49 protein-coding genes (2 of these 49 only partly in view) are annotated in these 57671 nt (G+C 59.6%); 17 read left to right on the top strand and 32 right to left on the bottom strand.

Features of this window, described 5'->3' with window-relative positions:
* Positions 1-590, bottom strand: partial view of an S-(hydroxymethyl)glutathione dehydrogenase/class III alcohol dehydrogenase gene (locus tag HU727_RS15680; protein ID WP_186533145.1) — the 5' portion only. 523 nt of this gene lie to the left of the window's left edge; only the first 590 of its 1113 coding nucleotides appear in the window; its start codon is at positions 588-590; its stop codon lies beyond the left edge, outside the window.
* A 115-nt stretch (positions 591-705) separates the two neighbouring features.
* On the opposite strand from HU727_RS15680, the gene HU727_RS15685 reads away from it, so the two are divergent.
* Positions 706-1602: a LysR family transcriptional regulator gene (locus tag HU727_RS15685; RefSeq protein ID WP_186533146.1), complete on the top strand. Its 897-nt coding sequence runs from the start codon at positions 706-708 to the stop codon at positions 1600-1602.
* Between the two features lie 79 nt (positions 1603-1681).
* Here the strand turns inward: HU727_RS15685 and ispD are convergent, their stop codons facing one another.
* The 23 genes from ispD to rpsB all read right to left on the bottom strand — a co-directional run bounded on the left by ispD (position 1682) and on the right by rpsB (position 27812).
* A complete protein-coding gene (gene ispD, locus HU727_RS15690; protein ID WP_186533147.1) occupies positions 1682-2389 on the bottom strand; it encodes a 2-C-methyl-D-erythritol 4-phosphate cytidylyltransferase in 708 nt (235 codons plus the stop codon).
* Positions 2386-2664 (bottom strand): cell division protein FtsB, encoded by a 279-nt coding sequence (ftsB, locus tag HU727_RS15695; RefSeq protein ID WP_007964293.1) that lies wholly within the window; start codon positions 2662-2664, stop codon positions 2386-2388. The genes ispD and ftsB overlap by 4 nt, the downstream gene beginning before the upstream one ends.
* 169 nt (positions 2665-2833) lie before the next feature.
* Complete coding sequence (gene eno / locus HU727_RS15700; RefSeq protein WP_016771461.1) at positions 2834-4123, bottom strand: phosphopyruvate hydratase; 1290 nt, start codon at positions 4121-4123, stop codon at positions 2834-2836.
* Positions 4124-4278: 155 nt separating this feature from the next.
* Positions 4279-5124, bottom strand: a complete 846-nt coding sequence (kdsA, locus tag HU727_RS15705; RefSeq protein WP_007954807.1) for a 3-deoxy-8-phosphooctulonate synthase — start codon at positions 5122-5124, stop codon at positions 4279-4281.
* A 4-nt stretch (positions 5125-5128) separates the two neighbouring features.
* Positions 5129-6760: a CTP synthase gene (pyrG, locus tag HU727_RS15710; RefSeq protein ID WP_186533148.1), complete on the bottom strand. Its 1632-nt coding sequence runs from the start codon at positions 6758-6760 to the stop codon at positions 5129-5131.
* A 274-nt stretch (positions 6761-7034) separates the two neighbouring features.
* Entirely contained in the window at positions 7035-8363 is a 1329-nt protein-coding gene (tilS, locus tag HU727_RS15715) for a tRNA lysidine(34) synthetase TilS (protein ID WP_186533149.1), read from the bottom strand.
* 131 nt (positions 8364-8494) lie between these two features.
* Entirely contained in the window at positions 8495-9442 is a 948-nt protein-coding gene (locus HU727_RS15720) for an acetyl-CoA carboxylase carboxyltransferase subunit alpha (RefSeq protein ID WP_108225216.1), read from the bottom strand.
* Between the two features lie 139 nt (positions 9443-9581).
* On the bottom strand, positions 9582-13103 hold the full coding sequence (gene dnaE, locus HU727_RS15725; protein WP_186533150.1) for a DNA polymerase III subunit alpha: 3522 nt from the start codon (positions 13101-13103) through the stop codon (positions 9582-9584).
* A gap of 76 nt (positions 13104-13179) precedes the next feature.
* Entirely contained in the window at positions 13180-13806 is a 627-nt protein-coding gene (gene rnhB / locus HU727_RS15730; protein WP_186533227.1) for a ribonuclease HII, read from the bottom strand.
* A gap of 11 nt (positions 13807-13817) precedes the next feature.
* Positions 13818-14948, bottom strand: coding sequence for a lipid-A-disaccharide synthase (gene lpxB, locus HU727_RS15735; protein WP_189673851.1), 1131 nt, complete (start codon positions 14946-14948; stop codon positions 13818-13820).
* A 2-nt stretch (positions 14949-14950) separates the two neighbouring features.
* The gene (lpxA, locus tag HU727_RS15740; RefSeq protein WP_186533151.1) at positions 14951-15727 is read right to left on the bottom strand and encodes an acyl-ACP--UDP-N-acetylglucosamine O-acyltransferase; all 777 of its coding nucleotides are present in this window, start codon (positions 15725-15727) and stop codon (positions 14951-14953) included.
* Complete coding sequence (fabZ, locus tag HU727_RS15745; protein WP_016771469.1) at positions 15724-16164, bottom strand: 3-hydroxyacyl-ACP dehydratase FabZ; 441 nt, start codon at positions 16162-16164, stop codon at positions 15724-15726. The genes lpxA and fabZ overlap by 4 nt, the downstream gene beginning before the upstream one ends.
* Positions 16165-16270: 106 nt before the next feature.
* On the bottom strand, positions 16271-17326 hold the full coding sequence (lpxD, locus tag HU727_RS15750) for a UDP-3-O-(3-hydroxymyristoyl)glucosamine N-acyltransferase (RefSeq protein WP_186533152.1): 1056 nt from the start codon (positions 17324-17326) through the stop codon (positions 16271-16273).
* A gap of 3 nt (positions 17327-17329) precedes the next feature.
* Entirely contained in the window at positions 17330-17833 is a 504-nt protein-coding gene (locus HU727_RS15755; protein WP_186533153.1) for an OmpH family outer membrane protein, read from the bottom strand.
* 45 nt (positions 17834-17878) lie between these two features.
* Positions 17879-20269: an outer membrane protein assembly factor BamA gene (bamA, locus tag HU727_RS15760; protein ID WP_186533154.1), complete on the bottom strand. Its 2391-nt coding sequence runs from the start codon at positions 20267-20269 to the stop codon at positions 17879-17881.
* Between the two features lie 74 nt (positions 20270-20343).
* Complete coding sequence (rseP, locus tag HU727_RS15765) at positions 20344-21696, bottom strand: sigma E protease regulator RseP (RefSeq protein ID WP_186533155.1); 1353 nt, start codon at positions 21694-21696, stop codon at positions 20344-20346.
* Between the two features lie 54 nt (positions 21697-21750).
* Positions 21751-22941, bottom strand: a complete 1191-nt coding sequence (gene ispC, locus HU727_RS15770) for a 1-deoxy-D-xylulose-5-phosphate reductoisomerase (protein WP_186533156.1) — start codon at positions 22939-22941, stop codon at positions 21751-21753.
* Positions 22938-23744, bottom strand: coding sequence for a phosphatidate cytidylyltransferase (locus tag HU727_RS15775; protein WP_186533157.1), 807 nt, complete (start codon positions 23742-23744; stop codon positions 22938-22940). Before HU727_RS15775 ends, ispC begins: the two co-directional genes overlap by 4 nt.
* The gene (uppS, locus tag HU727_RS15780) at positions 23744-24499 is read right to left on the bottom strand and encodes a polyprenyl diphosphate synthase (protein WP_186533158.1); all 756 of its coding nucleotides are present in this window, start codon (positions 24497-24499) and stop codon (positions 23744-23746) included. The genes HU727_RS15775 and uppS overlap by 1 nt, the downstream gene beginning before the upstream one ends.
* A gap of 14 nt (positions 24500-24513) precedes the next feature.
* Positions 24514-25071: a ribosome recycling factor gene (gene frr, locus HU727_RS15785; protein ID WP_186533159.1), complete on the bottom strand. Its 558-nt coding sequence runs from the start codon at positions 25069-25071 to the stop codon at positions 24514-24516.
* Positions 25068-25811 carry a UMP kinase gene (pyrH, locus tag HU727_RS15790; RefSeq protein ID WP_003222124.1) on the bottom strand — a complete coding sequence of 248 codons (744 nt, stop codon included), beginning with the start codon at positions 25809-25811 and terminating at the stop codon, positions 25068-25070. Before pyrH ends, frr begins: the two co-directional genes overlap by 4 nt.
* A gap of 209 nt (positions 25812-26020) precedes the next feature.
* Positions 26021-26884 carry a translation elongation factor Ts gene (tsf, locus tag HU727_RS15795; protein WP_186533160.1) on the bottom strand — a complete coding sequence of 288 codons (864 nt, stop codon included), beginning with the start codon at positions 26882-26884 and terminating at the stop codon, positions 26021-26023.
* Between the two features lie 190 nt (positions 26885-27074).
* On the bottom strand, positions 27075-27812 hold the full coding sequence (gene rpsB, locus HU727_RS15800) for a 30S ribosomal protein S2 (protein ID WP_186533161.1): 738 nt from the start codon (positions 27810-27812) through the stop codon (positions 27075-27077).
* Between the two features lie 373 nt (positions 27813-28185).
* Between rpsB and map the strand changes: the two genes are divergently transcribed.
* The 3 genes from map to dapC are packed head-to-tail and all read left to right on the top strand — an operon-like array spanning position 28186 to position 32961.
* Entirely contained in the window at positions 28186-28968 is a 783-nt protein-coding gene (gene map / locus HU727_RS15805; RefSeq protein ID WP_186533162.1) for a type I methionyl aminopeptidase, read from the top strand.
* A 47-nt stretch (positions 28969-29015) separates the two neighbouring features.
* Positions 29016-31718 (top strand): [protein-PII] uridylyltransferase, encoded by a 2703-nt coding sequence (locus tag HU727_RS15810; protein ID WP_186533163.1) that lies wholly within the window; start codon positions 29016-29018, stop codon positions 31716-31718.
* 43 nt (positions 31719-31761) lie between these two features.
* Positions 31762-32961: a succinyldiaminopimelate transaminase gene (dapC, locus tag HU727_RS15815; protein ID WP_186533164.1), complete on the top strand. Its 1200-nt coding sequence runs from the start codon at positions 31762-31764 to the stop codon at positions 32959-32961.
* 60 nt (positions 32962-33021) lie between these two features.
* Here dapC and HU727_RS15820 read toward each other — a convergent pair whose 3' ends face one another.
* Positions 33022-34653: a Na+/H+ antiporter gene (locus HU727_RS15820; protein ID WP_186533165.1), complete on the bottom strand. Its 1632-nt coding sequence runs from the start codon at positions 34651-34653 to the stop codon at positions 33022-33024.
* 279 nt (positions 34654-34932) lie between these two features.
* On the opposite strand from HU727_RS15820, the gene HU727_RS15825 reads away from it, so the two are divergent.
* The 4 genes from HU727_RS15825 (at position 34933) to HU727_RS15840 (ending at position 38101) form a co-directional block, all read left to right on the top strand.
* On the top strand, positions 34933-35295 hold the full coding sequence (locus HU727_RS15825) for an ArsC family reductase (protein WP_225919850.1): 363 nt from the start codon (positions 34933-34935) through the stop codon (positions 35293-35295).
* A gap of 31 nt (positions 35296-35326) precedes the next feature.
* Positions 35327-36361, top strand: coding sequence for a 2,3,4,5-tetrahydropyridine-2,6-dicarboxylate N-succinyltransferase (gene dapD, locus HU727_RS15830; RefSeq protein ID WP_003222105.1), 1035 nt, complete (start codon positions 35327-35329; stop codon positions 36359-36361).
* A 133-nt stretch (positions 36362-36494) separates the two neighbouring features.
* A complete protein-coding gene (locus tag HU727_RS15835) occupies positions 36495-37700 on the top strand; it encodes an aminotransferase class V-fold PLP-dependent enzyme (protein ID WP_186533167.1) in 1206 nt (401 codons plus the stop codon).
* Positions 37697-38101 carry a SufE family protein gene (locus HU727_RS15840; protein WP_186533169.1) on the top strand — a complete coding sequence of 135 codons (405 nt, stop codon included), beginning with the start codon at positions 37697-37699 and terminating at the stop codon, positions 38099-38101. The genes HU727_RS15835 and HU727_RS15840 overlap by 4 nt, the downstream gene beginning before the upstream one ends.
* Positions 38102-38191: 90 nt before the next feature.
* Here the strand turns inward: HU727_RS15840 and tcdA are convergent, their stop codons facing one another.
* Positions 38192-39010, bottom strand: a complete 819-nt coding sequence (gene tcdA, locus HU727_RS15845; protein WP_186533170.1) for a tRNA cyclic N6-threonylcarbamoyladenosine(37) synthase TcdA — start codon at positions 39008-39010, stop codon at positions 38192-38194.
* A gap of 223 nt (positions 39011-39233) precedes the next feature.
* Between tcdA and HU727_RS15850 the strand changes: the two genes are divergently transcribed.
* The 4 genes from HU727_RS15850 (at position 39234) to HU727_RS15865 (ending at position 44477) form a co-directional block, all read left to right on the top strand.
* On the top strand, positions 39234-41825 hold the full coding sequence (locus HU727_RS15850; protein WP_186533172.1) for a glycosyltransferase: 2592 nt from the start codon (positions 39234-39236) through the stop codon (positions 41823-41825).
* A gap of 238 nt (positions 41826-42063) precedes the next feature.
* Complete coding sequence (dapE, locus tag HU727_RS15855) at positions 42064-43215, top strand: succinyl-diaminopimelate desuccinylase (RefSeq protein ID WP_186533179.1); 1152 nt, start codon at positions 42064-42066, stop codon at positions 43213-43215.
* The gene (locus HU727_RS15860) at positions 43215-44024 is read left to right on the top strand and encodes a putative RNA methyltransferase (protein ID WP_186533181.1); all 810 of its coding nucleotides are present in this window, start codon (positions 43215-43217) and stop codon (positions 44022-44024) included. The genes dapE and HU727_RS15860 overlap by 1 nt, the downstream gene beginning before the upstream one ends.
* Before the next feature lie 75 nt (positions 44025-44099).
* Positions 44100-44477, top strand: coding sequence for a hypothetical protein (locus tag HU727_RS15865; protein ID WP_186533183.1), 378 nt, complete (start codon positions 44100-44102; stop codon positions 44475-44477).
* Positions 44478-44616: 139 nt separating this feature from the next.
* Here HU727_RS15865 and HU727_RS15870 read toward each other — a convergent pair whose 3' ends face one another.
* Positions 44617-44826 carry a cold-shock protein gene (locus HU727_RS15870; RefSeq protein ID WP_007908870.1) on the bottom strand — a complete coding sequence of 70 codons (210 nt, stop codon included), beginning with the start codon at positions 44824-44826 and terminating at the stop codon, positions 44617-44619.
* Positions 44827-45065: 239 nt separating this feature from the next.
* Between HU727_RS15870 and plsB the strand changes: the two genes are divergently transcribed.
* The 3 genes from plsB (at position 45066) to HU727_RS15885 (ending at position 48799) form a co-directional block, all read left to right on the top strand.
* Positions 45066-47567: a glycerol-3-phosphate 1-O-acyltransferase PlsB gene (gene plsB, locus HU727_RS15875; RefSeq protein WP_186533184.1), complete on the top strand. Its 2502-nt coding sequence runs from the start codon at positions 45066-45068 to the stop codon at positions 47565-47567.
* A 116-nt stretch (positions 47568-47683) separates the two neighbouring features.
* The gene (locus HU727_RS15880) at positions 47684-48082 is read left to right on the top strand and encodes a YbaY family lipoprotein (RefSeq protein WP_186533185.1); all 399 of its coding nucleotides are present in this window, start codon (positions 47684-47686) and stop codon (positions 48080-48082) included.
* 27 nt (positions 48083-48109) lie between these two features.
* Positions 48110-48799, top strand: coding sequence for a DUF4197 domain-containing protein (locus HU727_RS15885; RefSeq protein WP_186533186.1), 690 nt, complete (start codon positions 48110-48112; stop codon positions 48797-48799).
* Here HU727_RS15885 and HU727_RS15890 read toward each other — a convergent pair.
* From HU727_RS15890 to HU727_RS15900, 3 genes are all read right to left on the bottom strand, one after another.
* Positions 48796-50187 carry a Fic family protein gene (locus HU727_RS15890; RefSeq protein WP_186533187.1) on the bottom strand — a complete coding sequence of 464 codons (1392 nt, stop codon included), beginning with the start codon at positions 50185-50187 and terminating at the stop codon, positions 48796-48798. The two genes, HU727_RS15885 and HU727_RS15890, sit on opposite strands and share 4 nt — an antisense overlap.
* A gap of 588 nt (positions 50188-50775) precedes the next feature.
* Positions 50776-53844 (bottom strand): efflux RND transporter permease subunit, encoded by a 3069-nt coding sequence (locus HU727_RS15895; RefSeq protein WP_186533188.1) that lies wholly within the window; start codon positions 53842-53844, stop codon positions 50776-50778.
* Between the two features lie 6 nt (positions 53845-53850).
* Positions 53851-54951, bottom strand: coding sequence for an efflux RND transporter periplasmic adaptor subunit (locus HU727_RS15900; protein WP_186533190.1), 1101 nt, complete (start codon positions 54949-54951; stop codon positions 53851-53853).
* A 94-nt stretch (positions 54952-55045) separates the two neighbouring features.
* On the opposite strand from HU727_RS15900, the gene HU727_RS15905 reads away from it, so the two are divergent.
* The gene (locus HU727_RS15905) at positions 55046-55681 is read left to right on the top strand and encodes a TetR/AcrR family transcriptional regulator (protein ID WP_186533192.1); all 636 of its coding nucleotides are present in this window, start codon (positions 55046-55048) and stop codon (positions 55679-55681) included.
* 105 nt (positions 55682-55786) lie between these two features.
* Here the strand turns inward: HU727_RS15905 and HU727_RS15910 are convergent, their stop codons facing one another.
* Positions 55787-56569, bottom strand: a complete 783-nt coding sequence (locus HU727_RS15910) for a class I SAM-dependent methyltransferase (RefSeq protein WP_186533194.1) — start codon at positions 56567-56569, stop codon at positions 55787-55789.
* Between the two features lie 92 nt (positions 56570-56661).
* Here HU727_RS15910 and HU727_RS15915 point away from each other — a divergent pair, with 92 nt between their 5' ends.
* On the top strand, positions 56662-57282 hold the full coding sequence (locus HU727_RS15915) for an energy transducer TonB (protein ID WP_186533196.1): 621 nt from the start codon (positions 56662-56664) through the stop codon (positions 57280-57282).
* A gap of 3 nt (positions 57283-57285) precedes the next feature.
* Here HU727_RS15915 and HU727_RS15920 read toward each other — a convergent pair whose 3' ends face one another.
* A protein-coding gene (locus tag HU727_RS15920) for an extensin-like domain-containing protein (RefSeq protein WP_186533198.1) crosses the window boundary here: on the bottom strand, positions 57286-57671 show its 3' portion. It continues 307 nt past the right edge of the window; 386 of the gene's 693 nt are visible here — the last part of the coding sequence; its start codon lies beyond the right edge, outside the window — the gene reads right to left on this strand; it ends in the stop codon at positions 57286-57288.

Raw genomic sequence — 57671 nt, forward strand, 5'->3', positions numbered from 1 at the left:
CCCAGACCGAAGATGGCCACGGTGTCACCCGGTTGCACCTTGGCCGTGTTGAGCACCGCACCGATGCCGGTGGTGACGCCACAACCCAGAAGGCAGACCTTTTCCAGCGGCGCATCCTTGGAGATTTTGGCCACGGAAATTTCCGGAAGCACGGTGTACTCCGAAAACGTCGAGGTGCCCATGTAGTGGAAAATCGTTTCGCCCTTGTAGGAAAAGCGCGAAGTGCCATCCGGCATCAAGCCTTTGCCCTGGGTCGCGCGAATCGCCTGACACAGGTTGGTCTTGCCCGACTTGCAGAATTTGCACTGGCCGCATTCCGGGGTGTACAGCGGAATGACCTGATCGCCAACGGCAACCGAGGTCACGCCTTCGCCGATGGCTTCAACGATGGCGCCGCCTTCGTGACCAAGGATCGAAGGAAAGATGCCTTCCGGATCAGCGCCGGACAGGGTGTAGGCGTCCGTGTGGCAAACCCCGGAAGCCACCACGCGCAGCAACACTTCGCCGGCCTTGGGCATGGCGACATCGACTTCTACGATTTCCAGCGGCTTCTTGGCCTCGAAGGCAACGGCGGCGCGCGACTTGATCATGCTGACTCTCCAGTGAATCCAATGAATATAAAACAGACAAACAGTGTAGTTCAGGCCGCCCTGAGGAATAATCCGGTCGAAAGCAAAACATTATTGCCGTATAGGGATAATCAAGATGTCGGAAAACCGCTGGGAAGGCATCGACGAGTTCGTCGCCGTTGCTGAGTGCAGCCAGTTCACCGCCGCCGCTGAGCGCCTTGGGGTTTCTTCTTCGCACATCAGTCGACAAATCGTACGACTGGAAGAACGTTTGCAAACGCGTCTGCTCTATCGCAGCACCCGCCGGGTCACGCTGACCGAAGCCGGGCAGACTTTTCTGCAACATTGCCAACGTCTGCAGGATGGCCGTGAAGAAGCCTTGCGTGCGGTAGGCGATCTGACCAGCGAACCGAAAGGCATGCTGCGCATGACCTGCGCCGTGGCGTATGGCGAGCGGTTTATCGTGCCGTTGGTGACGCGTTTCATGGGGCTTTATCCGCAACTGCGCGTTGATATCGAGCTGAGCAATCGTCAGCTGGATCTGGTGCATGAGGGTCTGGATCTTGCGATCCGGCTGGGACGTTTACAGGATTCGAGATTGGTCGCGACGCGCCTCGCCCCACGGCGAATGTACCTGTGCGCGTCGCCGTCCTACCTGGAACGGTACGGGCGCCCACACAGCTTGTCGGAATTGAGTCGGCACAATTGCCTGATTGGCAGCTCGGATATCTGGCAGCTGGAGCAAAACGGGCGGGAGTTTTCCCAGCGGGTGCAGGGCAACTGGCGCTGTAATAGCGGGCAAGCGGTATTGGATGCGGCGTTGCAGGGTGTCGGTTTGTGTCAGTTACCAGACTATTACGTGCTGGGGCATTTGCACAGCGGCGCGCTGATTTCTTTGCTGGAGACGCATCAGCCGCCGAATACGGCGGTGTGGGCGTTATATCCGCAGCAGCGGCATTTGTCGCCGAAGGTGCGCAAGTTGGTGGATTTCTTGAAGGAGGGGTTGGCCGAGCGGCCGGAGTATCGAGTTTAAGATCAAAAGATCGCAGCCTTCGGCAGCTCCTACATTGGAATACGAACTCCCGGTAAGAGCTGCCGAAGGCTGCGATCTTTTAGCGACGATTTGCCCAGCGCTGGCGCAACCATTCCAGATCTTCCGGTCGGGTCACCTTGAGGTTGTCCGCACGCCCCTCGATCAAACGCGGCGCCAGACCCGCCCACTCCATGGCGGAAGCTTCGTCAGTGATCACGGCATCGGCAACGAGGCTGTCCGCCAGAGCCCGATGCAATGCACCGAGACGGAACATCTGCGGCGTGTACGCTTGCCAGATCACGCTGCGGTCTACGGTTTCAACCACACGACCTTTTTTGTCGACGCGTTTCAGCGTGTCGCGCGCCGGCACCGCGAGCAGCCCGCCGACCGGGTCATCCGCCAACTCGGCAAGTAGTTTGTCGAGATCATCACGGCTCAAATTCGGCCGTGCCGCATCATGCACCAGCACCCAATCCTCGTCGCCCGCACCTTGCGCATGCAAGTGCAGCAACGCATTGAGCACCGAGCCGGAGCGCTCGGCGCCACCTTCAACCCGCTGAATGCGCGGATCGCTGACGCAAGCCAGGTTCGGCCAATAAGGATCGTCAACAGCAAGACTGACCACCAGCCCCTTGAGGCTCGGGTGATCGAGGAAACAGCCGAGGCTGTGTTCAAGAATTGCGCGCCCACCCAGTTGCAGGTATTGCTTGGGACGGTCCGCGGCCATTCGGGCACCGACGCCCGCGGCAGGAATCACGGCCCAGAAGGCCGGCAGGGAATCGATCATTGGGCCAACTGGTAAAGGGTTTCGCCGTCCTTGACCATGCCCAGCTCGTGGCGAGCCCGCTCTTCAACGGTTTCCATGCCTTTTTTCAACTCGCTGACTTCAGCGTCCATCACCCGGTTGCGCTCCAGCAGGCCTTCGTTCTCGGCGTGCTGATCGGCGATCTGCTGTTTCAGCTCGGCGACCTGCGCCAGACTGCCATTGCCCACCCACAGGCGGTACTGCAGACCGGCCAGCAGCAAGAGCAAAACAAGAAACAACCAGTAAGGACTGCGCATCGAATATCAGGTATCCAGTGAAAAAAGACAGCCACGCCTAATGTTGCAGCATCTGATAGCACGAAGCCTGGAAAGGTCCAGGCTTGTGCTTAAGGCATCAGATTAGTGGCAAATCCATCGCTGTCACGACTTTTCCGACACAATCCGGTGTCCTTTGATCAGGTTTCGCTTAACCGCGAAACTCGGCGCGACCGTTGTATTTGGCCTTGCCGTTCAACTGCTCTTCGATACGCAGCAGTTGGTTGTACTTGGAAACGCGATCGGAACGGCACAGCGAACCGGTCTTGATCTGGCCAGCCGAAGTGCCCACGGCCAGGTCGGCAATGGTCGAATCTTCGGTTTCGCCGGAGCGGTGCGAGATCACGGCGGTGTAACCGGCTGCCTTGGCCATCTGGATGGCTTCCAGGGTTTCGGTCAGGGTGCCGATCTGGTTGAACTTGATCAGGATCGAGTTGGCGATCTTCTTGTCGATGCCTTCTTTCAGGATCTTGGTGTTGGTCACGAACAGGTCGTCGCCCACCAGCTGGGTCTTCTCGCCGATTTTGTCGGTGAGGATTTTCCAGCCAGCCCAGTCGGATTCGTCCAGGCCGTCTTCGATGGAGATGATTGGGTAGCGTTCGGTCAGGCCTTTGAGGTAATCGGCGAAACCTTCAGCAGTGAACACCTGGCCTTCGCCGGACAGGTTGTACTTGCCGTCTTCGTAGAACTCGCTTGCAGCGCAATCGAGTGCCAGGGTCACGTCGGTGCCCAGCTTGTAACCGGCATTGGCCACGGCTTCGGAGATCACTTTCAAAGCGTCTTCGTTGGAAGCCAGGTTCGGGGCGAAACCGCCTTCGTCGCCAACGGCGGTGCTCAGGCCACGGGCCTTCAGCACAGCTTTGAGGTGATGAAAAATCTCGGTGCCCATGCGCAGACCTTCCGAGAAAGACTTGGCGCCAACCGGCTGCACCATGAATTCCTGGATGTCGACGTTGTTATCGGCGTGCTCGCCACCGTTGATGATGTTCATCATCGGCACCGGCATCGAGTACACGCCCGGAGTACCGTTCAGGTTGGCGATGTGTGCGTACAGCGGCAGGTCCTGGTCCTGTGCGGCAGCCTTGGCCGCAGCCAGGGACACGGCGAGGATGGCGTTGGCGCCCAGGGTTGCCTTGTTTTCGGTACCGTCGAGCTTGATCATCGCGTGATCCAGGGCTTTCTGGTCGCTTGGGTCGGTGCCCAGCAGCAGATCGCGGATCGGACCGTTGATGTTGGCTACCGCTTTGAGCACGCCCTTGCCCAGGTAACGGCTCTTGTCGCCATCACGCAGCTCAAGCGCTTCACGCGAGCCAGTGGATGCACCGGACGGCGCGCAGGCGCTGCCGATGATGCCGTTGTCGAGAAGCACGTCCGCTTCCACGGTGGGATTGCCACGGGAGTCGAGAACTTCACGACCTTTGATGTCGACGATTTTTGCCATTGTTGTAAACACTCCAAAGTTGACGAAAACGACGCAGCTAGAGGAAATCTTTATTGTCGGCAAGCGAAGTACAGCGGGCAGACTTGCAGACGACAACGCTCACGCCCGAGGGCATGAGCGACAAATCGTGCGGTACTTTACCGGAGAATTGAGGTTTACGCGGTTTCTACCGTCGGAAAACTCTTCACCAGTTCGTCCAGGGCTTTGAGCTGGGCCAGGAATGGCTCCAGTTTGTCCAGACGCAAGGCGCAAGGGCCGTCGCATTTGGCGTTGTCCGGGTCCGGATGCGCTTCGAGGAACAGACCCGCCAGCGACTGGCTCATGCCAGCCTTGGCCAGATCGGTCACCTGGGCGCGACGGCCGCCGGCGGAGTCGGAGCGACCGCCAGGCATTTGCAGCGAATGGGTGACGTCGAAGAAAACCGGGTACTCGAACTGCTTCATGATGCCGAAGCCGAGCATGTCGACCACGAGGTTGTTATAGCCGAAGCTCGAACCGCGCTCGCAGAGGATCAGTTGGTCGTTACCCGCTTCCACGCACTTGTTCAGGATGTGTTTCATTTCCTGAGGCGCGAGGAACTGGGCTTTCTTGATGTTGATCACCGCGTTGGTCTTCGCCATCGCGACGACCAGATCGGTCTGGCGCGACAGGAAGGCCGGCAGTTGAATGATGTCGCAGACTTCAGCGACGACCGCGGCCTGATCCGGCTCGTGGACGTCGGTGATGATCGGCACGCCGAAAGCCTGTTTGATGTCCTGGAAGATGCGCATGCCCTCTTCCAGGCCAGGGCCGCGATACGAGGTCACAGAAGAACGGTTGGCCTTGTCGAAACTGGCCTTGAACACGTAAGGGATACCGAGTTTCTCGGTGACCTTTACGTACTCTTCACAAACCTGCATGGCCATATCGCGGCTTTCCAGCACGTTCATGCCGCCGAACAGCACCATGGGTTTGTCGTTGGCAATCTCGATGTCGCCGACGCGGATAATCTTCTGTGCCATCGGGTTACGCCTTCTTCTGGTGTTGAGCCAACGCGGCTTTGACAAAACCGCTGAACAGCGGATGGCCGTCGCGTGGTGTCGAGGTGAACTCAGGGTGGAACTGGCAGGCGACGAACCATGGATGATCCGGCGCTTCAACCACTTCGACCAACGCCGCATCAGCGGAGCGACCGGAAATCTTCAGGCCGGCTTCGATGATTTGTGGCAGCAAGTTGTTGTTCACTTCGTAACGGTGACGGTGACGCTCGACGATCACGTCCTTGCCGTAGCAATCGTGCACCTTGGAGCCGGCTTCAAGCAGGCATTCCTGAGCGCCGAGGCGCATGGTGCCGCCCAGGTCGGACGCTTCGGTACGGATTTCAACAGCGCCGGTGGCGTCTTCCCACTCGGTGATCAGACCCACGACCGGATGGCCGCTGGCACGATCGAACTCGGTGGAGTTGGCGTCTTTCCAGCCCAGCACATTACGGGCGAACTCGATGACAGCCACTTGCATGCCCAGGCAGATGCCCAGGTAGGGAACCTTGTTTTCGCGGGCGTACTGAACGGCAGTGATCTTGCCTTCCACGCCACGCAGACCGAAGCCGCCCGGTACCAGAATCGCGTCGACACCTTCGAGCAGCGCAGTGCCCTGGTTTTCGATGTCTTCGGAATCGATATAGCGCAGGTTGACCTTGGTGCGGTTGCTGATGCCGGCGTGACTCATCGCTTCGATCAGCGACTTGTAGGCGTCCAGCAGTTCCATGTACTTGCCGACCATGGCGATGGTGACTTCGTGTTCCGGGTTCAGCTTGGCATCAACCACCGCTTCCCACTCGGACAGATCGGCGCTGCCGCATTGCAGGCCAAAACGCTCGACGACGAAATCATCCAGACCCTGCGAATGCAGGATGCCAGGGATCTTGTAGATGGTATCGGCGTCTTCCAGCGCGATCACCGCACGTTCTTCAACGTTGGTGAATTGCGCAATCTTGCGACGCGACGAGATGTCGATCGGGTGATCGGAGCGGCACACCAGCACGTCTGGTTGCAGGCCGATCGAACGCAGTTCCTTGACGGAGTGCTGGGTCGGTTTGGTCTTGGTCTCGCCGGCGGTGGCAATGTACGGCACCAGCGTCAGGTGCATCAGCATCGCGCGCTTGGCGCCGACTTCGAAACGCAACTGACGGATGGCTTCGAGGAACGGTTGCGACTCGATGTCGCCCACGGTGCCACCGATTTCGACCATCGCGACGTCGGCGTCGCCGGCACCCTTGATGATGCGGCGCTTGATTTCGTCGGTGATGTGCGGGATCACCTGGATGGTTGCACCCAGGTAATCACCACGGCGCTCTTTGCGCAGCACGTGCTCGTAGACGCGGCCCGTGGTGAAGTTGTTGTTCTGGGTCATGGTCGTGCGGATGAACCGCTCGTAGTGACCCAGGTCCAGGTCGGTCTCGGCGCCGTCGTGGGTGACGAACACTTCACCGTGCTGGAACGGGCTCATGGTGCCTGGATCGACGTTGATGTACGGATCCAGCTTCAGCATGGTGACCTTAAGCCCCCGCGCCTCCAGGATAGCCGCCAATGAAGCCGAGGCAATGCCTTTCCCCAATGAAGAAACAACACCGCCCGTGACGAATATGTAGCGCGTCATGAAAAACCCTAGAAGTCTGCGTTAAAGCGGAACGAGCCGCCGGGGAAAGCGAAGGAAGGCCGAAGCCCCCGATCACCTGCATTAATCACAGTGCACCTTTCGAAAAAACCGCCGCGTTGGGACAGACCGGCAGATGAAACACCGGTACGTTGCTCGCTACACATTTTTTGGAATCGCCCAGCAAAGACTGCTTGGTAATCGGCAACTCCTGCAATTCAGGCGAATCCACAGAAGTTGTATCAAGAAGGGAGCGTAGTCTACCGGAATGCTCCTTTCAGCTCAAACCTTGATCTTCGTCTGTTGGCTGCCATTGCAATGTCCAGCCTTCATGCACTTGACCATCAAGACCCGGCAGATTCGCCACGGCGAGCAATTCGTCGCCGCGAAACAGCAGCGGCAATCTGCCACGCACAAAACCCGGCACCGCACGTTCGTTGAGCAGACGCTTGAGGTCACGGCTGCCGCGCTCGGCCAGGTGCATGACCTCACCGCCCTGTCGATAGGCAATGCGCAACGGCCCGGAGGGATTCTGCCCGAGAAACATGACGCGTCCATTATCAGCCAAGCGCAGTGCTGACATTGGGGCCTGCCAGTCGGCACCGTTGCCTGGCGCACGCAACCAGTTGCCACTCAGCCACCACACACGACCAGCGCTGCGGTGCAACTCGCCATCGGCCAGACGCCAGACTGGTGAGGCGTCGGCGGTGGCATCGCGCAAAGTGTTCCAGCCCGACCAATGGTCCGCATCAGGCAATCGGGTCAACGGTTCGAGCCAGCAACCAAGGGCATTTCGCTGGCGTGCGGCAGACAGGACCGCCAACGGCGCCAGCTCCAGCGATGGCACGCCCAGCCAGGCGAGGTTATGAGAGGTTTGGGCCTGCGCCAGATCGATCTGCGCCAACTCATTGAGCAGTCCCTGGGCTTCACGCAGATGCGCGGCACTGCGCGCCATGCTCGCCTGCGCTTGTGGCCAGCGGTTTCCCAGCAACGGCATGACCTGATGGCGCAAATAGTTTCGGGAGAATTGGTGATCCTGATTGGACGGGTCTTCGATCCAGCGCAACTGATGAGCCTGAGCGTAACCTTCCAGTTCGGCCCGGCTGACATCCAGTAACGGACGGATCAGCGTGCCCTGCCCCAGTGGCCGTTGCGACGGCATCCCGCCAAGCCCACGAACACCCGCCCCCCGCAACAGCCGAAACAACAGCGTTTCCGCCTGATCGTCGCGATGGTGACCGGTGAGCAGCACATCGTTGGCCTGCGTCAGAGCACTGAACGCAGCGTAACGGGCATCCCGCGCCGCCCTCTCCAGGCTCGCCTCCGGTTGCACGGTCACCCGCTCTACCTGCAGCGCAATGCCCAAAGCGTGGCAGACAGACTGACAATGTTCCGGCCACGCATCAGCCGCAGCTTGAAGGCCATGGTGAATATGGATAGCGCTTAGCGGCGGAAGGGATTCGGTTTTTGCCTGCGTGACAAGAAGATGCAGAAGAACGGTGGAATCAAGACCACCCGAGAAGGCGATGCGCCAGTGCGTGGCGTGGCGCCAGGGCTCAAGGTTCAGCAATAAGCGGGAAGGCAAATCAATCGGGGACTGGCCCATTTCTGCACCTTCGCCTAAACCCCTGTGGGAGCGAGCCTGCTCGCGAAAGCGGTTTAACATTCAACAGATTCGTCGACTGTCATACCGCTTTCGCGAGCAGGCTCGCTCCAACAGGGATAATACGCGCCTGATTAGAGACCGTAGCTCATCAAACGATCGTAACGGCGCTTCAACAGCGCTTCGTTATCGAATTTTTTCAGCATCGCCAGTTGCGAGCTCAGCTCGGCACGGATCGATGCAGCGGCCGCGGCAGGATCACGGTGCGCCCCGCCCAGTGGCTCGCTGATCACCTTGTCGACAATGCCCAGGCCTTTCAGGCGCTCGGCGGTGATGCCCATCGCTTCAGCGGCATCGGGTGCTTTCTCGGCGGTTTTCCACAGGATCGAAGCGCAACCTTCCGGCGAGATCACCGCGTAGGTCGAATATTGCAGCATGTTCAGCTGATCGCAGACGCCGATGGCCAGTGCGCCGCCGGAACCACCTTCACCGATCACGGTGGCGATGATCGGGGTTTTGAGGCGCGACATCACGCGCAGGTTCCAGGCGATTGCCTCGCTCTGGTTGCGCTCTTCAGCGTCGATGCCCGGGTAGGCGCCCGGGGTGTCGATGAAGGTCAGGATCGGCATCTTGAAGCGCTCGGCCATTTCCATCAGGCGGCAGGCCTTGCGGTAGCCTTCCGGACGCGGCATGCCGAAGTTACGGCGCACCTTCTCGCGCACTTCGCGGCCCTTCTGGTGGCCGATGATCATCACCGGCTGATCTTCCAGACGGGCGATGCCGCCAACGATCGCCGCGTCGTCGGAGAAGTGACGGTCGCCGTGCAGTTCGTCGAACTCGGTGAAGATGTGCTCGATGTAATCCAGGGTGTACGGGCGTTTCGGGTGACGTGCCAGACGTGCGATCTGCCAGCTGGTCAGCTTGCCGAAGATGTCTTCGGTCAGCGTCTTGCTCTTGTCCTGCAGGCGGGAGATCTCATCGCCGATATTCAGCGAATTGTCATTACCGACCAAGCGCAACTCTTCGATCTTGGCTTGCAGGTCGGCGATCGGCTGTTCGAAATCTAGAAAATTCGGGTTCATAGGCGTCCGTCTTGGGTCGTGTCCCAAATGAGCTTGGGCCGGCCGGTTGTCTATTCGCGCCCTACCTTAAGGGAGAGGCGCGCTGAGGTCGAGATTAAAAATTCAGGTTGCGGGCAAGCGCAATGATGGCACTTGCCGGTCAACGGTATTGGAGGAAGACGTTGTCTCGCCCGAACTGGTCACGCAGGGCTTGAATCAAGGCATCCGCCGGGTCGATGCGCCAGGTCTCGCCGAACTGCAGCAAGGTCTTCGCTTCGGGACTGGTGTACTCCATGGTCACCGGGCACGCGCCGCGATGACGCTTGAGCAGTTCGCCCAACCAGCGTAGCTGATCGCCTTTCAGATCCTGGGTGTGCAACTTCAAGCGCAGGCTTTCAGCCAGATTCGTGCGTGCATCTTCCATGCTCATCACCCGCTTGACCCGCAGGCGCAGGCCGCCAGAGAAGTCGTCATTACTGACTTCGCCTTCGACCACCACCATCGCGTCGGTCTGCAACAGTGACTGCGCGGAGTGAAACGCATCGGCAAACAGCGACGCCTCGATTCGCCCTGAGCGGTCATCGAGGGTGATGAAGCCCATCTTGTCGCCCTTTTTGTTCTTCATCACCCGCAGGGCAATAATCATCCCGGCCACGGTCTGCGTGTCGCGCGCCGGTTTCAGGTCGATGATGCGCTGACGGGCGAAACGGCGAATCTCGCCCTCGTACTCGTCAATAGGGTGACCGGTCAGGTACAGGCCCAAGGTGTCTTTTTCACCCTTGAGGCGTTCCTTGAGGGTCAGCTCCTTTGCCTTGCGATGGCTGGCGTAAACGTCGGCATCTTCCTCGACGAACAAGCCGCCAAACAGGTCGGCGTGGCCGCTGTCGTGGGTGCGTGCAGTCTGTTCAGCGGCCTTGATCGCCTCCTCCATCGCCGCCAGCAGCACGGCGCGGTTTCGGTCGATGTTGGCTTGATAAGCTTTTTGTTCGTCATGGAAGTACGGACCCAGACGATCCAGCGCGCCGCTGCGGATCAGACCGTCGAGGGTGCGCTTGTTGATACGCTTGAGGTCGACGCGTGCGCAGAAATCGAACAGATCCGCGAACGGACCGGCCTGACGCGCTTCGGTGATCGCTTCCACCGGGCCTTCGCCGACCCCCTTGATCGCACCGAGACCGTAGACGATGCGGCCATCGTCGTTCACCGTGAACTTGAACTCCGAAGTGTTCACGTCCGGCGCGTCGAGACGCAGCTTCATCGTGCGCACTTCCTCGATCAAGGTCACGACCTTGTCGGTGTTGTGCATATCCGCAGAGAGCACCGCCGCCATGAACGGCGCCGGGTAGTGAGCCTTCAGCCAAGCGGTCTGATAAGACACCAGACCGTAGGCGGCGGAGTGGGATTTGTTGAAGCCATAACCGGCGAATTTTTCCACCAGGTCGAAAATGTTACCCGCAAGGTCGGCATCAATGCCGTTGGTCGCGCAACCTTCAATAAAGCCGCCGCGCTGCTTGGCCATCTCCTCGGGTTTTTTCTTACCCATCGCTCGACGCAGCATGTCCGCGCCGCCGAGTGTGTAGCCGGCCATGACCTGGGCAATCTGCATCACCTGTTCCTGATACAGGATGATGCCGTAAGTCGGAGCGAGCACAGGCTTGAGGCCTTCGTACTGGTAATCCGAATGCGGATACGCCAGCTCGGCGCGCCCGTGTTTACGGTTGATGAAGTCGTCCACCATACCGGACTGCAGCGGGCCCGGACGGAACAGTGCCACCAGTGCGATCAAGTCTTCCAGGCAGTCGGGCTTGAGCTTTTTGATGAGCTCTTTCATGCCTCGGGATTCAAGCTGGAACACCGCAGTGGTTTCGGCTTTTTGCAGCAGCGAGTAAGTCGGCTTGTCGTCGAGCGGGATAAACGCGATATCCAGCGGCGGCTCGTTGACCTTGGCGCGATCACGGTTAATCGTTTTCAGCGCCCAGTCGATGATCGTCAGGGTGCGCAGACCGAGGAAGTCGAACTTCACCAGGCCCGCCGCCTCGACGTCGTCCTTGTCGAACTGGGTCACCAGACCGTCACCGGCCTCGTCGCAATAGATCGGCGAAAAGTCGGTCAGCTTGGTCGGCGCGATAACCACGCCACCGGCGTGTTTACCGACGTTACGCACGACGCCTTCGAGCTTGCGCGCCATCTCCCAGATTTCCGCGGCCTCTTCATCGACCTTGATGAAGTCGCGCAGGATCTCTTCCTGCTCGTAGGCTTTCTCCAGGGTCATGCCGACTTCGAACGGAATCATCTTCGACAGGCGATCCGCCAGGCCATAGGACTTGCCCTGCACCCGCGCCACGTCGCGCACCACAGCCTTGGCGGCCATGGAACCGAACGTGATGATCTGGCTTACCGCGTTGCGGCCGTACTTCTCGGCCACGTAGTCGATTACCCGGTCACGGCCGTCCATGCAGAAGTCGACGTCGAAGTCGGGCATCGAAACCCGTTCCGGGTTAAGAAAACGTTCGAACAGCAGATCGTATTCCAGCGGATCGAGGTCGGTGATCTTCTGTACGTAAGCCACCAGCGAACCAGCACCCGACCCACGGCCAGGACCTACCGGCACGCCGTTATTCTTGGCCCACTGGATGAAGTCCATCACGATCAGGAAGTAACCGGGAAAGCCCATCTGGATGATGATATCCAGCTCGAAATTCAACCGGTCGACATAGACCTGACGCTTGGCCTCGTAATCTTCGGTGGTGTCCTTGGGCAGCAGCACCGCCAGGCGTTCTTCGAGCCCTTCGAAGGAGACCTTGCGGAAATATTCGTCGATGGTCATGCCATCGGGAATCGGGAAATTGGGCAAGAAGTGCGTGCCCAGTTTCACGTCGATGTTGCAGCGCTTGGCGATCTCGACAGTGTTTTCGATCGCGTCGGGAATGTCGCTGAACAGCTCGATCATTTCCTCGGCGCTTTTCAGGTACTGCTGATCGCTGTAGTTCTTCGAACGCCGCGGATCGTCGAGGGCGCGGCCCTCACCGATGCATACGCGGGTTTCGTGAGCGGCGAAGTCTTCCTGCTTGATGAATCGCACATCGTTGGTCGCGACCAGAGGCGCTCCGAGCTTGTCGGCCAGGGCTACGGCGCCGTGCAATTGCTCTTCATCGTTCGGGCGGTTGGTGCGCTGGATCTCCAGGTAGAAACGATCCGGGAACACGGCCATCCATTCGCGCGCCAGGGCTTCGGCTTCCGCCGGATTGCCGCCGATCATGGCCATGCCGATCTCGCCTTCTTTGGCGGCGGACAGCATGATCAAGCCTTCGCTGGCCTCGGCCACCCATTCGCGCTCGACGATCACCATGCCGTTGCGCTGACCTTCGATGAAGCCGCGAGAGATCAATTCGGTGAGGTTGCGATAACCCTGAGCGTTCATCACCAGTAGGCTGATGCGGCTCAGCGGCGCGTCCGGGTCCTTGTTCGCCAGCCACAGGTCAGCGCCGCAGATCGGCTTGATGCCAGCACCCATGGCATTTTTATAGAACTTGACCAGGGAACACATGTTGTTCTGATCGGTGACCGCTACCGCCGGCATGTTCAGCGCGGTCAGGGCCTTGACCAGTGGCTTGATCCGCACCAGCCCGTCGACCAGGGAGTATTCAGTGTGCAGGCGTAGATGAACGAATGAAGCCGGCATAGTGATCCTGTCCAGTTACATAGAGACAACGAGGCCCGGATTGTACCGGGCCTCGAATAAAACATCAGCCTTGCGCCTAAACCTGCGTCAGGCTTTCCAGCGCCTCGTAAGCCAGGCGTACCGGGGCGAACGAGCGGCGATGGATCGGCGTCGGACCGAGCCGCGCCAGTGCTTCCAGATGAACGGACGTCGGATAGCCTTTATGGCCGCCGATGCCGTAGCCCGGGTAGATCAATTCGAATGCAGCCATTTCCCGATCCCGACTGACCTTGGCCAGGATCGACGCCGCCGCAATCGCCGGCACCTTGCCGTCACCCTGTATCACGGCCTCGGCGCGCATCGGCAGTTGCGGGCAGCGGTTGCCATCGATCATCGCCAGTTTTGGCTGAATGTGCAGCCCGGCCACGGCGCGTTGCATGGCCAGCATGGTCGCGTGGAGGATGTTGAGTTCGTCGATTTCTTCGACTTCGGCGCGGGCGATGCACCAGCTCAGCGACTTTTCGATGATTTCTTCGTAGAGCTTTTCGCGCTTGGCCTCGGTGAGTTTCTTCGAGTCGTCGAGACCCAGAATCGGCCGGTTCGGATCAAGAATCACTGCCGCCGTCACCACCGCACCGCACAGTGGGCCGCGACCGACTTCATCGACGCCGGCGACCAATTGTTCAACGTCAGCCACCAAGGTGAAATCGAGACCCATCTGCATGCTTGTCTTGCTCATTGTTTTTTGCCGATCAGGTTAAGGACGGCGTCCGCCGCCTGATTCGAGGCATCGCGCCGCAACGTGCGGTGGATCTCGTCAAAGCCCCGGGTCTGCTCCTCGCCGCCTTCGATCAGCGGCGACAAGGTCTGCGCCAAGGCTTCGACAGTCGCATCATCCTGCAACAGTTCCGGTACGAGCAAGCGCTGGGCCAGCAAGTTGGGCAACGACACGTACGGGCTCTTGACCATGCGCTTGAGGATCCAGAACGTCAGCGGCGCCAATCGATACGCCACCACCATCGGCCGCTTGTACAGCAGCGCTTCAAGGGTAGCGGTGCCGGAAGCGATCAGCACGGCGTTGCACGCGGCGAGAGCCAGGTGGGATTTGCCGTCGAGCAAGGTCACTGGCAAATCACGCCCGGTGAGCAACGCTTCAAGTTGCACCCGGCGTTCCGGATTCGCACAGGGTATGACAAAACGCACGCCCGGGCGCATGGCCCGCAGACGTTCGGCAGTGTCGAGGAACAGCGCACCCAGGCGACTGACTTCACCGCCACGGCTGCCCGGCATCAGGGCCACCAGCGGCCCGTCGGGCAAACCCAACTCGGCACGTGCGGCGGCGCGATCGGCCTCCAGCGGAATGGTGTCGGCCAAGGTGTGGCCGACGAATCGCACCGGTACGCCCTTCTCTTCGTAGAACTTCGCTTCGAACGGCAACAAGGTGAGCATCAGGTCGCAACCTTCGCGAATCTTCAGCACACGCTTCTGCCGCCATGCCCACACCGATGGGCTGACGTAATGCACGGTTTTGATCCCGGCCTGACGCAGCTTGAGTTCGATATTGAGGGTGAAGTCCGGCGCGTCGATACCGATAAACACGTCCGGCTTCGCGGCGATCAGCGTGGCGATCAGGTCCTTGCGGCGCTTGAGCAATTCACGCAGCCGACCCAGGACTTCCACCAGACCCATGACCGACAAACGCTCCATGGGAAAGTAGGAGGTCAGCCCCTCGGCCTGCATCAGCGGACCGCCGACACCGATGAACTCGACCGCAGGATGCTGAGCCTTGAGCGCACGCATGAGGCCGGCGCCAAGAATGTCGCCGGAAGCCTCCCCCGCCACCAGCGCAATACGCAGACTGGCCATGATCAGCGGGTGATGCCGCGGGTCGACGACTGGATGGAGTCACGAAATATCGCGACTTCCGGGAACTGTGTGGCGGTATCGACCAATTCGGCCAATGCCTGCTCAACCGTCAGCCCTTGGCGATACACCGTTTTGTACGCACGGCGCAGCGCGTGAATGGCGTCTTCGCTGAATCCGCGTCGGCGCATGCCCTCGAAGTTCATGCTGCGCGCTTCGGCGGGGTTGCCGAAAACGGTAACGAACGCCGGAACGTCCTTGCCGATCGCCGTGCCCATGCCGGAAAAACTGTGGGCGCCAATGTGGCAGTACTGATGCACCAGGGTAAACCCGGAAAGGATCGCCCAATCGTCAACGTGTACATGCCCTGCCAACGCAGTGTTGTTGACCAGGATGCAGTGGTTGCCGATGACGCTGTCGTGGCCGATGTGGGCATAGGCCATGATCAGGTTGTGATCACCCAGCGTGGTTTCCGAACGGTCCTGAACAGTGCCACGATGAATCGTCACGCCTTCGCGGATGACGTTGTGATCACCGATCACCAGGCGGGTTTCCTCGCCTTTGTACTTCAAATCGGGGGTGTCCTCGCCTACCGAAGAAAACTGGTAGATGCGATTGTGTTTACCAATGAGGGTCGGGCCCTTGAGGATCACATGCGGCCCGATCACGGTACCCTCGCCGATTTCCACACCTGCGCCGATGATCGACCACGGGCCGACCTCGACGCCGTCAGCCAGTACGGCGGACGGATCGATGATTGCGCGAGGGTCAATCAAACTCATACTTTTTGTTCCGCGCAGATGATCTCGGCCGAGCAGACCGGTTTGCCATCGACCGAAGCCTGGCATTCAAACTTCCAGATCTTGCGCTTGCAGCTGATGAAGGTCGCTTCAAGGATCAACTGGTCGCCCGGCTTGACTGGCTGGCGAAAGCGCAGCTTGTCGGAACCGACGAAGTAGTAAAGGGTGCCATCAGCCGGTTTGACGTCGAGCATTTTGAAACCGAGGATCCCGGCAGCCTGAGCCATTGCTTCGATGATCAGCACGCCCGGCATGATTGGATGCGCAGGAAAATGACCATTGAAGAACGGTTCATTGATGCTGACATTCTTGTAGGCGCGAATTCGCTTGCCTTCAGTGTCCAGTTCCACCACCCGGTCCACCAGCAGGAACGGGTAACGGTGAGGCAGGTATTCGCGAATCTCGTTGATGTCCATCATTTCAGGGGAAAGCCTATGTAAAGATTGGGAGCGCGACTGACGCGCACTCCTCTAGCAAATCAAGGAGGCAGTCTAGAGGCTGTGCACACTTGATATGGAAATGGTATCAGCCATCAGATGAAGCATTGCCGCCAGGGGTCACTTCCCCTACGCGCTTTTCCAGCTGTTTCAGCCGTCGCGCGATGTCGTCGAGCTGACGGATGCGGGCCGCGCTTTTGCGCCATTCGGCCGCCGGTTGCATGGCTGTACCGGAAGAATAGGCACCCGGCTCGGTAATCGAGTGGGTCACCATGGTCATCCCGGTCAGGAAAACGTTGTCACAAATATCAATGTGGCCAACCAGACCAACGCCACCGGCGAGCATGCAGTGCTTGCCGATTTTGGTGCTGCCGGAGATGCCGACACACGCCGCCATGGCGGTGTGGTCACCGACCTGGACGTTGTGGGCAATCTGGATCTGGTTGTCGAGCTTGACGCCATTGCCGATCACGGTATCGGCCAACGCGCCACGGTCGATCGCGGTGTTCACGCCAATCTCGACATCGTCGCCGATGGTCACACCACCGATCTGTGCGATTTTCTGCCAGACGCCTTTTTCGTTGGCGAAGCCAAAACCCTCACCGCCGATCACCGCGCCGGACTGAATCACCACGCGTTTGCCGATCCGCACGTCGTGATACAGCGTGACCCGCGGAGCGAGCCAGCCGCCCTCGCCGATCTCGCTACGAGCGCCGATGAAGCAATGCGCGCCGAGCGTCACCTGTGCAGCGATGCGCGCACCGGCTTCGATCACCACGAACGGGCCGATGCTGGCGCTTGGATCAACCACTGCGTCCGCTGCGATGACCGCGCTCGGATGAATGCCGCCCGGGGCTTTCGGCTTGGGATCGAACAGATGCGAGATACGTGCGTAAGCCAGATAAGGATCCGGCACCACCAAAGCATTACCGGCAAAACCTTCGGCGTCAGCTTCCTTGAGCAGCAATGCAGCTGCCTGCGAACCGGCCAGGTATTTGCGGTATTGAGGATTTGCCAGAAAGCTCAACTGAGCTGGGCCAGCCTCTTGCAAAGTGGCTAGCCCAGTAATTTGCTTCTCGGGGTCGCCACGCAGGGTGGCGCCGAGGTGCTCGGCCAACTGGCCGAGCTTGATAGTCACGGTCATGGGTTACTTCAGCTGATTCATGCGCTCGATAACCTGGCGCGTGATGTCGTACTGAGGTTTGACATCGATGACTGCGCCACGCTCGAATACCAGGTCAAAACCACCTTTCTTGATGACTTCTTCCACAGCGCTGTCCAGTTTTGGCTTCAGCTGCTTGAGCATTTCACGGTCGGCAACGGCTTTGGCTTCGTTCAGTTCCTTGGACTGGAACTGGAAGTCACGGGCCTTTTGCTTGAATTCCAGCTCGAGACGCTCACGCTCGCCCTGCTGCATCTTGTCGCCACCGGCCATCAGGCGGTCCTGAATGCCTTTGGCGCTGCTTTCCAGGGTTTTCAGCTTGGTCAGTTGCGGACCGAACTTCTTCTCGGCATCCACGGCGTATTTCTTGGCCGCATCGGATTCCAGCAATGCCATTTGATAATTCAGCACGGCAATTTTCATGTCGGCAAACGCCGGGCCTGCCACCAGTAAGGAGGCGAGGAGAACCAATTGAGTCAACTTACGCACGATGCACTCCTACAAAATCCATTGTCGTTATCTAGGGTCAGACGCTTAGAAGGTCTGACCAAGGGAGAATTGGAACACTTGAGTTTCAGCTTCATCCGGTTTCTTGATCGGCATCGCCAAGGCAAAGCTCAGAGGGCCCAGTGCGGTGACCCAGGTCACGCCCACACCGACGGAACTGGCCATGTTGCTCAGGCTGATGTCATTGCACTGCGTGCTTGAAGTCGAACCGACAGTAGCGTTGGTTGTTTTCTCGCACTTGGAATCGAATACGTTACCCACATCCCAGAATACCGAGGTGCGCAAGGAGCGTTGATCTTTAACGAATGGCAACGGGAACAACACTTCGACGCCACCTTGAATCAACACGTTACCGCCGAATGGCAGTGGATCCTGATCCGGGTCGGCAAGCGTACCCGCATTGCCAGTTACAGCTGCGCCGCGGCTCGGCGTACTGCGTGGGCCAAGGGTGCTGTCCTTGAAGCCACGTACCGAGTTAAAGCCACCCGCGTAGTAGTTTTCGTAGAATGGCAAGCCGTCTGTCGAACCGTAACCATCGCCATAACCGAGCTCGGTGTGCAAGCGCATGGTGTAGTTTTCAGTGATTGGCTGGAACAACTGACCACGGTAATCGAGTTTGAAGAACGACAGATCGCTGCCCGGAATGGTGGTCTCCAGTGTCAGGCTCTGAGAACGACCACGGGTCGGAAGCACGCCTTTGTTCAACGTCGACTCGGACCAACCGGCGGAAGCTTTGAAGTTCAGGTATTTGTCGCCTTCTTTGTTAACGAAGTCGAAAATCTCGTCAACGGTGTAGTTACCAGTACTGATCTCATCCTGCTGAACGGACGCACCGAACGTCAGACGCGAAGTTTCGCTGATCGGGTAGCCCACGTTGACACCGGCACCCAGGCTGTCTACTGCATAGCTTGAAAGATCGGTATCGAGTTCATCGTAGTCAGTGGTGCGATAGAACGCGTTGTAACCCAGGCTCACGCCATCGGCGGTCCAGTAGGGGTCAACGTAGCCAAAGTTGTAGCGGCTCTGGTATTCGCTGCGGGTCAGGCCGACGCTGACGCGGTTACCGGTACCGAGGAAGTTGTTCTGGGTGATCGAGCCACCAAGGATCAAACCGGCGCTTTGCGCGAAACCGACGCTGGCCGTGATCGAGCCGGATGCCTGTTCTTCAACCGCGTAGTTCACGTCAACCTGGTCGTCGACACCTGGCACAGCCGGGGTTTCAACGTTTACTTCCTTGAAGAAACCCAGGCGCTCCAGACGGGTCTTGGACTGGTCGATCAGGTAGGTCGAAGCCCAGCCACCTTCCATCTGACGCATTTCACGACGCAGCACTTCGTCTTCGGACTTGGTGTTGCCACGGAAGTTGATGCGGTTGACGTAGGCACGCTTGCCCGGATCGACAGCGAAGAGGATGTCTACAGTGTTGTCGTCATCGTGCGGCTGAGGCACGCCGTTGACGTTGGCGAAGGTGTAACCCTCGTTACCCAGACGGCGGGTGATCAATTCGGAGGTCGTGGTCATCAGCTTGCGCGAGAACACCTGGCCTTTCTGCACCAGCAACAGCGATTTGATCTGGTCTTCAGGGACTTTCAGGTCACCGCTGAGTTTGACGTCACGAACGGTGTACTTCTCGCCTTCGGTCACATTGACAGTGATGTAGACGTGCTTCTTGTCCGGGGTGATGGACACCTGGGTCGAAGCGATGTCCATGTTGATATAGCCGCGGTCCAGGTAGTAGGAACGCAGACGCTCCAGGTCACCGGAGAGTTTTTCACGGGCATATTTGTCGTCGTTCTTGAAGAACGACAGCCAGTTGGTGGTTTTCAGTTCGAACAGGTCGGTCAGGTCTTCCTCAGGGAAAACCGTGTTGCCCACCACGTTGATGTGCTGAATGGCGGCAACGGTGCCCTCGTTGATCTTGACTTTAAGACCCACACGGTTACGCGGCTGCGATACCACTTCGGTATCGACGGTAGCCGAGTAACGACCCTGGGCAACGTACTGACGTTGCAGTTCGTTACGCACACCTTCGAGGGTGGCGCGCTGGAAGATCTCGCCTTCGGACAGACCGGATTGCTTGAGGCCTTTCATCAGGTCTTCAGTGGAAATCGCCTTGTTGCCTTCGATTTCGATACTGGCGACCGACGGACGCTCGACCACGGTGATGACCAGAACGTTGCCTTCGCGGCCCAGCTGGATATCTTGAAAGAAGCCGGTTTTGAACAACGCACGAGTGGATTCCACCAGGCGACGATCATCCGCCTGCTCGCCGACGTTCAACGGCAAGGCACCAAAGACGCTACCCGCGGAGACCCGCTGGAGGCCATTGACGCGAATATCAGAGATAGTGAAGGACTCGGCGTGAACTTCGGCGATCATCAATACGGTGAGAACCGCAGTTAGCAGCAGACGTTTCATGAAGTCCTTTCTTATTCCAACTGGCAATAAACAAACTGCCGCAAAATGCGGCAGATTCGCAATTCAGCGAAGCGTTACAGACGACCCAGATCGTTGACCAGAGCAAGCAACATCACCCCGACCACCAAGCTGATACCGATCTGTATCCCCCAACCTTGCACCCGATCCGACAAGGGACGACCACGCGCCCACTCGATCAGATAAAACAACAAATGCCCCCCATCCAGTACAGGAATAGGCAGCAAATTCAGAACGCCCAGGCTAATACTCAGATAAGCAAGGAAATTCAGGAAATCAGCGACGCCCGACTGGGCAGAAGCGCCCGCCACTTTAGCAATGGTTATCGGTCCACTCAAGTTTTTTACCGAGAGCTCGCCGAACAGCATTTTCTTCAGTGAATCGAGCGTCAGAATGCTCATGGTCCAAGTACGACGGGCGCCCTCGCCAATCGCGGCCAACGGCCCATAACTGACCTCGCGGATCATTTCCGGCGGCCAGTCGATTGCCTTCACGCCAGCGCCCAGATAACCGCTTGGCGACTTGCTTTCGCCGCGGGCTGCCAGAGTGACCGGGACGTCGATTTGAGCACCATCGCGCTCCACGCGCAGCATGATTTTGGTATCAGGACGCGTACGTACGGTGTCGACTACCTGCTGCCAATCGGTGAGCGACTGCCCATCCAGGGACAGCAAGCGATCACCGGTTTTCAGTCCCGCTGCCTGAGCCGGGCCTTTGGGATCCAGTTCGGCCAGTACCGGCGGCAGAGCCGGGCGCCATGGACGAATGCCCAGAGAGCGGATCGGGTCAGGCTCATCGGCACCTTTGAGCCAGTTATCCAGCGCCAGCTCGCGAGGTGACTCAGCGGTTGAGCCCTGCTCACGCACCAACAATTGAATGGCACCGCTTTCACCGAGGCGACGCACCAGCTGCAGATTGACTGCTGCCCAACCGGATGTCGGCTCGCCATCGATCGAGACGATCTCCTGACCGGCAGTCAAACCGGCCTTGGCGGCAATACTGCCGGATTCGACCGCACCAATAACAGGACGCACCTGCTCGCTGCCGAGCATGGCCAAGACCCAGAAGAACACCAACGCCAGCAGAAAGTTGGCGATGGGGCCCGCCGCTACGATAGCGATACGTTGACGAACCGACTTTCGATTGAACGACTGATCGAGCTGATCGACCGGCACTTCGCCTTCGCGCTCATCAAGCATCTTGACGTAGCCACCCAGCGGAATCGCTGCGACCACGAACTCGGTACCTTGCTTGTCGTGCCAGCGCAGCAACGGCATGCCAAAGCCCACGGAAAAACGCAGAACCTTGACGCCACAGCGCCGCGCGACCCAGAAGTGGCCGAATTCATGAAAGGTGACCAGCACACCCAGGGCGATCAGGGTGCCGGCAATCATATAGAGCGCGCTCATCTACTTTCTCCGCAATCCCGTTCAGTGTCGCGTGCAGCCAGTGTGTTACAGATTCTATCGATTGTGCCGACTCAACCATTGCTCAGCCAGCATCCGAGCCTGAGCGTCTGCCGTGAACACGGCATCGAGATCGTTCAAGGCCACTACCGGCTCCAAATTCAAGACTTCCTCGATGATACTCGCGATTTCGAGGTAGCGAACCCGTCCGTCCAGAAACGCGGCGACGGCCACTTCATTGGCCGCATTGAGCATTGCTGGCGCGCTGTCTCCGGCCTCTGCCGCTTGACGTGCCAAGCGCAGGCAAGGGAAGCGATCCTCATCAGGCGCTTCGAAATCCAGCCGCGCAATGGCGAACAGATCCAGCGGCGGTACGCCGGAGTCGATGCGTTCCGGCCATGCCAGCGCGTTGGCAATCGGTGTGCGCATGTCGGGATTGCCCAATTGCGCCAGCACGGAGCCATCCACGTAATCGACCAGAGAATGGATCACGCTCTGGGGATGAATCACAACCTCGACTTGTGCCGGCTTTGCATCAAACAACCAGCAGGCCTCGATCAGCTCAAGCCCCTTGTTCATCATGCTCGCCGAATCCACGGAAATCTTGCGCCCCATGGACCAGTTCGGATGCGCGCAGGCCTGATCAGGTGAAACATTCGCCAGTTCGGCCAGCGGCGTCTGCCGGAAAGGCCCACCGGAGGCTGTCAGCAGAATCCGCCGCACACCCACTGCACCCAGACCGCGAGCGAAATCTGCGGGCATACACTGGAAAATTGCATTGTGCTCACTGTCGATCGGCAGCAGCACGGAACCGCTTTTGCGCACAGCCTGCATGAACAGAGCGCCGGACATGACCAGCGCTTCCTTGTTGGCCAGAAGAATCTTTTTGCCCGCTTCAACAGCCGCCAGGGTCGGACGCAGACCGGCCGCGCCGACGATGGCGGCCATCACCGCATCAACTTCCGCAGCGGAGGCGACTTCGCACAATCCCGCCTCCCCGACCAACACGCGGGTCGACAGGCCGGCAGCGCGCAAATCATCCTGCAACCCACGCGCCGCAGCGACTTCCGGCACCACGGCAAATTGCGGTACATGACGAATGCACAGCGCCAGCAGCTCACTCAGGCGACTGAAACCGCTGAGTGCGAAAACCTGGTAACGCTCTGGATGACGCGCAATGACGTCAAGGGTGCTCAGACCGATCGATCCGGTCGCACCCAACACGGTAATCTGCTGGGGGCGACTCACGGCGCAGCCATCCAGAGCAATACGGCAAAGACCGGAATCGCAGCGGTCAGGCTGTCGATACGGTCCAGCACTCCGCCATGGCCGGGCAGCAGATTACTGCTGTCCTTGATGCCGGACTGGCGCTTGAACATGCTTTCGGTGAGGTCACCGACAACGGAAATGAAGACGATCACTGCTGCGCCAATCAAGCCCTTGAGCAGCTCGGCCACCGTCCAGTCACGCACCAGACCGACGATAGCGGTAATCACCAGACTCAGCGCCAGCCCACCGTACACGCCCTCCCAACTTTTACCCGGACTGACCTGAGGCGCCAACTTGCGCTTGCCGAACGCGCGGCCAGAGAAATAGGCACCGATGTCAGCACCCCAAACCAGCACCATCACCGCCATGATCAGCCAGTTACCCAGCGGGTATTGCTTGATCTGCACCAGACCTTGCCAAGCCGGCAGCAGGATCAGCAGGCCAATCACAAGCTTGGTGGCGGCACTGGACCAACGCTTGCTCGAATGTGGATAGGTCAGCACCAGATAGGTGGCGACAGCCCACCACAGCACCGAAGCGCCCAGCACCCAGGGTGCAAGACCGGGCCGCAAATGCATGACCAACAACATCAACGCGACAACGGCGGCGAAGCCAACGCGAAACGATTGAGCCGTGAAGCCCGCCAGACGCGCCCATTCCCAGGCGCCAAGACTGACGACCAGACCGATGAACAGCGCAAAACCAGACCCCTCAAGCAGGAAAAAGCCGCACAAGGCGATCGGCAGCAGGATCAGCGCAGTGATGATTCGTTGTTTGAGCATTAAACCCGGGCTCCAGCTTCGACCTGTTCGCTCGTTTTACCGAAACGACGCTGGCGCGAAGCGTAATCGGCCAGCGCATTGCGCATGGCTTCGTGTTTGAAGTCCGGCCAGAACAGGTCGGAGAAGTACAACTCGGCGTAGGCCAGTTGCCACAGCAGGAAGTTGCTGATGCGGTGCTCGCCCCCGGTGCGGATACACAGATCGGGCAAAGGCAGGTCACCGGTTGCCAGACAGGTCTGCAGCAGCCCAGGCGTGATGTCCTCCGGACGCAGGTGCCCGGCCTGGACTTCGCGAGCGAGGCGCTGCGCAGCCTGTGCAATATCCCACTGACCGCCATAATTCGCGGCGATCTGCAGGACAAAGCGGTTGCTGCCGACGGTCATGGCCTCGGCTTCGCGCATCGCCGCCTGAAGTTCAGGGTGAAAACGCGAGCGATCGCCAATGATGCGCAGGCTGATGTTGTTGTCGTTGAGGCGCTTGGCCTCACGACGCAACGCCTTGAAGAAAAGATCCATCAGGGCGCTGACTTCATCGGCCGGGCGCTGCCAGTTCTCACTGGAGAAGGCGAACAGGGTCAGCACCTCGACCTTGGCCTCAGCGCACACCTCAATCACCGCCCGCACAGCATCCACGCCCGCTTTATGACCGGCGACACCCGGCATAAAGCGTTTTTTCGCCCAGCGATTATTGCCATCCATGATGATCGCGACATGGCGCGGCACCGCGGACGGCGCAGTCTGCTTGGTCTTGTCCATTTAAAGCTCGACCCTTATACGGCCATCAGGTCTTTTTCTTTCTCTTCCGTGGCCTTGGTGATCTGGGCCTCGGCGTCTTTGGTCAGCTTGTCGATATCAGCGATGGCACGACGCTCTTCGTCTTCGCTGATTTCCTTGTCCTTGACCAGTTTTTTCAGATCACCCAAGGCATCGCGACGAATGTTGCGTACGGCAACGCGCGCGTCTTCCGCGGCACTGCGCGCCTGCTTGGTGAAGCCCTTGCGGGTTTCTTCGGTCAAGGCAGGCATGGAAATCAGCAGCAACTCACCCAGGTTGGTCGGGTTGAGGTTCAGACCGGCGCTCTGGATAGCCTTGTCGACGGCAGCAAGCATGTTGCGCTCGAACGCCACGACCTGCAGGGTACGCGAGTCTTTTACGGTGACGTTGGCCACGCTGCTCAGCGGGGTGTCAGCACCGTAGTAAGGCACCATCACGCTGCCGAGGATGCTCGGGTGAGCCTTGCCGGTACGAATCTGGCCGAATGCATGGCTCAGAGACTCCAGGGATTTCTGCATACGCGCTTGGGCGTCTTTCTTGATTTCGTTGATCATTGTTGGCCTTCCTCGATCAAAGTCCCTTCAGCGCCGCCGTGTACGATATTCAGCAGGGCGCCGGGTTTATTCATGTTGAAAACGCGCAACGGCATCTTGTGGTCGCGGCACAGGCAGATAGCGGTCAGATCCATGACACCCAGCTTGCGATCCAGCACTTCATCATAAGTCAGATGATCGAACTTCTCGGCATGCGGGTCCTTGAACGGATCTGCGGTATAAACCCCATCAACCTTGGTCGCCTTGAGCACAACATCGGCGTCAATTTCGATTGCGCGCAGGCATGCTGCCGAATCCGTGGTGAAGAACGGGTTACCGGTACCGGCGGCGAAAATCACCACATCCTTGGAGTTAAGGTGGCGCATGGCTTTGCGGCGATCATAGTGATCGGTCACACCGACCATGGAAATGGCCGACATGACGATGGCCGAGATATTGGCACGTTCCAGCGCATCGCGCATGGCCAGGGCGTTCATCACAGTGGCCAGCATGCCCATGTGGTCGCCTGTTACCCGATCCATACCGGCTTTGCTCAGGGCTTCGCCACGGAACAGGTTGCCACCGCCGATCACCAGACCGACCTGGACGCCGATGCCGACCAGTTGGCCGACTTCCAGCGCCATGCGATCCAGCACCTTCGGATCGATCCCGAACTCTTCCGAGCCCATCAGGGCCTCGCCGCTAAGCTTGAGTAGAATGCGTTTATAGCGAGCCTGATAACCACTGCCCTGCTGAGCCATTGCGAATCTCTCCTGCGGCGTATTAAAAATTCTGTGCGAGCTGTTTACAGCTGGCGTTCACTCTAGCTTGGCGCTGCTTCAGCGCCATCGGAACATGGCTTTGTAAGTCAGTTCCGGATGGAAACCAAATAAAAAATTGGTAACCCCATCTGAAAAGAGGCTGCGCGCGTGAGCGGGCAGCCTCTTTCGGGCGACAGTTGAAAACCGTCTTATTGCTTGGCGGCAGCCAGCTGGGCAGCAACTTCTTCAGCGAAGTTGTCGACCGGCTTCTCGATGCCGTCACCTACTTTGTAGTAAGTGAAGGAAACGATTTCTGCGCCGCCTTTCTTGGCCAGCTCGCCAACCTTGATTTCAGGGTTCTTGACGAACGCCTGCTCAACCAGGCTCGCTTCTGCCAGGAACTTGCTGATACGGCCCTTGACCATGTTCTCAACAATGTTTTCTGGCTTGCCTTTGATTTTCTCTTCGTTCAGCTGCAGGAACACAGCTTTTTCACGCTCGATCGCTTCAGCCGAAACTTGCGAAGGCAGCAGGAACTCAGGATTGCTTGCTGCTACGTGCATCGCGATGTCTTTGGCCAGCTCGACGTCGCCGCCTTTCAGAGCGACAACAACACCGATCTTGTTGCCGTGCAGGTACGAACCTACAACGTCACCTTCAATGCGGGTCAGACGACGGATGTTAACGTTTTCGCCAACTTTGCCAACCAGGGCTTCACGAGCAGATTCTTGAGCGGCGATCAGCGGAGCAGCGTCGGTCAGCTTGTCAGCGAAGGCTTTTTCAACGCTGTCAGCGACGAAGTTCTTGAAGTCGTCTTGCAGAGCGAGGAAGTCGGTCTGCGAGTTCACTTCCAGGATAACGGCAGCTTTACCGTCGTCCTTGATTGCGATTGCGCCTTCAGCGGCAACGTTGCCCGCTTTTTTCGCAGCCTTGATCGCGCCCGAAGCACGCATGTCATCAATGGCTTTTTCGATGTCGCCGTCAGCCTTTTCCAGGGCTTTCTTGCAATCCATCATGCCTTCGCCGGTACGCTCGCGCAGTTCTTTGACCAACGCTGCAGTAATTGCTGCCATTTTCAAATTCCTCTTGGATAGGTTTTCAACCATTCCACCCGATCGAACGGGCGTTCAATTCGTCCCGAACCACCCTTGTTAGCTGCCGCACATTACAAATAGAGACGTGGGCGCCGACAAATGGTTTTCGAGGTGGCAAAAAGGGGGCCAAGCCCCCTTTTTGCTTACTGAGTCAACGCCAGGGCGTCAATTACTCAGCTGCAGCCTGAGTTTCTTCAGCTGCGAATTCAACAGTACCGCCAGCATTGTTGTTGCGACCGCGGATAACTGCGTCAGCCATCGAACCCATGTACAGCTGGATGGCGCGGATGGCGTCATCGTTGCCTGGGATGATGTAGTCAACGCCTTCCGGGCTGCTGTTGGTATCGACAACGCCGATAACCGGGATGCCCAGCTTGTTGGCTTCGGTGATCGCGATGCGCTCGTGGTCAACGTCGATCACGAACAGCGCGTCTGGCAGACCGCCCATGTCCTTGATGCCGCCCAGCGAACGATCAAGCTTCTCAAGATCACGAGTGCGCATCAGCGCTTCTTTCTTGGTCAGCTTGGCGAAAGTACCGTCTTCGGCTTGAACTTCAAGGTCACGCAGACGCTTGATGGAAGCACGAATGGTCTTGAAGTTGGTCAGCATGCCGCCCAACCAGCGGTGATCCACGTACGGCGAACCGCAACGTGCTGCTTCTTCAGCAACGATCTTGCCAGCGGAACGCTTGGTGCCGACGAACAGAATCTTGTTTTTGCCCTGTGCCAGACGCTCTACGAAAGTCAGAGCTTCGTTGAACATTGGCAGGGTTTTTTCAAGGTTGATGATGTGAATCTTGTTACGCGCGCCGAAAATGTACTTACCCATTTTCGGATTCCAGTAACGGGTTTGGTGACCGAAGTGCACACCGGCCTTCAGCATATCGCGCATATTGACTTGGGACATGATAGTTCCTTGATAAGTCGGGTTTGGCCTCCACGTATCCCAATGACCAACCAGTGGCATAAAGCCAAAAGCACCCAGGTCATCGTGTCGACACGTGTGTGGATTTAAGCCTTTCGGGGCATCCCCGGAAAGCGGCGCATTTTATACCACAGGGTGCGCAAAAACGGAACCCGGAATCTGTATTCGCACCAGGGGCATGGGCGCCGCCCCATTGGAATCGGCTTCACGAGCACCATTGTATAGAGAGAAGCAATGTACCCGAGCGCAGATTTGCGCCGTGCGTCTGTTAGAATCGCGTTTTTCAGGGTCGCCAATCGAACACTCGCCGCCCTATTCGTATCCGTAAGCGCCGCCGAGCGCAGAGAGAGCCTGTATGACCGTCAACCTCAAAACCCCCGAGGACATCGCTGGCATGCGTGTCGCCGGCAAACTGGCCGCCGATGTGCTGGAAATGATCGCCGAACACGTCAAACCGGGCGTGACTACTGATGAACTGAATCAGATCTGCCACGACTACATCGTCAATGTGCAGCAGGCCATCCCTGCCCCGCTCAACTACAAGGGTTACCCGAAGTCGATCTGCACCTCGATCAACCATGTGGTCTGCCACGGCATCCCGAACGGCAAGCCGCTGAAAAACGGTGACACCCTGAACATCGACGTCACCGTTATCAAAGACGGTTACCACGGCGACACCAGCCGCATGTTCCATGTCGGAGAAGTACCGGTGTGGGCCGAGCGCCTGTCGCAGGTCACTCAGGAATGCATGTACAAAGCCATCGAGATCGTCAAACCCGGCTGCCGCCTCGGCGACATCGGTGAAGTGATCCAGAAGCACGCGGAAAAGAACGGCTTCTCGGTGGTGCGCGAATTCTGCGGCCATGGCATCGGCAAGGTTTTTCACGAAGAGCCACAGATCCTGCATTACGGCCGAGCCGGTACCGGCATGGAACTGAAGGCCGGCATGACCTTCACCATCGAGCCGATGATCAACCAGGGCAAGGCCGACACCAAGGTGCTGGGCGATGGCTGGACCGCGATCACCAAAGACCGCAAGCTGTCGGCGCAGTGGGAACACACTCTGCTGGTCACCGACACCGGCTACGAGATCTTCACCTTGCGCAGCGATGACACCATCGCGCGCATCTCGGCCTGATCCACAGAACGCCCCACAGCCTTTATAGATAGAAGGAAAGCCAATCGATGCCGCAGGTGGATCCCGAACTCTTCGACCGCGGCCAGTTCCAGGCGGAACTGGCTCTCAAAGCGAGTCCTGTGGCGGCGTTCAAGAAGGCGATCCGCCAGGCCCGCGAGGTGCTCGACGCGCGTTTTCGCAGCGGCCGGGATATCCGCCGCCTGATCGAAGACCGCGCCTGGTTCGTCGACAACATCCTGCAGAGGGCCTGGAAGCAGTTTGACTGGAGCGAAGACGCTGACATCGCCCTGGTCGCGGTCGGCGGCTATGGTCGCGGGGAACTGCATCCTTATTCCGACATTGATCTGCTGATCCTGCTGGACAGCGACGATCACGAAATTTTCCGCGATTCGATCGAGCGGTTTCTCACTTTGCTGTGGGACATCGGCCTGGAAGTCGGTCAGAGCGTTCGCTCGGTGGACGAATGTGCCCAAGAGGCGCGCGCCGACCTGACCGTCGTCACCAATCTGATGGAGAGCCGCACCATCTGCGGCCCCGAGCGCCTGCGCCAGCGCATGCTCGATGTCACCAGCACAGCCCGTATGTGGCCGTCCAGGGAGTTCTTCCTGGCCAAGCATGCCGAACAAAAGGCCCGGCATCACAAGTACAACGACACCGAATATAACCTTGAGCCCAACGTCAAAGGCTCACCCGGTGGCTTGCGCGATATCCAGACGATTCTGTGGGTAGCCCGTCGTCAATACGGCACCCTGAACCTGCGCGCCCTTGCCGGCGAAGGTTTCCTGGTCGAAAGCGAAAACGCCCTGCTCGCCTCCTCCCAGGAATTTCTCTGGAAAGTGCGCTACGCCCTGCACATGCTCGCCGGTCGTTCTGAAGACCGCTTGCTGTTCGATCACCAGCGCACCATCGCTGGCCTGCTCGGCTTTGAAGGTGACGACGCCAAACAGGCCGTCGAAAACTTCATGCAACAGTACTTCCGCACGGTGATGAGCATCGCGCAACTGAGCGATCTGATCATTCAGCATTTCGAGGAAGTCATCCTCGCCCCTGAAGACGAAGCGCCGCCGCAACCGATCAACTCACGATTTCAATTGCACGACGGCTACATCGAAGCGCGCAACGACAACGTGTTCCAGCGTACGCCGTTTGCCATGCTGGAGATTTTCGTGCTGATGGCCCAGCAACCGGAAATCAAGGGGGTACGCGCCGACACCATTCGTTTGCTGCGCGAGCATCGTCACCTGATCGATGACAACTTCCGCAACGATATCCGCAATACCAGCCTGTTCATCGAGCTGTTCAAGTGCAAGATCGGCATCCACCGCAACCTGCGACGGATGAACCGCTACGGCATTCTCGGACGCTACCTGCCGGAGTTCGGCTTTATCGTCGGGCAGATGCAACATGACCTGTTTCACATCTATACGGTCGATGCCCACACGCTGAATTTGATCAAGCACCTGCGCAAACTGCAGTACACCCAGGTCTCGGAAAAATTCCCGCTTGCCGCCAAGCTAATGGCCAAACTGCCCAAGCCCGAACTGATTTACATCGCGGGCCTGTACCACGACATCGGCAAGGGCCGGCACGGCGATCACTCCGAGATCGGCGCGGTCGATGCCGAAGCCTTTTGCCAACGCCACCAGTTGCCGGTATGGGACAGCCGTCTGATCGTCTGGCTGGTGCAGAACCATCTGGTGATGTCGACCACCGCGCAGCGCAAGGATTTGTCCGACCCGCAGGTGATTCATGACTTCGCGCAGGCGGTCGGCGATGAGACCCGCCTCGACTACCTTTACGTGCTGACCGTGGCCGACATCAACGCGACCAACCCGACACTGTGGAATTCCTGGCGCGCGAGCCTGTTGCGCCAGCTCTACACCGAAACCAAGCGCGCCTTGCGTCGCGGCCTGGAAAACCCGGTGGACCGCGAAGAGCAGATCCGTCAGACACAAAGCGCCGCGCTGGATATTCTGGTGCGCGGCGGGACCGACCCGGACGATGTCGAGCAACTCTGGGGGCAACTGGGCGATGACTATTTCCTGCGCCACACCGCTGGCGATGTGGCCTGGCACAGCGACGCGATCCTGCAGCAGCCGGTCGATGGCGGACCGTTAGTGCTGATCAAGGAAACCACCCAGCGCGAGTTCGAAGGCGGTACGCAGATCTTCATTTATGCGCCGGACCAGCATGATTTTTTCGCCGTGACCGTGGCGGCGATGGACCAGCTCAACCTGAACATTCATGACGCCCGGGTTATCACGTCCAGCAGCCAGTTCACCCTCGACACCTACATCGTGCTCGACAACGACGGCGAATCCATCGGCGACAACCCGGTGCGGATCAAGCAAATCCGCGAGGGCCTCACCGAAGCCCTGCGCAATCCGGACGATTACCCGACCATCATCCAGCGCCGAGTGCCGCGCCAACTGAAGCATTTTGCGTTTGCGCCGCAAGTGACGATCCATAACGACGCGCAACGCCCGGTGACCGTACTGGAACTGACAGCACCCGACCGTCCGGGGCTGCTGGCGCGGGTCGGCGGGATTTTCCTTGAGTTCGACCTATCGCTGCAAAACGCCAAGATTGCAACCCTGGGCGAGCGCGTGGAAGACGTGTTCTTCATCACCGACGCGCACAATCAGCAACTGTCCGACCCGGTGCTGTGCAGCCGTTTGCAGGACGCGATCGTGGAGCAGTTGAGCGTCAATCAGGAACCCGATATCAACCTGTCGCGCATCAGTATCTGACTGCGCGTCCGGATTTAACCGTTTTGCACGAGACCCCGCACCGATGAACAACGCTCTGAACCAGCTCCAGCCATACCCGTTCGAAAAGCTCCGCGCCCTGCTCGGCAGCGTCACACCGAACCCGGACAAGCGCCCCATCGCCCTGTCGATCGGCGAGCCGAAACACCGCTCGCCGAGCTTTGTCGCCGAAGCTCTGGCCAATAACCTGGATCAGATGGCGGTGTACCCGACAACACTCGGGATCCCGGCCCTGCGCGAAGCCATCGCCGGCTGGTGCGAGCGCCGCTTCGGCGTGCCAAACGGCTGGATCGATCCGGCGCGCAATGTGCTGCCGGTCAACGGCACCCGCGAAGCACTGTTCGCGTTCACCCAGACCGTGGTCAGTCGTGGCGACGACGCCTTGGTGGTCAGCCCCAATCCGTTCTATCAGATTTACGAAGGCGCGGCGTTCCTTGCCGGGGCCAAGCCGCACTACCTGCCGTGCCTGGATGAAAACGGCTTCAACCCGGATTTCGATGCCGTTTCTCCGGACATCTGGAAGCGCTGCCAGATTCTGTTCCTGTGCTCCCCGGGCAACCCGACCGGCGCGCTGATTCCGGTCGATGTCCTGAAGAAACTGATCGCCCTGGCTGACGAGTACGATTTCGTGATTGCCGCCGATGAGTGCTACAGCGAACTGTACTTCGACGAACAGACCCCACCGCCGGGCCTGCTCACGGCCTGCGTCGAACTGGGTCGCCAGGACTTCAAACGCTGCGTTGTGTTCCACAGTCTGTCCAAGCGCTCCAACCTGCCGGGCCTGCGTTCCGGTTTTGTGGCGGGCGATGCCGACATTCTAAAAGGCTTCCTGCTGTATCGCACTTACCACGGCTGCGCGATGCCGGTGCAAACGCAACTCGCCAGCGTTGCCGCCTGGAATGACGAAGTGCACGTACGCGCCAACCGTGCGCTGTATCGCGAGAAGTTCGATGCGGTGCTGGACATTCTCAGTCCAGTGATGGATGTGCAGCGTCCCGATGGCAGCTTCTATCTGTGGCCGAACGTGCAAGGTGATGACGCAGCGTTCTGCCGCGATCTGTTTGAGCAGGAGCATGTGACCGTCGTGCCGGGCTCCTATCTTTCACGCGACGTCGACGGTGTGAATCCGGGAGCCGGTCGGGTGCGCATGGCGCTGGTTGCGCCATTGGCGGAATGCGTGGAGGCTGCCGAGCGTATTCGCGATTTCATCCATCGCCGCTCCTGATACCTGACATGCCCGTGTTGGGAAACCCGGCGCGGGCAGGTCATACAGTGGGTGACAGGCCTATCTGACCTGCCCCAGGTTGGCCTCGCTCAAGTCAAGGTCGGCTAGTACTTCCCTTAGCACGTCGTCGCCGATTTCATGCTGGCGGCTCAGGCGATACAACTCAAGGCGTTGCGCCCGCAGCGCTTTCAATCGCAAACGACGCTCAAGCAGATCCATCTGAAACGCCAACGCCTGAGCCTCGGCAGAATCGTTGAACACATCCAGCTGATGTCGATATTCGGACATGATCCGCGCCTTGCGCTCTGCCGCCAGCGCCGCTTGAGCAGCGTCCTGCGGGACAACCTCTTCGGATTCAAGCGAATGGATCGCGGCCTCGGCGGTTTTGCGCCAAGCCTCGCGCACTTCCTGGCGACGCTTGTCGTCGGGACTTTTTTCGATGCCGCGCAGCAACAAGGGCAGCGCAATACAAGCCGAAACCAGCGACAGCAGGATCACTCCGGCAGCGATGAAGATCAGCAGATCGCGCTCGGGGAAAGCCTGCGCGCCCATCAGCATCGGCACCGACATCACGCCCGCCAACGTCACCGCCCCGCGCACACCACCCACCGTCAGCAACCAGCATGAGCGCGCCGTCGGCACTTGCGTCAGTTCGCCCTTGCCGCGCAATCGGCGCAGCAACACCGACAAGCGCCAGATGCTTTGCACCCAGATGAAACGCAGTAACACCAGCGCGACGAAAATCGCCAGCACATCAAGGCAGCGATAGAACAGCGTCGGCCACAACGTCGGCTCGTGGCTGACCACCGCTTTGATGATGTCCGGCAATTGCAGACCCAGCAGCAAGAAGATCAAGCCATTGAAGGCAAATTCCAGCAGCGACCAGACGCTGCGATTGAGCAACCGGGTGCTGGTCTGCCGTGGCAGCAGATCAAGCCAGCTCTGCATCATGCCCGCCGCCACTGCCGAAAGAATGCCCGAAGCGCCTAGACGTTCGGCCAAGACATAAGCGGCGAACGGCAGCAGCAACATGAACACCACATGCGTGGCCGGATCATCCCAACCGCGCGCGATCATCCACGCCCGCAGGCGCCCGACCAGCCAGCTCAGCGCCACGCCGATCGCCAGGCCACCAAGCGCCACCGCAACGAAGGTCAGACTGGCGCTGGTCAGCGAGAACACGCCAGTCACCGCTGCAGCCAGGGCGAACTTGAAGGTCACCAGACCCGAGGCATCATTCATCAGCGCCTCGCCTTGCAACATGTGCATCAGCGGCGTGGGCAAGCGGTTCTGCGAAATCGCCGACACCGCCACGGCGTCGGTGGGCGACAGGACGGCCGCGAGGGCGAAGGCCACCGGCAGCGGAATCGTCGGCAGCAGCCAATGAATGAAATAACCGGCGCCCACCACCGTGAACAGGACAAGGCCGACTGCCAGCGTCAGGATCGGACCTCGCAACTGCCAAAGCGCGCGCTTGGGCATGCGCCAGCCATCGGAAAACAGCAGTGGCGGCAGGAACAGAAAAAGAAATAATTCAGGATCAAGGGCCACGTGCAGACCAAGGGTCGGCCAGGCGAGCAAGGCACCGGCGGCGATCTGGACCAGCGGCAAGGGCAACGGGATAACCCGGCCAACCAGACGCGAGACGCTCACCAGCATCAACAGAATAAGGACGGTGTAAGCGGTTTGCATAAAACGAAAATCCCGGACAAATCGACAGCGTTGAACTGCCATATTAGAGGGTTAGGCTGCGCGTGACCGTTGCACTTATGTCGCAGCTCTGCCGCGCGACCTTCGTGCAGGAGCTGCGGAACGTTGCGATCTTTTGATCCTGAATATCGCAGCCTCGTTTCACTCGACAGCTCCTACAGGGTTTTGTTGCTGCGAATCGACCGTGGGCGCCGCGAAACCGTCCGGTCATGGCATAATCCTTCACCTTTTTTTTCCAGCACCTGTAAAGGGGGCAATTCCTTGACCGTTTCAAGTAAAACGTTGCACCTTTTCGGCATCAAGGCCTGCGACACCATGAAAAAGGCGCGCACCTGGCTTGATGAGCGCGCTGTCACCTATCAATTTCACGATTACAAAACCGCCGGTATCGACCGTGAGCACCTGACCCAATGGTGTGACGAGCACGGCTGGCAAACGGTGTTGAACCGCGCAGGCACGACCTTTCGCAAACTCGACGACGAACGCAAAGCCGATCTCGACCAGTCGAAAGCCATCGAACTGATGCTCGCCCAACCCTCGATGATCAAGCGCCCGGTGCTCGATCTCGGTGACCGAACCCTGATTGGCTTCAAGCCAGACATCTACGCGGCCGCTCTGAAGTAAGCAGCCCGTCATTTTTTGCAGAGGTATTCACATGTCCAACTCCCTGTTCAGCATCGCCTTTGGTGTCGGCACCCAGAATCGCCAAGGCGCATGGCTGGAAGTGTTCTACGCCCAGCCCCTGCTCAATCCATCGGCCGAACTGGTCGCTGCGGTTGCCCCGATTCTCGGCTACACCGAAGGCAACCAGGCCATCACCTTCACCACTGCGCAGGCTGCGCAACTGGCTGAAGCCGTCAAGGGCATCGACGCGGTTCAAGGCAAGCTGCTGACCCGTCTGGCCGAAAGCCACAAACCGCTGGTCGCGACCCTGCTGGCCGAAGACGCACAGCTGACCTCGACACCTGAGGCGTACCTCAAGCTGCACCTGCTGTCGCACCGCCTGGTCAAGCCGCACGGCGTCAGCCTTGCCGGGATTTTCCCGCTGCTGCCAAACGTTGCCTGGACCAGCCAGGGCGCGATCGACCTGAGCGAACTGGCGGAAATGCAACTGGAAGCCCGTCTGCGCGGCGAGTTGCTGGAAGTGTTCTCGGTGGACAAATTCCCAAAAATGACCGACTACGTGGTTCCGGCTGGCGTGCGCATCGCTGACGCTGCACGTCTGCGTCTGGGCGCTTACGTGGGCGAAGGCACCACCGTCATGCACGAAGGTTTCATCAACTTCAACGCCGGCACCGAAGGCCCGGGCATGATCGAAGGTCGCGTATCCGCTGGCGTATTCGTCGGCAAGGGTTCGGACCTGGGCGGCGGTTGCTCGACCATGGGCACGCTGTCGGGCGGCGGCAACATCGTGATCAAGGTCGGCGAAGGCTGCCTGATCGGCGCCAACGCCGGTATCGGTATCCCGTTGGGCGACCGCAACACCGTGGAGTCCGGCCTTTACGTGACTGCCGGTACCAAGGTGGCGCTGCTCGACGAGCACAACAACCTGGTCAAAGTGGTCAAGGCGCGCGAACTGGCTGGCCAGACTGACTTGCTGTTCCGCCGCAATTCGGAAACCGGTGCCGTGGAGTGCAAGACCCACAAATCGGCGATCGAACTGAACGAAGCGCTGCACGCTCACAACTGACAATGCTGCAATGACCTCCTGTGGGAGCGAGCCTGCTCGCGAAAGCGTCCTTGAGGACGCCAAGAGCTTCGCGAGCAGGCTCGCTCCCACAAGGTTTGGCGTACACCCCGCCCAATTTCACAGGGCTGAACAGATGATGATTCCCTCCCCGTGGCGCGCTGACTTTCCGGCCATCGCCGCCCTGCAACGGCAAGACCAGACCTATCTGGACAACGCTGCCACCACGCAAAAACCCCAGGCCCTGCTCGACGCGCTGACGCATTACTACGCCAACGGCGCGGCCAATGTGCACCGCGCGCAACACCTGCCTGGCGCCCACGCCACGCAGGCTTTCGAGGACAGTCGGCGCAAGGTCGCTCAATGGCTGAACGCGGGCGACAGCGGGCAGATCATCTTCACCCACGGCGCCACCAGCGCGCTGAACCTCCTGGCCTATGGCCTGGAACATCTTTTTCACCCGGGCGATGAAATCGTCATCAGCGCCCTGGAGCATCACGCCAACCTGCTGCCGTGGCAGCAACTGGCGCAACGCCGCGATCTGAAACTGGTGATCCTGCCGCTGGATGCCGACGGTTTGATCGACCTGGCCGCCGCCGTAAATTTGATCGGTCCGCGTACACGTTTGTTGGCGGTGAGCCAGCTTTCCAACGTGCTCGGCGCCTGGCAGCCATTGACGACTTTGCTGGGCATGGCCAAGGCGCAGAACGCGCTGACGGTGGTCGATGGCGCCCAAGGCGTTGTTCATGGCAGACACGACGTGCAAGCGCTCGGTTGCGACTTTTACGTGTTTTCCAGCCACAAGCTCTACGGCCCCGAGGGTCTGGGCGTGTTGTTCGGGCGCAACGCCGCGCTTGAGCAGTTGAAGCCATGGCAGTTCGGCGGCGAGATGGTGCTGGAAGCCAATTACCACGAGTCACGCTTTCGCCCGGCGCCGCTGGGTTTCGAGGCGGGCACGCCGCCGATCGCCAGCGTTATCGGCCTTGGCGCGACCCTCGATTATCTGGCCGGGCTGGATCAGGACGCGGTGTCGGCACATGAAGCCGCGCTGCATGATTATCTGCTGCGCGGTCTCGCCGCACGCACCGGTATTCGCCTGCTGGGCAAGCCGCAATTGGCGCTGGCCAGTTTTGTCGTCGAAGGCGTACACAACGCTGACCTGGCGCATCTGCTGACCGAGCAAGGCATCGCCGTGCGCGCTGGGCATCATTGCGCGATGCCGTTGCTGAAGGGTTTTGAACTGGCCGGGGCGATTCGTGTGTCCCTGGCGCTGTACAACGACTCGGAGGATCTGGAGCGGTTTTTCGAAGCGCTGGATCAGGCGCTGGAGTTGCTGCGATGAGTTTGCCGATGGCTGCCGCCGAGGCGCTGCAGATATTCCACAACGCGGCGGGCTGGGAACAGCGGGCGCGCCTGTTGATGCAGTTTGGTGACCGTCTGCCCCCATTGGACGAAGCGGATAAATGCGATGCCAACCGGGTGCATGGCTGTGAAAGTCAGGTGTGGCTGGTCGGGGCACTACAGGACGGGCACTGGCAATTTTCGGCAAGCAGCGATGCGCGGATGATTCGCGGATTGGTGGCGTTGCTGCTGTTGCGGGTCAACGGGCTGTCGGCGGCTGAGTTGCGGCAGGTGGATTTGCCCGACTGGTTCAATCAGCTCGGGCTGTCGCGGCAGTTGTCGCCTTCGCGCAGCAATGGCTTGAATGCGGTGCTCACACGGATGAATGAGTTGGCAGGCTAATCGCCTTCGCGAGCAGGCTCGCTCCCACAATTGGAATGCGTTTTCCCTGTGGGAGCGAGCCTGCCCGCGAAGAGGCCGGCAGCCTCAGCATCAGGCCTGCGGCTTGATCCGGTCCGACGGCCGCCGCACACCCGCCACGATTTTGTCCACAGCCTTGGTCGCCGCAACCATGCCAAACGTTGCCGTGACCATCATCACCGCGCCAAACCCTCCGGCGCAGTCCAGCTTCACGCCATCGCCTACGAAACTCTTCTGCAAACAGATGCTGCCATCCGGTTTCGGATAGCGCAGTTGCTCGGTGGAAAACACGCAGGGCACGCTGTAATGGCGGGTCACGGTGCGCGAAAAACCGTAGTCGCGACGCAACGTCGAACGCACTTTTGAGGCCAGCGGGTCGTTGAAGGTGCGGTTGAGGTCGCACACCTGGATCAGCGTCGGATCAATCTGCCCGCCCGCGCCGCCAGTGGTGATGATCTGGATCTTGCGCCGTTTGCACCAGGCAATCAGCGCGGCCTTGGCGTTGACCGCATCGATGCAGTCGATCACGCAGTCGATGTCGGGCGTTATGTACTCGGCCATGGTGTCGCGTGTAACGAAGTCCGCCACGGCGTGCACGGTGCAATCGGGATTGACCCCGCGCAGACGCTCGGCCATCACCTCGACCTTGGGCTTGCCGACGGTGCTGTCCAGTGCATGCAATTGACGATTGGCGTTACTGACGCAGACGTCGTCCAGGTCAAACAGCGAAATTTCACCCACGCCACAACGGGCCATGGCTTCCGCCGCCCAGGAACCGACGCCACCGACACCGACGATCGCCACATGGGCGGCGCGCAAGCGTTCCAGGCCCTCGATGCCGTACAAACGGGCGATGCCTGCAAACCGCGGATCTTCTGTACTCATGACCATTACCCCAAAAACCGGCGCGCATTATAGGGCTTCGCAGCGGCAAGTTTTAAGCTTCGCGATCAAGTGTAAGAACTTAAGTGCTGGCCGGTTGCCCAAGGTCGAGCATTTCTACGTCTGTTGTACGACTCGTAGACTGCCGGTGTAGGATGCGCGCCCTTTTGCTACAGAAAGGCGCTACGCCAACCGTTCCTTCGTTCCACAGCCTCTGGAACCCGAAATAGCTATGTCATCGCGTAAATTTGGACTCAACCTGGTGGTCGTGCTGGCCATCGCTGCCCTGTTCACCGGTTTCTGGGCGTTGGTCAATCGTCCGGTCACCGCGCCGAACTGGCCGCAGCAAATCTCCGGCTTTTCCTATTCGCCATTCCAGCTAGGGCAATTCCCACAGAAGGATCAGTATCCGACTGACGACGAGATGCGCCGCGATCTGGAGATCATGAGCAAGCTGACGGACAACATCCGTATCTACTCGGTCGACGGCTCGCTGGGAGACATTCCGAAACTGGCAGAAGAGTTCGGTCTGCGCGTCACCCTCGGCATCTGGATCAGCCCGGATCAGGAACGCAACGAACGGGAAATCATCAAAGCCATCGAACTGGCCAACACCTCGCGCAGCGTTGTACGCGTGGTGGTCGGCAACGAAGCGTTGTTCCGCGAAGAAATCACCCCCGAAGCCCTGATCGTGTTGCTCGATCGGGTGCGCGCGGCGGTGAAGGTGCCGGTAACCACGTCCGAGCAATGGCACATCTGGGAAAAATACCCGCAACTGGCCAAACACGTGGACCTGATCGCCGCGCACGTTTTGCCTTACTGGGAATTCATCCCCGTCGACAAGGCCGGCCAGTTCGTTTTCGACCGCGCCCGCGACCTGAAAAAGCTGTTCCCGAAAAAACCGCTGTTGCTGTCCGAGGTGGGCTGGCCGAGCAACGGTCGCATGCGCGGCGGCGCCGATGCGACGCCAGCGGACCAGGCGATTTACCTGCGCACGCTGGTCAACAAGCTTAATCGCCAAGGCTTCAACTACTTCGTGATCGAAGCCTTCGATCAGCCCTGGAAGGCCAGTGACGAAGGTTCGGTGGGCGCCTACTGGGGCGTGTTCAACGCTGCGCGCCAGCAGAAATTCAACTTCGAAGGCCCGGTCGTGGCGATCCCGCAATGGCGCGTGCTGGCCATCGGTTCGGTGGTGCTGGCACTGCTGTCGCTGACGCTGCTGATGATCGACGGCTCGGCCCTGCGCCAGCGCGGTCGCACGTTCCTGACCTTCATCGCGTTCCTGTGCGGTTCGGTGCTGGTGTATATCGGCTACGACTACAGCCAGCAGTACAGCACGTGGTTCAGTCTCACGGTGGGTTTCCTTCTCGCGCTCGGTGCGCTTGGGGTGTTCATCGTTTTGCTGACCGAGGCCCATGAGCTGGCCGAAGCGGTGTGGATTCACAAGCGTCGGCGCGAGTTCCTGCCGGTACTTGGCGACTCGGACTACCGCCCCAAAGTCTCGATCCATGTGCCCTGCTACAACGAGCCGCCGGAGATGGTGAAACAAACCCTCGACGCCTTGGCCAACCTTGATTACCCGGACTTCGAAGTCCTGATCATCGATAACAACACCAAGGATCCGGCGGTGTGGGAGCCGGTGCGCGACTACTGCGCCACGCTCGGCCCACGCTTCAAGTTTTTCCACGTTTCGCCGCTGGCCGGTTTCAAGGGCGGCGCACTGAACTACCTGATTCCACACACGGCGAAAGATGCCGAAGTGATCGCCGTGATCGACTCCGATTACTGCGTGCACCCGGACTGGCTCAAGCATATGGTGCCGCACTTCGCCGATCCGAAAATCGCCGTGGTGCAGTCGCCGCAGGATTATCGCGACCAGAACGAAAGCACTTTCAAGAAGCTCTGCTATGCCGAATACAAAGGCTTTTTCCACATCGGCATGGTCACCCGCAACGACCGTGACGCGATCATTCAGCACGGCACCATGACCATGACCCGGCGCTCGGTGCTGGAAGAACTGGGCTGGGCCGACTGGTGCATCTGTGAAGATGCCGAACTGGGTCTGCGCGTGTTCGAGAAAGGCCTGTCAGCGGCGTATTACCACGACAGCTACGGTAAAGGCCTGATGCCGGACACGTTCATCGACTTCAAGAAGCAGCGCTTCCGCTGGGCCTATGGCGCGATCCAGATCATCAAGCGCCACACCCGCAGCCTGCTGCGCGGCAAGGACACCGAACTGACGCGCGGCCAGCGTTATCACTTTCTCGCGGGCTGGTTGCCGTGGGTGGCCGATGGCATGAACATCTTCTTCACCGTCGGCGCGCTGCTGTGGTCGGCGGCGATGATCATCGTGCCGCAACGGGTCGATCCGCCGCTGCTGATTTTCGCGATTCCGCCGCTGGCGCTGTTCGTGTTCAAGGTGGGCAAGATCATCTTCCTCTACCGCCGCGCTGTTGGCGTCAACCTGAAAGACGCGTTCTGCGCAGCGTTGGCAGGGCTGGCGTTGTCGCACACCATCGCCAAAGCGGTGCTGTATGGCTTTTTCACCAGCAGCATTCCATTCTTCCGCACGCCGAAGAACGCCGACAACCATGGCTTCTGGGTGGCAATTTCCGAAGCGCGGGAAGAGCTGTTCATCATGTTGCTGCTGTGGGGCGCGGCGCTGGGGATCTACCTGGTCAATGGCATCCCGAGCAACGACATGCGCTTCTGGGTGATCATGTTGCTGGTGCAGTCGCTGCCGTATCTGGCGGCGCTGATCATGGCGTTCCTGTCGTCGCTGCCAAAACCTGTGGCGGTGGCGGAACCGGCGCCGGTCGTCTAAATCCTTAACGATGCACTAAACGGCGGCCAATGGTCGCCGTTTTGCTTTAAGATAACCGCCATTTTGCGGGGCTTGGCGCGGCATCCGGTCTGACTGACGGAACTGCCCCTGTGGGAGCGAGCCTGCTCGCGAAGGCTTTGTAACATTCAACCTTTAGGTTGTCTGATACACCGCTTTCGCGAGCAGGCTCGCTCCCCCATTAGAAGCCAAGCCCATACCCCATGATCCGGAGTTTTCCATGACGGCCCACGCCGACCTTTCGCCGACCCTTCAACTGGCCATCGACCTGATCCGCCGTCCTTCTGTGACGCCGGTCGACGCCGATTGCCAGAAGCAGATGATGCAGCGCCTGGGCGATGCCGGTTTCACCCTTGAGCCGATGCGCATCGAAGATGTGGATAACTTCTGGGCCACCCACGGCAACAACGAAGGCCCGGTGCTGTGCTTTGCCGGCCACACCGACGTGGTACCGACCGGCCCGGTCACCGCATGGCAGATCGATCCGTTCAACGCAGTGATCGATGAACACGGCATGCTTTGTGGCCGTGGCGCAGCGGACATGAAAGGCAGCCTGGCGTCGATGACGGTGGCCGCCGAGCGCTTTGTCGCCGACTACCCGAACCACAAAGGCAAGGTCGCGTTCCTGATCACCAGCGATGAAGAAGGCCCGGCGCACCACGGCACCAAAGCTGTGGTCGAACGCTTGGTCGCGCGCAACGAGCGTATGGACTGGTGCATCGTCGGCGAGCCGTCGAGCACCACGCTGGTCGGCGACGTCGTGAAGAATGGTCGTCGCGGTTCGTTGGGCGCCAAGCTAACGGTCAAAGGTGTGCAAGGCCACGTGGCCTACCCGCATCTGGCGAAAAACCCGATTCACCTCGCTGCTCCCGCGCTGGCCGAACTGGCCGCCGAGCACTGGGACCACGGCAACGATTTCTTCCCGCCGACCAGTTTCCAGATTTCCAACCTCAATTCCGGCACCGGCGCGACCAATGTGATTCCGGGCGATCTGGTGGCGGTGTTCAACTTTCGTTTCTCCACCGAATCGACCGTCGAAGGCCTGCAGAAACGCGTCGCCGATATCCTCGACAAGCATGGCCTGGACTGGCACGTCGACTGGGCGCTGTCGGGCCTGCCATTCCTCACCGAACCGGGCGCCCTGCTCGATGCGGTGTCGTCGAGCATCAAGGACATCACCGGTCGCGAAACCAAGGCTTCGACCAGCGGCGGAACCTCCGATGGCCGTTTCATCGCGACCATGGGCACGCAAGTGGTTGAACTGGGTCCGGTCAACGCGACCATTCACCAAGTCAACGAACGCGTGCTGGCAGCCGATCTCGACGTGCTGACCGAAATCTACTACCAGACCCTGATCAAGTTGCTCGCCTGATGCTCGCGTGCCCGATCTGCAGTGAACCGCTCAACGCGGTGGACAACGGCGTGGTCTGCCCCGCCGGGCATCGTTTCGACCGTGCGCGGCAGGGTTACCTCAACCTGCTGCCGGTGCAGCACAAGAACAGCCGCGACCCTGGCGACAATCAGGCGATGGTTGAAGCGCGTCGCGACTTCTTGAATGCCGGGCATTACGCGCCGGTGGCCAAGCGTCTGGCTGAACTGGCGGCGAGCTATTCGCCGGATCGCTGGGTCGATATCGGCTGTGGCGAAGGTTATTACACCGCGCAAATCGCCGAGGCTTTGCCGAACGCTGATGGTTATGCGCTGGATATTTCCCGCGAAGCGGTCAAACGCGCCTGCAAACGCAACCCGGCAATTACCTGGTTGATCGCCAGCATGGCCCGGGTGCCATTGGCATCGGGCAGCTGCCAGTTTCTTGCCAGCGTTTTCAGCCCGCTGGACTGGGCCGAAGCCAAGCGTCTGCTCAGCGTCGGCGGCGGGCTGATGAAAGTCGGCCCCACCAGCGGCCATCTGATGGAATTGCGCGAACGCCTGTACGACGAAGTGCGCGAGTACACCGACGACAAGCACCTGGCCCTGGTGCCTGAGGGCATGGCGCTGGCACACAGCGAAACCCTGGCATTCAAACTGACGCTCGACAAGCCCGAGGATCGCGCCAACCTGCTGGCGATGACGCCCCACGGCTGGCGCGCCAGTGCCGAACGTCGCGCGGCGGTGATCGAGCAGGCCGAGCCGTTCGAGACCACCGTATCCATGCGCTACGATTATTTCGTTCTTCAATAACTTTTGGCCTCGGGCAACGGCCCGGGGCCGGCTAAATCCGCGAATGGATTTTTCAGACCCGCAGTGAGGACATCCATGCGCCAACCGGATATCGAGATTTACCTGAAAGACGCCGACGTCGACCACAAGGCCATTTCCGCCTGGCTGGGCGAAGCGCTGGGCGCTTGCAGCGACTGGGTACAGAAAGGCCAGACCTACAAGTGCAAGGCCGGCAGCGTGCCGGTCACCTGGCTGCCGAAAGCCGTGGGCAAATGGAACAGCCTGTACCTGGAAAGCGACCAGACCCCATGGGACGACGACATCGCCTGCGCCCGCGCAGCCTTTGCCGCGCTGAACGTGGAAGTGCGCTGCGCGCCGGGGACGTGGGTTGAGGAGGAAGGTGAAGAAACGGCCGACCGCTGGATTCGCATCAGCGAAGACGGCGAAGAAGAGATCACCTGGAAAACGGCTTAACCACGGGCAACGTAGAGCCCATGTGGGAGCGAGCCTGCTCGCGAATGCGGTGTATCAGTCACCATTCATACCGACTGACACTACGCATTCGCGAGCAGGCTCGCTCCCACAGTGGTTTTTGGCGCTCTGCAGATTTGTGTTACAGGCCCACAACATCCTCGGCCTGCAAGCCTTTCTCGCCGGTAATCACGGCGTACTCAACCTGCTGACCTTCGGTCAGCGAGCGATGCCCTTCGCCGCGAATCGCGCGGTAGTGCACGAACACGTCCACCCCGTCTTCGCGCTGGATAAAGCCGTAACCCTTGGCGTCGTTGAACCACTTCACGTTGCCGGTTTCGCGTGTTGCCATCTGTTCATACTCCCTTCTTATTATTGGACGGGCTTTTCGCAGGAAAGCCTTAGAGGAACGTCAGCCTGTGTCCGATGCCCATTACAGGGCCCCGGCGACAGAGCGCCGAGTATATGACAGGTGGAAAAACTCTCAACAAGAGATTACTTCGGCGCTTTTTTGCCGATTTTCCGTGAATCCGGCACACTAGCGCCCTCCCGAGCACCCGCTCGGTTTTTACTCACTCACGCAGAAGCCGTATGACCCGCTCCCCGTTCCGCCGTCTTGTGTTTGGCACCTTGCGCCGCCTGTTGTATCTCTGGGTTCGCTCCGAGACGATCAATCAGTCGTCGTTCACCCTCAACCTCGACCGCAGTCGTCCGGTGTTCTACGTCCTGCAAAACCCTTCGCTGACCGACCTGGCCGTGGTCGACACAGAGTGCACCAAGGCCGGACTGCCACGTCCCGTGCTGGCGGTGTCGGTGGGTTCGCTGATCGAGCCGGCGGCGTTTTTCTACCTCACGCCGGACCCGGACTGGCTCGGTCGCCAGGATAAACGCGGTGCGCCGCCGACCCTGACTCGCCTGGTCAGCGCGCTGACCCAGAACGCCGCTGAAGACGCGCAGATCATTCCGGTCAGCGTGTTCTGGGGCCAATCGCCAGACAGCGAAAACAGCCCCTGGAAACTCTTGTTTGCTGACAGCTGGGCGGTCACCGGGCGTCTGCGTCGGCTGTTGAGCATCATCGTGCTCGGGCGTAAAACCCGTGTGCAGTTTTCCGCACCGATCCATCTGCGCGAGCTGATCGAGCACAACAAGGGCCACGAGCGTACCGTGCGCATGGCCCAACGAATCCTGCGGGTGCACTTCCGTAATCTGAAAGCGGCGGTGATCGGTCCGGACATTTCCCATCGGCGTAATCTGGTCAAAGGCCTGCTTAACCAGCCGCTGGTCAAACAGGCGATCCTCGACGAAGCCGAACGCGAGAACATCTCCGCAGAAAAAGCCAAGGCTCAGGCCCTGCGCTACGGCAACGAGATCGCCTCGGACTACACCTATACCGCGATCCGCTTTCTGGAAGTGGTGCTGAGCTGGTTCTGGAACAAGATCTACGACGGCATCAAGGTCAACCACATCGAAGGCGTGCAGAACGTTGCCCAGGGTCACGAAGTGATCTACGTGCCGTGCCACCGCAGCCACATCGACTACCTGCTGCTCTCGTATCTGCTGTTTCGCAACGGCCTGACCCCGCCGCATATCGCCGCCGGGATCAACCTGAACATGCCGGTGATCGGCAGTTTGCTGCGCCGTGGCGGTGCGTTCTTCATGCGCCGCACGTTCAAGGGCAATCCGCTGTACACCTCGGTGTTCAACGAGTACCTGCATACGTTGTTCACCAAAGGTTTCCCGGTCGAATACTTCGTCGAGGGCGGCCGCTCGCGCACCGGGCGCATGCTGCAGCCAAAGACCGGGATGCTCGCGATTACGCTGCGCAGCTTCCTGCGCTCATCGCGCATGCCAATCGTGTTTGTGCCGGTGTACATCGGTTACGAGCGCGTACTGGAAGGTCGCACTTATCTGGGCGAACTGCGCGGCGCGAGCAAGAAGAAAGAATCGATTTTCGACATATTCAAGGTCATCGGCGCACTCAAGCAGCGTTTCGGCCAGGTCGCGGTCAACTTCGGTGAGCCGATCAAACTCGCCGAATTCCTCGACGCCGAACAACCGGACTGGCGTCAACAGGAACTCGGCCCGCAGTTCAAACCGGCGTGGCTGAACGAAACCACGCATCGCCTCGGCGAGAAAGTCGCACGGCATCTGAACGAAGCGGCGGCAATCAACCCGGTGAACCTGGTGGCACTGGCGCTGCTCTCGACCACGCGCCTGGCGCTGGATGACCGCGCCATGGCGCGCGTGCTGGATCTTTATCTGGCGCTGCTGCGCAAAGTCCCGTACTCACCACACACGACATTGCCTGAAGGCGATGGCCGCGCGCTGATCGAACATGTGAAGGACATGGACCTGCTCGCCGAGCAGAACGATGCGCTGGGCAAGATTCTTTATCTGGACGAGCAGAACGCCGTCCTGATGACTTACTACCGCAACAACGTGCTGCACATTTTCGCCCTGCCCTCGCTGCTGGCGAGTTTCTTCCAGAGCACTTCGCGCATGAGCCGCGAACAGATCCTGCGCTACACCCGGGCGCTCTACCCGTATCTGCAATCGGAGTTGTTCATTCGCTGGAGCCTGGACGAACTCGACGCGGTGATCGATCAGTGGCTGGAGGCCTTCGTCGAGCAGGGCCTGCTGCGTTTCGAGAAGGACCTGTACCTGCGCCCGGCACCGAGCTCGCGGCATTTCGTGCTGCTGACATTGTTGTCCAAAAGCATTGCCCAGACCCTGCAACGGTTCTACATGACCGTGTCGTTGCTGCTCAACAGCGGCCAGAACAGCATCAGCGCCGAAGAGCTGGAAGACCTGTGCACGGTCATGGCCCAGCGCCTGTCGATCCTGCACGGCTTGAATGCGCCGGAATTCTTCGACAAGAGCCTGTTCCGCCATTTCATCCAGACCCTGCTCGACCTCGATGTGCTGCGTCGCGATGAAGCCGGCAAGCTGAGCTATCACGAACTGCTCGGCGAACTGGCCGAAGGCGCGGCCAAGCGCGTGTTGCCGGCGGAAATTCGTTTGTCGATTCGTCAGGTGGCTTTGCATCGCAGTGAAGATGCTGCTGATCAGATCACGCCACAGCCTGAGGCCTGACACAAATACCCTGTGGGAGCGAGCCTGCTCGCGAAGGCGGATCAGTCACCGTAAATGTTGACTGATCCACCGCATTCGCGAGCAGGCTCGCTCCCACATTGAAAGGAGATTCACACGTGAAAAAACTGCTGACCCTCGCTGCCGCCACGCTGCTCAGCGCCTGCCAATCCACTAGCCCGTCCGGCAAGGCCAGCCTCGACGGCGAGGTCTTTTACCTGCAACGCATCGCCCTGCCTCCGAGCGCGACCCTGAGCGTCAGCCTGCAAGACGTGTCGCTGGCCGATGCGCCAGCCGTCGTCCTCGATCAGCAAAAAGGCCCGGTCAAAGGCCAGGTGCCACTGCCATTTCGCCTGAGCTACGATCCCGCGCAGGTCAAACCCGGCCACCGTTATTCGGTCAGCGCGCGCATTGAAGTCAACGGCGAGCTGATGTTCATCACCACCGAAAACCACGCCGTGCAACTGGACGGCAGCGATCCTCAACCGCTGAGAATCCGCGTCGACGCCGTTCGTTAATCCATTTTCCGCAACAAGGAAGCCGCCATGCTCCGCTCTACCCTTCGCTTCGCCGCCGCCTGCGCCGGCCTGATGATCTGCGCCAACGCGATGGCCCTGTCGCTCAACGACCTGTCGCAACAAGACGCCACCGGAGGCCTCAAGGACGCCCTGACCCAAGGCGCACAGATTGCCGTGAAACAACTCGGCACACCGGGCGGTTTCAGCAACAACCCGGACGTGAAAATCGGGCTGCCGGGCAAACTCGGCAAAGCCGCCAGCAAGATGAAAGCCTTCGGTATGGGCGCCCAGGTCGAAGAACTGGAAACGGCGATGAACAAGGCTGCCGAATCCGCCGTGACCCAGGCCCAACCGATCCTCGTCGACGCCGTGAAAAAAATGAGCGTGGCCGACGCCAAAGGCATCCTCAGCGGCGGCACCGACTCGGCCACCCAATACCTGAACAAATCCAGCCGCGAACAGATCCGCGCCAAATTCCTGCCCATCGTCAAACAAGCCACCGACAAGGTTGGTGTCGCACAGAAGTACAACTCCTTTGCAGGTCAAGCTGCGGCCTTCGGCGTGGTCGATGCCAAGAGCGCGAACGTTGAGAGCTACGTCACCGAACAAGCGCTCAATGGTTTGTTCGAGATGATCGGCAAGCAGGAAGAAACAATTCGCCAGAACCCGGCCGCTGCGGCGACGAGCCTGGCGAAGAAGGTGTTTGGGGCGCTTTAAACTGTCGTCACACGGGGGCGAAGCGATTGGCTCCCGTGTTTCCTGCCTCGTAAGGGACCGCTCAAAAAGAACACCGTCTCCCGCCCCATCGTCGTTCTCTCAAAGACGTTTAATCGCTCCAGTCCCTCCAACGTCGATGCCGCCTCTGTGTACGAGCAGGAAAAATTTTCCGCTACGTTGCTCGCCGTAAACTCCTTGGCCTCCCCGCTTTTAGCCACCTGATAGACCGCGCGCTGTTGTTCCGTCAGTTGATCAAACACGCCAGAGCGCGTCAGCCCGTGTTCGAACGCCTGACTGTCCGCCAAGCTCTTGTGGTAAACGTCAGTAAACCCGACCACGGCGCGCAGAATGATTGAACACTGGAACTCGATGAAATAAGTAAGATCCAGCTCATCCGCCTCGGTGTGCAGATAGGAGCGCCCGTATTTCACTGGCGCATTACGCAACAGCAAACTGATCGCGATGTAGTGAAATGCAGCGAACTCGTGTTTGAACATGAACCAATAGAACAACGCTCTGGCGACCCGGCCGTTACCGTCGCGAAAGGGATGCTCAAAACCCAAGGCAAAATGCAGCGTGATCGCCTTGATCAGCGGGTGCAGATAGTGCTTGTCCAGAGGCGAGCTGTCGGGCTCGTTAATCCAGTCGGAGAGCCTCGCCAACCGCAGAATCAGACCCGAAGCCGGAGGCGGCCGGTGCACGGTATTGCCCGCGCCATCCTGAACTACCACTTCATCGTTGGTTCTGAAAACTCCCGGGGAATACTGCTCGTCATTGATGCCCTCCACACCCACCTTGTGGAGCGCAGCAATGAGCGTCACGCTCATGGGTTCGTAACGCTTTTCCCAAGCGAAATTCATCATCCGGTAATTGCCCATGACCATGCGCTCATCCGGCGTACGTGGCTGGCGCTGATGTTTGAGCATGTCCTTCGCAGCACGGGTCGTGGTCGCCGCACCCTCCAGTTGGCTACTGGCGATGGCTTCGTCTTCGATCAGGTCGTTGAGCAGGTAGGAGAAATGCACACGTTCGCCAATCTGACTCGTCATGTAATCCAGCGCCGCCGTGCTGGTGTGACGATCCACCACAGAAACGGTTTTCTGCGCCAACGGCGTCGGCACAAATTTGCCCCACTGCACTGGCTCGCCCAATGGCAACAGGTTGATGTACTGAGCAGTCCGCGCCTTTTTCACCAAAGCCCAACAGAGATTCGCGTCCAGCCCGGCAGCCCAGCGATAGCGCAGCGCCTCGAAGGGCAAATAGCGACCCTGGTCATCGAGCGGCTTGAGTAGCGCCAGATAATCCGCGAGGCGTTGTTTGTGTGACGGGCGAGCCAACAGGTCGAAAACAGGATCGGTTCTGCCGGTTGATGCAGGTGGTTTCTTCATCGGGGCAGACTCAAGGGCTCAGGAAACAGAACCTGGAGTACAGCATTCGACGGGCAGCGGCTCAAGATCGGAGGTTTCTGAAAAAGCTGTAGGAAGGGTGCGAGGGCTTGCGGGTGGAAATGGGTCGGCTGTCAGGCCGCCTTCGCGAGCAGTCTCGCTCCCACAGAAAAACAAAAGCCAAAGCAAAAACAGCCCCCCCCGCCCCGCTTCGCTTCTCACCACTCAACAGGATGAGCGTAGCTCGGCTGCAGCTCTTGATCTCGCCGTACCGGCCCCTTCGGCAGGCTGAGTGGAGGGATTGATCCGGGGGTGGGCGCAAAGCGCCGTTCGACGAAGTCGAATACATCGAAAGGAGGTGCAGCGAAGCAAACCGGAAGCGATGCCCCCGGATCAATTCCGCAGCGAAGGAACCCCGAGCCCCAGCGAGCGGGCCGAACGCCGGGGCCCAGACCTTTGGTTCCTTTGGGGCGTTTGCCAAAGGGACTCGCTGTAAGAGCGAAACCGCCAGCGGCAACACCCGCAGAAACGGATATACACCCCAAACCAACCAAAGCATGGTCGGCCCGAAGGCCGCCACGACACCAAAAATCAAGCGTCCTTACGCACCCGAAACCAAGCCGCATACAACGCCGGCAAAAACAACAACGTCAGCGCCGTAGCCACAATCAACCCCCCCATGATCGCCACCGCCATCGGCCCAAAAAACACACTGCGCGACAACGGAATCATCGCCAGCACCGCCGCCAGCGCCGTCAGCACAATCGGCCTGAACCGTCGCACAGTCGCCTCGATAATCGCCTGCCAGGGCTTAAGCCCCGAAGCAATATCCTGCTCGATCTGATCCACCAGAATCACCGAATTACGCATGATCATCCCGGACAGCGCGATCGTCCCCAGCATCGCCACAAACCCGAACGGCTGGCGGAACACCATCAAAAACAGCGTCACCCCGATCAACCCCAACGGCGCTGTGAGAAACACCATCGCCGTGCGCGAGAAACTGCGCAACTGCACCATCAGCAAGGTCAGCACCACCACAATGAACATCGGCACCCCGGCGTTCACCGACTTTTGCCCGCGCTCGGAATCCTCCACCGTACCGCCGACGTCCAGCAGATAACCATCGGGCAACTCGGCGCGAATCGAATCCAGCGTCGGCATGATCTGCTTCACCAGTGTCGCCGGTTGTTCCTTGCCATAAATATCTGCACGCACCGTCACGTTTGGCAGCCGATTACGGTGCCAGATGATGCCTTCCTCGAAGCCATATTCGAGCGTGGCAATCTGCGACAACGCCACACTGCGGCCGTTATCCGTCGGCACCGCCAGACTCGGCAGCAACGACAACTCAGTGCGCTCATGCACGGTGCCGCGCAGCAGAATCTCGATCAATTCGTTGTCTTCGCGGTACTGGCTGACCGTCGAACCCACCAGCGAACTCTGCAGGAATTTCGCCAGATTGGCCGTGCTCACGCCGAGGGCGCGGGCGCGGTCCTGATCGATGTTCAGGTAGACGACCTTGCTCGGTTCTTCCCAGTCCAGATGCACATTGACCACATGCGGGTTCTCGCGAACCTTCGCCGCGACCTTGCGGGCCAACGCGCGGACTTCCTCGATGTGTTCGCCCGTGACCCGGAACTGCACCGGATAACCCACTGGCGGACCGTTCTCCAGACGCGTGACCCGTGAACGCAGGGCCGGGAATTGTTCGTTGAGGGTCTCGATCAACCAGCCGCGCAGCGCTTCACGCTCCTCGATGGTTTTCGCCAACACCACAAACTGGGCGAAACTCGCCGCCGGCAGTTGTTGGTCCAGCGGCAGGTAGAAACGCGGCGAACCGGTGCCGACGTAAGCCACGTAATTGTCGATACCGGCGTGCTCCTTGAGCAGCGCTTCAAGACGTTTGACCTCAGCGGTGGTGTTGGCCAGCGAAACACCTTCGGCGAGTTTCAGATCGACCATCAGCTCCAATCGGTTGGAGGCCGGAAAGAACTGTTGCGGCACGAAGCGGAACAACATCACCGAGGCGATAAACAGGCCCACGGTGAGCACGATCACCGTCTTGCGGTGCGCCACGCACCATTCCACAAGACGTCGAACGCGCTGATAAAACGGCGTGGCGTACGGGTCCGGCTGACCATTCCCCGTGCCGTGTTTGGCGGCATGAATTTTCGCCAGATCCGGCAGGAGTTTTTCCCCCAGATATGGCACGAACATGACCGCCGCCACCCATGAGGCCAGCAGCGCAATGGTCACCACCTGGAAAATCGAACGGGTGTATTCGCCGGTGCCGGACTGCGCGGTGGCAATTGGCAAAAAGCCGGCCGCGGTAATCAGCGTACCGGTGAGCATCGGAAACGCCGTGCTCGTCCAGGCATAACTTGCCGCGCGAAGGCGATCGTAGCCCTGCTCCATTTTGATCGCCATCATTTCAACGGCAATGATCGCATCGTCCACCAAAAGCCCCAGCGCCAGCACCAGCGCGCCGAGGGAAATCTTGTGCAAGCCGATCCCGAGGTAATACATGCAGGCGAATGTCATCGCCAGCACCAGTGGAATGGTCAACGCGACGACCATGCCGGTGCGCACGCCGAGGGAGAAGAAGCTCACCAGCAACACGATCGCCAGTGCTTCTACCAACACCTGGACGAACTCGCCGACCCCGGTTTTGACTGCTGCCGGCTGATCGGACACCTTGCGCAATTGCATGCCGGCGGGAAGGTTCTTCTGAATGCGCGAGAATTCGCCTTCCAGCGCCTTGCCCAGCACCAATATGTCGCCGCCATCCTTCATCGCCACGGCCAGACCGATTGCGTCGTCCCCCATGAAACGCATGCGCGGCGCCGGTGGATCGCTGAAACCGCGACGCACGTCAGCGATATCGGAGATACGGAACGTACGATCGGCGACACGGATCGGGAAGTTCTTTATCTCGTCGACTGTCTGAAAATTCCCCGTGACGCGTAGCTGCAAGCGCTCGCTGCCCGTCTCGAAGAAACCGGCCGTCGACACCGCGTTCTGTTCTTCCAGCGCTTGCTGCACCGCCGTCAGGGGCAAGCCGAGGGTGGCGAGTTTGACGTTGGAGAGTTCGACCCAGATCTTCTCATCCTGCAGGCCGAGCAATTCGACCTTGCCGACGTCCTTGACCCGTTGCAGCTGGATCTGGATGCGGTCGGCGTAATCCTTGAGCACGGCATAGTCGAAACCGTCGCCGGTCAGCGCATAGATATTGCCGAAGGTCGTACCGAACTCATCGTTGAAGAATGGCCCTTGAATTCCCGGCGGCAAGGTCTGACGGATGTCGCCGACCTTTTTGCGCAACTGATACCAAAGGTCGGGAATGTCCTTTGAGTGCATCGAATCGCGGGCGATGAAGGTGACCTGGGATTCACCGGGGCGAGAGAACGACATAATGCGTTCGTACTCACCGGTTTCCATCAGTTTCTTTTCGATACGTTCGGTGACCTGCCGCGAGACCTCCTCTGCGGTCGCGCCGGGCCAGCGGGTCTGGATCACCATAGCCTTGAAGGTGAACGGCGGGTCTTCGCTCTGGCCCAGTTTGGTGTAGGACAACGCACCGACGACAGCAAGCAAAAGCATCAGAAACAGTACGATCTGGCGATTACGCAACGCCCATTCGGAGAGGTTGAAGCGCATCGGGGCTTACTCCTTGTTCGCCAGATTGACCAGACGGTTGGATCGATCCACCGGGCGCACCTGCTGGTCGTCCAGCAATATATGCACACCGGCTGCCACCACCCAGTCACTGGCGTTCAAGCCCTCGAGTACGGGCACGGCTTTCTCGCCGAACGGGCCGACCCGCACCGGGGTCTTTTTCACCGTGTTGTTGGCGCTGACGACCCAGACATAGGTGGCGCCGTTTTCAGCAGTCAGCGCGGAAAGCGGTACAGACAACGAAACACTGTCTGCCGCTTGCACGAAGACGCGGGCGCTCTGGCCCAGCTCTGCAGGGACCTTGCCGCTGGTAAAGGAAATCCGTGCGGCAAATGTCCGGGAACGCGGGTCGGCCGCCGGGGACAATTCGCGAATTTGTCCGGCAAAGCGCTGATTCTGCTGCGCCCACAACTCCACGGAGACCGGCTGACCGACCTTGAAGCGGCCAAAACTCTGCTCCGGCAGGCTGATGAGCACTTCGCGCTCGCCGTCGGTCGCGAGGGTGAACACGGTTTGCCCGGCGGCAACCACTTGGCCCACTTCGACCGAGCGCTTGGCCACCACACCATCCTGAGGCGCACGGAGCACCGCGTAACTGGCCTGATTGGTCGAGACGTTGAATTCGGCTTTGATTTGCTTGAGGCGGGCTTCGCCGGAGCGGTAGAGGTTTTCCGCGTTGTCGTAGGCCGAGCGGCTGACCATCTGCCGCTCCATCAGGGTCTTGTAGCGATCGCGCTCGGCACGCACCAGATTCAGATTGGCCTCGGCGGCAGCGACCTGGGCGCGGGTGGCTTCCAATTGCAGGCGCACGTCCTGAGGATCGAGTTCGGCCAATGGCTGATCAGCCTTTACACGCTGGCCTTCATCGACCAGTCGTCGGCTGACTTTGCCGCCGATACGGAACGCCAGATCGGGTTCGTAGCGGGCACGCACCTCACCCGGATAACTTTCCATCGCCTGCGCCGAAGGCTCGGGCTGCACCACCATGGCCGGTCGCACGGTGACTTTCGCCACCTCTTCCTGACCGCACGCCGATAACAGGAACGCCAGACTGGCTGGCAGTGCAAAGGACAACGCATGGCGGAACATGGTGACGGACCTTTCGCTAATGGAGCTTGGAATATTTATACTGGCCGGTATGGTATTAATAGCAAACTCACCAGTCCAGTATTAAAAGCGAAGAATGTCGAACAATCTTTCAGCTCCAAACGGCCCGGGCCGCCCCAAGGATCTGGCCAAGCGCCAAGCGATCCTCGACGCGGCGAAAACCCTGTTCCTGCGTCATGGCTATGCCAACACCAGCATGGACGCGGTCGCCGGCGAGGCCGGCGTGTCGAAGCTGACGGTCTACAGCCATTTCAACGACAAGGAGACATTGTTTTCCGCCGCCGTGGTGGCCAAATGCGAAGAGCAATTGCCCCCGCTGTTCTTTGAATTGCCGGAAGGCACCGCGGTGGAGAGTGTGTTGCTGAACATTGCCCGGGGCTTCTATCAACTGATCAACAGCGATGAATCAGTGAATCTGCATCGCCTGATCATGGCGCTGGGCAGCCAGGACCCGAAGCTGTCGCAGATTTTCTTCGAGGCAGGTCCCGAGCGCGTCGTGAACGGGATGGAAGGCTTGCTGGCAAAAATCCACGCAACCGGCGCGCTGAGCATCGATCAGCCACGGAATGCGGCCGAGCACTTCTTCTGCCTGATCAAGGGCGCGGGAAATTTCCGGTTGCTGTATGGCTGCGGCGAGCCGCTGACTGGGGCGGCGGCGGAGCGTCATGTGCGCGAGGTGGTTGGTTTGTTCATGAAAGCGTACAAGCCATGAATCTTGCGGTGCGCGATCTGACGCTTTCGCGAGCAGGCTCGCTCCCACGGTTGACTTGCATTCCACTGTGAGAGCGAGCCTGCTCGCGAATGAGGCGACTCGGTCTCAGGGCTTGAGCGCCTTCTTCGGATAGATGTCATACCGGCTCGATTTGCCATCCAGCGCATGGCTCGGTTTCGGCCCGTCGATGCACGGCGCCTTGCGCGGGCGCTTGACCACCACGCGGTGTGTCGCCAGCGCCAGCGCTGCTTCCAACAATGCCGGGGCATCCGGGTCATCGCCTACGAGCGGCCGGAACAGGCGCATTTCCTTCTTCACCAGCGCGGTTTTCTCACGGTGCGGGAACATTGGATCGAGGTAGATGACCTGCGGTGGCTCGCCTTTCCAGTTGCGCATGACCTCAATGGAATTGCCCTTGAGCAGTTTCATTCGCGCCACAATCGGCGCCACCTCGAAATCTTCCGCCCCCCGCGCCAGCCCGTCCTCGAGCAGCGCGCCAATCAGCGGCTGACGCTCGATCAGGCTCATGTCGCAGCCCAGACTGGCCAGCACGAACGCATCCTTGCCCAACCCCGCCGTTGCATCCAGTACGCGCGGGCGCACGCCTTGAGCGATGCCGACTGCCTTCGCAATCATTTGTCCGCTGCCACCACCGTACAAACGCCGATGCGCCGCGCCACCCTCGACGAAATCGACCCGCACCGGCCCCGGGGCATCCGGGCCAAGCTGTTGCAACTGCAAACCCTGCTCGCCAACCTGCAAGACGAACTCGCCGTCAGCCTCGGCAAGCGGCAGGCCGAGACGTTCGGCCCATTGCGCGGCTTGCGCCTGAAACGTCGGGGCGAGGGCCTGGACATGGATGCGGCAGGCCGCGGGTGGCTCAATCATGAAAAAACGCTCAAAAAAGTTAAGGATCGACAAAAACCGCCGATAAACCATTCAACGCGCATTTTGCCAGAGCTGAGCGTCAACCGAAAAAAATGTCAGGCATTCTTCCCACATCGATTGGCTACATTTCGCCCCATGGCGATTTCAGCCGTCATAACACTCAAGCACTGAGCGGCGTTAGTCACCTGTGGCAGGATTTCTTTGCCCAGGCCCTGGCCGAGCAGACGAGTGATGTAGTGCCGGCCTGCGGCACGTTTCCTCCGGTTGATCTGAACAGCCCAGAAGAACCGACCATCGGCAGCGAACTGCACGCGCATATCGTCGAGCAGCGTGAATGCGATGTGGTTGAAACCCAGGTGCGTCCGCCGGAGCCGTTGTTCCTGCCGATCGCCGAGTTTGAAATGGAGCTGCTGGACAAGCCATTCCCGCCGTTCCCGGCAGAAGAACTCAAGGCTCAGCAAGAGCAGCAGAATTTCGACAGCAGCTGGGTTCGCCCGATTGTGATCAATAACGGCCAACCGCTGCCAGAACCGGGCCCTGCCCCGCAGAAACGTCCGCTGTACCTGCCGATTGCCGAATTCGACCTGGACCTGCTGCAAAAGCCTTATCCACCGTTCCCGCCAGAAGAAATCGTCGAACAGCAGAAAGCCCTGGATTTCGATAACGGCTGGGCTCGCCCGATCGTTCTGCAGAACCTGCGCCTCGCCGCCTGACCCTCAGCGACACACACTCCAGCGCCCGACATCGACATGAAAGTGATTGCGATGAGCGGCGTTGTAATCCGGGCTCAACACCACACTGAATGACTCGCAGGCGCCGTCGCGGACCTGACGGAGAAACTGTGCCTCCCGATTCTGCTTCGGCCAGTCCTTGAGCACGCTGATGGTGCGCCCGTCAGCCAGACGAAAACCGGCGATATCCAATGCATCGGCACTGGCGTGTCGGCTCAGCGCGCCACTCTCGCGGTTGTAAACGTTGCGACAGGCAAAGCTGCCGAGATGATCGACCCGCGCAACATTCTGGCCATACACCGATTGCGCAGCAGGTTGCAGCGTGTGGTGTTCGAACATTGCGTAGGCCACCGCCAGCGGGCAACTGGCGA

It is taken from the genome of Pseudomonas khorasanensis (assembly GCF_014268505.2).
In the GTDB taxonomy this organism is placed as follows: domain Bacteria; phylum Pseudomonadota; class Gammaproteobacteria; order Pseudomonadales; family Pseudomonadaceae; genus Aquipseudomonas; species Aquipseudomonas khorasanensis.

Excerpts from the sequence above, each read along its gene's own strand:
- HU727_RS15900 (WP_186533190.1), bottom strand. The coding sequence starts at position 54,951 with ATGTTCCGCCATGCGTTGTCCTTTGCACTGCCAGCCAGTCTGGCGTTC.
- plsB (WP_186533184.1), top strand. The coding sequence starts at position 45,066 with ATGACCCGCTCCCCGTTCCGCCGTCTTGTGTTTGGCACCTTGCGCCGC.
- frr (WP_186533159.1), bottom strand. The coding sequence starts at position 25,071 with ATGATCAACGAAATCAAGAAAGACGCCCAAGCGCGTATGCAGAAATCC.
- tsf (WP_186533160.1), bottom strand. The coding sequence starts at position 26,884 with ATGGCAGCAATTACTGCAGCGTTGGTCAAAGAACTGCGCGAGCGTACC.
- rnhB (WP_186533227.1), bottom strand. The coding sequence starts at position 13,806 with ATGCAGATGGGTCTCGATTTCACCTTGGTGGCTGACGTTGAACAATTG.
- pyrH (WP_003222124.1), bottom strand. The coding sequence starts at position 25,811 with ATGGCTCAGCAGGGCAGTGGTTATCAGGCTCGCTATAAACGCATTCTA.
- HU727_RS15890 (WP_186533187.1), bottom strand. The coding sequence starts at position 50,187 with ATGAAGAAACCACCTGCATCAACCGGCAGAACCGATCCTGTTTTCGAC.
- tcdA (WP_186533170.1), bottom strand. The coding sequence starts at position 39,010 with ATGGTCATGAGTACAGAAGATCCGCGGTTTGCAGGCATCGCCCGTTTG.
- HU727_RS15685 (WP_186533146.1), top strand. The coding sequence starts at position 706 with ATGTCGGAAAACCGCTGGGAAGGCATCGACGAGTTCGTCGCCGTTGCT.
- HU727_RS15870 (WP_007908870.1), bottom strand. The coding sequence starts at position 44,826 with ATGGCAACACGCGAAACCGGCAACGTGAAGTGGTTCAACGACGCCAAG.
- fabZ (WP_016771469.1), bottom strand. The coding sequence starts at position 16,164 with ATGATGGACATCAACGAGATTCGCGAATACCTGCCTCACCGTTACCCG.
- uppS (WP_186533158.1), bottom strand. The coding sequence starts at position 24,499 with ATGGACAAGACCAAGCAGACTGCGCCGTCCGCGGTGCCGCGCCATGTC.
- ispD (WP_186533147.1), bottom strand. The coding sequence starts at position 2,389 with ATGATCGATTCCCTGCCGGCCTTCTGGGCCGTGATTCCTGCCGCGGGC.
- HU727_RS15820 (WP_186533165.1), bottom strand. The coding sequence starts at position 34,653 with ATGCAAACCGCTTACACCGTCCTTATTCTGTTGATGCTGGTGAGCGTC.
- ftsB (WP_007964293.1), bottom strand. The coding sequence starts at position 2,664 with ATGCGCAGTCCTTACTGGTTGTTTCTTGTTTTGCTCTTGCTGCTGGCC.
- HU727_RS15850 (WP_186533172.1), top strand. The coding sequence starts at position 39,234 with ATGTCATCGCGTAAATTTGGACTCAACCTGGTGGTCGTGCTGGCCATC.
- dnaE (WP_186533150.1), bottom strand. The coding sequence starts at position 13,103 with ATGCCGGCTTCATTCGTTCATCTACGCCTGCACACTGAATACTCCCTG.
- rseP (WP_186533155.1), bottom strand. The coding sequence starts at position 21,696 with ATGAGCGCGCTCTATATGATTGCCGGCACCCTGATCGCCCTGGGTGTG.
- HU727_RS15810 (WP_186533163.1), top strand. The coding sequence starts at position 29,016 with ATGCCGCAGGTGGATCCCGAACTCTTCGACCGCGGCCAGTTCCAGGCG.
- HU727_RS15775 (WP_186533157.1), bottom strand. The coding sequence starts at position 23,744 with ATGCTCAAACAACGAATCATCACTGCGCTGATCCTGCTGCCGATCGCC.
- HU727_RS15860 (WP_186533181.1), top strand. The coding sequence starts at position 43,215 with ATGCTCGCGTGCCCGATCTGCAGTGAACCGCTCAACGCGGTGGACAAC.
- dapD (WP_003222105.1), top strand. The coding sequence starts at position 35,327 with ATGTCCAACTCCCTGTTCAGCATCGCCTTTGGTGTCGGCACCCAGAAT.
- rpsB (WP_186533161.1), bottom strand. The coding sequence starts at position 27,812 with ATGTCCCAAGTCAATATGCGCGATATGCTGAAGGCCGGTGTGCACTTC.
- tilS (WP_186533149.1), bottom strand. The coding sequence starts at position 8,363 with ATGGGCCAGTCCCCGATTGATTTGCCTTCCCGCTTATTGCTGAACCTT.
- lpxA (WP_186533151.1), bottom strand. The coding sequence starts at position 15,727 with ATGAGTTTGATTGACCCTCGCGCAATCATCGATCCGTCCGCCGTACTG.
- bamA (WP_186533154.1), bottom strand. The coding sequence starts at position 20,269 with ATGAAACGTCTGCTGCTAACTGCGGTTCTCACCGTATTGATGATCGCC.
- lpxB (WP_189673851.1), bottom strand. The coding sequence starts at position 14,948 with ATGGCCAGTCTGCGTATTGCGCTGGTGGCGGGGGAGGCTTCCGGCGAC.
- dapC (WP_186533164.1), top strand. The coding sequence starts at position 31,762 with ATGAACAACGCTCTGAACCAGCTCCAGCCATACCCGTTCGAAAAGCTC.
- kdsA (WP_007954807.1), bottom strand. The coding sequence starts at position 5,124 with ATGGCACAGAAGATTATCCGCGTCGGCGACATCGAGATTGCCAACGAC.
- HU727_RS15905 (WP_186533192.1), top strand. The coding sequence starts at position 55,046 with ATGTCGAACAATCTTTCAGCTCCAAACGGCCCGGGCCGCCCCAAGGAT.
- HU727_RS15915 (WP_186533196.1), top strand. The coding sequence starts at position 56,662 with ATGTCAGGCATTCTTCCCACATCGATTGGCTACATTTCGCCCCATGGC.
- dapE (WP_186533179.1), top strand. The coding sequence starts at position 42,064 with ATGACGGCCCACGCCGACCTTTCGCCGACCCTTCAACTGGCCATCGAC.
- HU727_RS15885 (WP_186533186.1), top strand. The coding sequence starts at position 48,110 with ATGCTCCGCTCTACCCTTCGCTTCGCCGCCGCCTGCGCCGGCCTGATG.
- HU727_RS15865 (WP_186533183.1), top strand. The coding sequence starts at position 44,100 with ATGCGCCAACCGGATATCGAGATTTACCTGAAAGACGCCGACGTCGAC.
- map (WP_186533162.1), top strand. The coding sequence starts at position 28,186 with ATGACCGTCAACCTCAAAACCCCCGAGGACATCGCTGGCATGCGTGTC.
- lpxD (WP_186533152.1), bottom strand. The coding sequence starts at position 17,326 with ATGACCGTGACTATCAAGCTCGGCCAGTTGGCCGAGCACCTCGGCGCC.
- eno (WP_016771461.1), bottom strand. The coding sequence starts at position 4,123 with ATGGCAAAAATCGTCGACATCAAAGGTCGTGAAGTTCTCGACTCCCGT.
- HU727_RS15835 (WP_186533167.1), top strand. The coding sequence starts at position 36,495 with ATGATGATTCCCTCCCCGTGGCGCGCTGACTTTCCGGCCATCGCCGCC.
- HU727_RS15895 (WP_186533188.1), bottom strand. The coding sequence starts at position 53,844 with ATGCGCTTCAACCTCTCCGAATGGGCGTTGCGTAATCGCCAGATCGTA.
- HU727_RS15910 (WP_186533194.1), bottom strand. The coding sequence starts at position 56,569 with ATGATTGAGCCACCCGCGGCCTGCCGCATCCATGTCCAGGCCCTCGCC.
- HU727_RS15720 (WP_108225216.1), bottom strand. The coding sequence starts at position 9,442 with ATGAACCCGAATTTTCTAGATTTCGAACAGCCGATCGCCGACCTGCAA.
- HU727_RS15840 (WP_186533169.1), top strand. The coding sequence starts at position 37,697 with ATGAGTTTGCCGATGGCTGCCGCCGAGGCGCTGCAGATATTCCACAAC.
- pyrG (WP_186533148.1), bottom strand. The coding sequence starts at position 6,760 with ATGACGCGCTACATATTCGTCACGGGCGGTGTTGTTTCTTCATTGGGG.